Below are 55,424 nucleotides of genomic sequence, written 5' to 3'. Positions count from 1 at the left end.
AGCAGGGTGTCCGGCTCGCGCTCGGCGACCTGGGCGACGACGGCGTCGGCGAGGCGGTCGAAGCCCGGGCCCTGGCCGTCGGCGAGCGTGTAGATCGTGATGACGCCGCGCAGCTTGGCGGGCGGGGCCTGCCGGGCCGGCTGACCGTCGTAGTAGTCGTCGTAGGGGTCGGCGTTGCGACGCTTGCGGCGCACGGGCTCCTCCGGGAGTTCGTCTTCGGTGTCCTCGGCCACGTCGTCGTAGTCGTCGTAGTAGTCGTCATCGTCGTAGGGGTCGCGGCGGGGGCGCGCGACCATCGCGGCGGCGCCCCACAGGGCCGCGACCGCGCCGAGCATCAGCAGGGGCCCGACGAGGCCGAGGCCGAACCGGCCGACCAGCACCGAGAGCACCGTGGCGAGGGCGACGAGGCCGAGCACCGCCAGGTCGGCGTTGCGGTGGCCGGAGGCGCGCCTGGCCACCGCGACGACCGCGGTGACCAGCAGGACGGCGGCGACGACCTGCGTGACGTTGACGAGCGAGCGCGGGATGAGGTCGTAGTGGTCGCCCAGGGCGGGGAAGGTGTCGCCGAACCGGGTGCTCACCCGGTCGACGGACAGCACCACCAGGGGGACGATGGTGAACGCGCTCAGCAGCAGCCGCGAGGTGAACACCCCGCGGGGCGACCGGACGCCGTACTCGAAGGCGCCCCAGGCCATGTAGAGCGGCCCGAGGAGGCTGATACCGATCTGGAGCAGCCGGAAGGTGAGTTCGCCGAAGTCGAACATCGCCCCGATCACGGCCGCGCTGAGGCCCACCGTCATCCCCAGTGCCGCGACGAGCCACCCCACAGCGGCCACACCGGGACGGCGTTGGGCGTACGCGGCGAGCGCGGCGGTGGCGCTCCAGCCCACCAACGCGCTTATGAATGCCAGTCCTACCGTCACCATCCCGACAATGATGCTGCACTCCAACGGGTGGATGTGCACTTTGACCAGAATGACGGGGGCAGTTTCGGGGAAGATCCCGCAGAGTGGGGCCCACAACGGGGATTTACACTGTGAGCTTCATCACCTGGTTTGTCACCGCAACCCAGCGGCCCCGCACGACCCGCGGGTGGTCGTAGGCTCGCACTACGCGGGGCTCGCCACCCCGACACCGGAGGGCCGCCTCCCCCACCCAAGCCAGGAGAGAACCGTGTCATACGACGCCGTGTCCCCGACTCCGGTCGGTCCGGGGGCCGCCTTCTTCGACGTGGACAACACCCTGATGCGGGGCGCCTCGATCTACCACTTCGCCCGGGGCCTGGCGGCCCGCGACCTGTTCACCACGCGCGACCTGATGCGTTTCGCGTGGGGGCAGACGGTCTTCAGGGTCACCGGGAGCGAACAGCCCGAGCACATCAACGCCGCACGCGAGGCCGCCCTGGCGTTCGTCGCCGGCCACGACCTGGCCGACCTGGTCACCCTGTGCGAGGAGATCTACGACGACACCATGGCCGACCGGATCTGGGAGGGCACGCGCGCGCTGGTGCAGCGGCACCTCGACGCCGGCGAACCGGTGTGGCTGGTCACCGCGACCCCGGTCGAACTCGCGCAGATCATCGGGCGGCGGCTCGGCCTGACCGGCGCCCTCGGCACCGAGGCGGAGAGCGTCGACGGCGTGTACACGGGACGGCTCAACGGGGACCTCCTGCACGGGCCCGCCAAGGCCGTGGCGGTGCGCGCGCTCGCCCGCAAGGAGGGCTGGGACCTGGCCGCGTGCTCGGCCTACAGCGACTCCTCCAACGACCTGCCGCTGCTGTCCCTCGTGGGACGGCCCCACGCGGTCAACCCCGACGGGGACCTGCGCCGGTACGCGCGCACGCACGGTTGGCCGGTCCACGACTTCCGGCGGCACAGGGCCGCCCTGAAGGTGGCGGTCCCCGCGGCGGTGGCCGGCGCGGTGGCGGGCGCGGTCGCCATGCGCGCGGTCAGACAGCGCAGAGCGGTCTGAGGGGACGCGGGAGGATCGCGGCCGGGGTGGACCGCGCGGCACGGCCGCCGCAGGCGTCCACGACGGTCTGCGGACGGCGGGCACGGGCCGGGACGACGTGCGCGGGCACGGCGGCGGAAGCCGCCGGGGCGGGGGCCGGGCACCCGGACGGCGGGCGGCCCGGGGGCGCCGACGGACCGGCTCGGGGCGCAGGTCCGGGGAGCGCGGCGGCACGCACCGGCGCGCAGGGACCGGGACCCGCCCGGGGCAGGACGGAAGGGGCCGCCGAACCGGCGGCGGGCACCGCGGGAGAGGGGCTCAGCGCCCCAGCGTGGCCCTGGCGAGCGCGAGCACGTGGACCGGGCGCAGGCCGTGCCGCGGCGAGGACGACGCGCGGCTGTGCGCGTAGGACTCGAAGGCCTCGGCCGAGGAGTACGCGGGGGACCAGTCCAGCACCCGCTCCAGGGAGTCGGAGTCCATCCCCCCGGTGTGCAGTCCCGCGTGGACGGCACGGGTGGTGCTGGAGCTCGCGTAGCCGATGCGGCCGTGCTTGGCCAGCCCGCTCAGCACCTTGAGGCCGCGGGCGGGGACCGGCAGCCGCTGGCCGCCGACGCGGCGCAGGCACTGCGAGAGCGGCACGGGATCGGCGCCCGCCACGTCGAAGAAGCCGGTCCCGTCGCTGAGCGCCATGCGCACCAGCGCCTCGGCGCCGTCGTCCTCGTGCAGGAAGCGCACCCGGGGGTCGTTGCCGAGCACCGTGGGCACGAGGCGCGAGTCCAGGTAACGGGTGAGGGGGGTGTCGGCCGAGGGGCCGATGAGGTTGGCGAACCTCAGGAGGGCCACCGAGAGGTCGGGGCGGCGGCGCTGGAGGCCGCGCGTGTGGCGCTCGACCTCGGCCGCGTCGTCGGCGTCGAGGGTGGCGCTGGAGCGCACCACGAGGCGCCGGACGGAGGTGGAGCGCTGGGCTGCGCCCAGCACCCGCATCGTCCCCAGGAGGTTGTCCTCCCGGTTCGGGGCGCCCTCGGTGTCCAGCCCGAGGTGCAGCACCAGCTCGGCGCCGGAGTCGGTGACGATCCGGTCGAGGCTCCCGTCGTGCAGGTCGACATGGGCGTACTCGATACCCCGCGTGTCCTGGGGCGGCGGCGACGAGTCGGCGCCGATCACCCGGCGGACACCGGGCTCCTCGCTCAGGGTCTGCGCGACCCTGGCGGCAAGGGGGCTGGACACCCCGGTGACGAGTACGACACGAGCCATGGCGACACGTTCCTTGGAAGGAGACGGGAGCTGTTCCGGGAGGTCCGCGGACCGTTCACCACGAGGGTGAGCCGGCGACCGCGACCCGTGAGACACAACAGCGCCTCACCCAGAAAATTCCATTGCGGTGGCAAAGCACACGCAAAGGGGGAAGGTGTCTCCGCGTCCGGGGCGAACCGAGGGCACGCCCGCGCCCGCGGAGAGACGACTTCGCCGCGACCGGTCCTACTTCTTGTTGCGACGCGCGATACGCGTGCGCTTGAGCAGCTTGCGGTGCTTCTTCTTCGCCATCCGCTTGCGACGCTTCTTGATGACGGAACCCATGGGATCACCTTCTCGCTCACGATGAGTACGGACATGCCGAACCGCTGGGCGGTGAAAACCGGCAAGGGGTTCGGATGCGGCTGCCGGCCCCGCTGGCACCGACGCGCTCAGGGCGCGGGGTGGCCGATGCGACCGGGGCGTGCCCCGGGGAGGCCGAACGCCGGAACGGCGCACGCCTACCGCACCCGAAGCACCAGCTTACCGCTACGGGTGCGCGCTCCGGGTCACGCCCCGGGTACCGACGGCTCGTCGCGGTACAACTCGGCGGCCGGCTCGGCGTAACTGACGCTGGCCAGCCGCTGGTCGGCGAAGGTCAGGGACGTGACGCTCGCCAGGTTGCACTCGCGCAGGTCCGGCCGGTGCCAGAGCCTCTTCGCCTCGGCGGCGCGGCGGACCATCCAGATCGGCAGCTGGTGGCTGACGAGCACCGTCTCGCGCCCCCAGGCCGCGCGTCGGGCGACCTTGACGGCGGAGACCATCCGGGTGACGATCTCGGAGTACGGCTCCCCCCAGGACGGCAGGAACGGGTTGTAGACGCGGCTGAACACGCGGGGATCGCGCATCGACCTCCGGGACAGCGCCATCCCCTCGAACTTGTTGGCCGACTCGATGAGCCGGTCGTCGAGGGTGACGGGGAGGCCGAGCATCTTCTGGAGCGGGACGGCTGTCTCCTGGGTCCGGTCCAGGGGGGAGGAGAACAGCGCGGCGATGTCGTGGCCCTCGAACCACTCCGCGGCCATCTCGGCCATCTGCCTGCCCCGCTCGCTCAGGTGGAAGTCGGGAAGCCTTCCGTAGAGCACCTTGTCCGGGTTGTACACCTCTCCGTGCCGCAGCAGGTGCACGACGGTCGTCGTCGTCATCGTGTGAGTCTTTCTTTCGGGGTCATGGGGCCGGACCGCGGGGGTCAGCCCTGGGCCTCTGCCGCTGCCTGGGCCGCTCGGGGCAGTGCCGAGACCACCCTGTCCACGGCCGCCTCGTCGTGCGCGGCGGAGAAGAACCAGGCCTCGAAGGCCGCGGGCGGCAGGTACACGCCCTGGTCGAGCATCGCGTGGAAGAACGCGGCGAACACGCCCGTGTCCGTGGTGCGGGCGCTGTCGAAGTCGACGGCCTCCCGGTCGGTGAAGAACACCGTGAAGAGGTTGCCGCCGCCCTGGACGCGGTGGACGACCCCGGCGGCGTCGAGCGCCCCGGAGACCTCCGCCCGCACCTGCGCGGACACGCGGTCGATGTGCTCGTACACCTCGGGGGTGGCGCCGCGCAGGGTGGCGAGCCCGGCCGCCGTGGCGAGGGGGTTCCCGGAGAGGGTGCCCGCCTGGTACACGGGGCCGCCGGGGGCCAGCCGGTCCATGATCTCGGCCCGTCCGCCGAACGCCGCGGCGGGCAGGCCGCCCCCCATGACCTTGCCGAAGGTCATCAGGTCGGGAGCGACGCCCTCCAGGCCGTACCACCCGGACGCGCTGACGCGGAAGCCGGTCAGGACCTCGTCGAGGATCAGCAGGGCGCCGTTGGCGTGCGCGATCTCCTTGAGGCGGGCGTTGAACCCGGCCCGGGGCGGGACCACGCCCATGTTGGCGGGGCACGCCTCCGCGATGACGCAGGCGATGTCGTCGCCGTGCTCGGCGAACGCCCGCTCGACGGCCTCGGCGTCGTTGTAGGGCAGCACCAGCGTGTCGGCCGCGCTGGCGCCGGTCACGCCCGGGGAGTCGGGCAGCGCGAACGTCGCAAGACCGGAGCCCGCGGCGGCCAGGAGCGCGTCGACGTGGCCGTGGTAGTTGCCCGCGAACTTGACGATCTTGCTGCGCCCGGTGAATCCGCGCGCGAGGCGGATCGCGGACATGGTCGCCTCGGTGCCGGAGTTGACCAGGCGGACCTTCTCCACGGGGGTGCGGCCGACGATCAGCTCGGCGAGCTCGACCTCGCCCGGCGTCGGCGCCCCGTAGGAGGTCCCCGCGTCGACCGCCCCGTGGAGGGCGTCCACGACGGCGGGGGCGGCGTGCCCGAGGATCAGCGGTCCCCACGAGCACACCAGGTCGACGTACCGGCGGCCGTCGGAGTCGGTGAGGTAGGGGCCCTCGCCCCGGACGAAGAAGGGCGGGGTGCCGCCGACCGCGCCGAAGGCGCGCACGGGCGAGTTCACGCCACCGGGAACGACGGCGGCTGCCCGCTCGAAGAGCTCTGCTGAAGACTGTTGAGTACCCACCTCACCAGTGTGTCAGCTGTGTCCGGTCACGGAACCGTGACCCGCCTCCGAGGTCAGGGGCGTAGGACGGCCCTGACGAGGAGATGGACCCGCGTCCCCGGATCTCCCCCGGGCGGAAGGCGTTCCGCCCGCGCACAGGCGTCCACGAGCCCGTCCGCGAAGTCCTCGAAGCGCGTCCCGCCCTTGGTCCACCGGGGCAGGAGCGCCTTCAGCGCCCCCACGGCCCGGGCCCCGCCGACGAGCGCGGACCGGTGGTCCTTGAGATGGAGGACGAGCCAGGTCTCGAACGTGGGGGTGGAGTGGGCGACCTCGACCCCCGAGCGCCGGGCCTCCGCGACGAGAGAGGCGACGTCCTCTCCGTCGGTGTCGAACACGGCCCAGATCTGCGTGTACTCGTCCGGTCCGGCCTCGGCCGCGCTCCGCACCACGACCTCGCGCTGGGGATGCTTGGACCTGCGCACGTGCACCGTGTGCATGCGCACGTCGGGGTGCCTCTTCATGCCGTCGAAGTAGGCCTTCTCGGTCTCGCCCTCGCAGACGACGAGGTAGACGCGCCGTTCCTCCCGATGGGGGCGGCGGCGTTCGAGCCTGGTCTCGCGCTCCCTCTTGGCCCTCTTGCTCACCGGTGTGCTGCCCCTCCCCCGTCCTCGGCCGGGTGCCGTTCCCGCCTGGCGAGGGCCTCGCGGAACAGCTCGTCGTCCACGTCGGGGACGGCCCCGTAGCGCCCGGTGAGGTAGCGCCTGGCCCGGTTGTCGTCGCCCCTGGGCTTGAAGTCGCTGAGCGGGTAGAGGGACGTACGGCCCTCGCCGTCCTTGTCCACGAACCAGATGTGGTCGCGTTTGAGGACCTCTGCTCCCCGGACCCGTCCGAGGAGTGCGGCGTCGTGGCTGGTGAAGACGAGCTGTGCGCCCGCGGGGTTCTGCTCCTCGTCCTGGAAGAGCGAGATCACCCGGGCGGAGAGGTAGGGGTGGAGGCTGGCGTCGATCTCGTCCACGACGAGTACCCCACCGGTCTCCAGGACGCGCTGGGCCTCGAAGCCGAGCGCGGCGAGGGCCCTGGTCCCCCTGGACTCCTCCTCCCATCGCAGGGGGCGATCGGGGGCCGTGCCCTCGTGGTGGAAGAGGAGTGCGGGCCCCGGAGCCGTGCTGTCCGCCAGGTGGATGAGGAAGGACGACGTCTTCGTCTTCCCGACCGTGGTGGGACCCACCACCAGCGGTGGGGCGGCCCGGTGGGCTTCGTCAAGCCTCAGACGTCGGCGGACCGATCCGGTTCCCGATCTGGAGGGGCGTGTGGGCGCGTAGTCCCCGTCCTCCTGCATCTCGATGCTTCGGATACCGGTGTCTGCCGACTTCAGAAGGTCACCGAGGGACCTGAGCCGCTCGTCCGACGCCTCGCCGCCGTTCAGCCATGACGGAGGCTCGGGCCGCCGCTCCTCAGCGAACACCAGGCTCTCGGAGAACCATCGGTAGACGGTTTGAAGGACCTTCAGCTCCGCTCGGGCCGCAACGGTGAGGAACAGGACGTTCCTTCCGGTAAGGGCCGCGATGTGCCTGAGTCTGGCCTGCGCCCTGTCCCCAAACGTGAAGTCCTCACCCAAGCGCTCGAAGTAGATCCGCTTCCGCTGCTGTGGGTAGCCGTACAGCCACTCCTCGGCGACATGGTCGTCGTCGATGCTGAACCCGTAGGTGTAGCGCACCCGGTCGATCTTGAGATCGACGACGAAGGAGGAGGGCTCGTTCGTGGACTCCCCGTCCAAGGAGAAGGCGTGCCTTCGCATCCCCGCTCCCGGCTCATTGTCGCTCATCGACCAGCGGACGGTGTCGCGCATCAGGGCCAGCGCGTCGAGGAGGTTGGACTTGCCGGAGGCGTTGGCGCCGAAGACCCCCGCGACGGTGGAGGCCTCCCAGCCGGCCTTCTCGGGGCGGGCGTCGTCGTAGACGGGGGTGAGGAGGAGTTGCTGCTCGTCCCGGATGGACTTGTGGTTCTCGACGCGGAAACTCAGCAGCATCGTGGCCTTCTCCCCCGTTTTTCAGTGGCTCGACCGCGTTCTGCGTGGAATACCCACACACACCAAGCATGCCACGACGCCGTGGCCGCAAACACGGGCCCCGCCGACGGGGGCGGACCGGTGGGGTCCCCCGCCTCGGGGGACGGGCGCCGTCCGCGCCCCCGGGGTTCTGCGCCCCGGCCCGGCCGCGGGCACACGCGTGCCCCGTCCCGGGGCGGGACGGGGCACGGGGGAGGGAGGGTCAGGAGCGCGAGTAGGTGTTGCCGGACGCCGGCTCCGCGGGCGGTACGGCGGCGGCGTCGGCGGCTCCCTCCGCACGGACGAGGGGGCGGAGGCGTTCCGTGGCGGCGACGCGGTCGACGACCGCGGTCATCGGGCGGGCCATGGCGAGGGAGACGAGGGTGGCGACGGCGGCGCCGACGAGCAGGCCGACGGTGACGTCGTGCGGGTAGTGGGCGCCGACGAAGACCCGGGAGAAGGCCTCCAGGACGGCGAACACCACGGCGACGACGGCGAAGCGGCGCCAGGCGACGATGACGGCCGCGGCGGCGGCTCCGGCGATGGCGGCGTGGTTGCTGGGGAACGACCAGTCGCCGATGGGGTCGCAGGTGGCGATGGTGGTCAGGTCGGTCATGGCCTGGCAGGGCCGCAGCTGCTCGAAGAACGACTTGACGGTGCGGCTGACGGCGTAGGCGACGACGGTGGCGACGGGGGCGAACAGCGCCAGGCCGACCGCGCGGGAGCTGTGGGACCTGGCGCGCCACCAGGCGGCGAGGAAGAGTACCGCGAACACGCCGAGGAAGAGGTCCGTGCCCAGGTAGGCGGCCTGCTGGACCCAGGGGTCGAGGTCGGCGGCGAACTCGATCACCGCCCGGGACCAGGCGGCGCTGACGGCGAAGATCTCGGAGACCATCTCTCTCCAGAAGAAGTCGTACGGGGAGGGTCGCGCGAGCAGGGGGAAGGGCTGGGCGACGTCCGGTCGGCGGGTGACGGGACTCCCACGAGGTGGTGACGGGAAGGTCCTTATCCTGTCATCAACTTCGACCGTTCAGGGCCGGGAAGGCGGCCGGGCAGACGAAAGAGACGTTCCGGACCGACGAAAGAGTTCCGGGCGCCGGCGGGTAGCTTCGACGGTGCCCGCCCACGACCCGAACCGGAGCCGACATGACCCCCGACTTCTCCACCGCGGACCTCGTCGACGACCACGGCGACACCCTGCGCAGCTGTTCCACGCAGTTCCGCCGGTACGGCGGACGGGCGGTCTTCTCGGGCCGCATCCGCACCGTCAAGTGCCACGAGGACAACGGCCTGGTCAAGCAGGTCCTCAACACCCCTGGTGAGGGGGCGGTGCTGGTCGTGGACGGCGGCGGCTCGCTCCGGTCCGCCCTGATGGGCGACATGATCGCCGCTGCGGCCGTGGACAACGCGTGGGCCGGCGCGGTGATCCTCGGCGCGGTGCGCGACACCAGGGCTCTCGGCGGCCTCGACCTGGGGGTCAAGGCCCTGGGGTCCAACCCCCGCAAGTCCGCGAAGGACGGCGCCGGGCGCCTCGACGTGCCGGTGGCCTTCGGCGACGTCGTGTTCGTCCCGGGCGAGTGGCTCTACAGCGACGAGGACGGGATCGTGGTGAACGCCACGGAGATCTAGGGCCCACCCCGGGCCAACCGGACGCGAACGGAGGGGGTCGGTCCGATGACCCCCTCCGTCGGCCCCTCCCGGCTCCCCTCCCTCAGACCTCCCGGGTGCCGAACCCGCGCACGGCCAGCGCGAGGAGGGCGGCGGTCCCCACGAGGGTGCTGGCCGCGGCGGGCAGGAAGTCGGCGACCGGCGCACCGCCGGGCAGGGCGGCCTGCGCGGCGAACAGGGTGGTGGGCGACCACTCCCCCACCACCGGCAGCTGGCCCAGCAGGACGAGCAGGACCAGGGCGGCCACGGAGAACCCGACCGTGGGCAGGAGGCCGCCGGCCCGGGCGGCGACCAGCGCCGTCACCGCGACGGCGAACACCAGGAACAGCCCCGTGAGCAGCGCGCCCGCGAGCGTGGCCCCGAAGGGGAGCTCCCCGATCAGCAGCAGCGTCGTCGCCCAGGCGACCACGGCGCCGGCGGTGTGGGCGGCGACGGCGGCGACCGCGGGGACCGCGAAGCGCGGCAGCACCAGCGCGGCGGGGCCCGAGACCCGGACCCGGTAGAACGTCGAGCGGCCGGCGCTGCCGTCCAGCGCCAGGGCGCCCGCGGCCACCAGGAGCACGAACAGCACGCCGAGGGTCTGCCCGTTCTCCACGTAGGAGCCGAGCGCCGCGACCGGGGTGGCCTCCGGTATGAGGTCCGCCATGCCGGGCTGGACGCCCTCCATTCCCTCCATGGCCGCCAGCAGGTCCGGCAGGAGGAACACCAGGACGGGCGAGGCCGCCCCGAAGAAGACGAAGAACCCCATGAGCGCGGCGAGGGTGTGGGTGCGCGTCATGCGCCGGATCTCGTTGCGGTAGAGCGCGGTGTTCATCGGGTGCTCCCGTCGGTGGCGTCCGTCGAGGTGAGGGAGAGGAAGGCCGACTCCAGGTCGGCCTCGTAGCCGTTCATGGAGACCAGCGGGACGCCGTGTTCCACGAGCGTGCGCGGGATGCCGGTCTCCCCGTGCTCGGCCGCGGCGGCCTCGACGAAGACGAGGTCGGGTTCCGCGTCGACGGGGACCGCCCGGGTCACCCACGGTTCGGCGGAGAGGAGGTCCACGACCTCCCGGGCCGTGCCGCGGACCCTCACGTGCCAGGCGCTGGGGCGTCCGCGGTCGGCGATGTCGGCGACGGGCCCCTGGTAGACCACCCGCCCCCGGACCAGGACGGCGACGTCGTCGCACACCCTCTGCACGTCGCCGAGCAGGTGGCTGGCCAGGATGACCGTGCAGTGCTCGCGGAGGGAGCGGATGAGGGCGAGCACGTCCACCCGCCCCCGCGGGTCCAGCCCGGAGGCGGGCTCGTCCAGGATGAGCACCTCGGGCCGGCAGGCCAGTGCGGCGGCGAGGCCCAGGCGCTGCCGCATGCCCCGGGAGAAGCGGGCGTTGCGGCGGTGCGCGGCCTCCGTGAGCCCGACCCGCTCCAGGGCGAGGGCCGCGTCCTCCGGGGTGACCGGGACCCCGGCGGCCTCGGCGCTGAGGACCACGACCTCGGTGGCGGTGAGCCAGGGCTCGAAGTCCGGGACGTCGGGGCAGAGCAGGACCCGTCCGCCCGCGGTGTCCACGCGCACGTTCCCGCTCCCGGCCCTCCTGAGCCCGGCGAGGACGGAGAGGAGCGTGGTCTTTCCGGCCCCGTTGGGGCCGACGAGTCCGAAAACGGTTCCGCGCGGAACGGAGAGGTCGACGTCGAAGACCCCCGCGCCGTTTCCGTAGTCCCTGGTGAGTTTTTCGGTGGTGATCACAGGCGTGCCGTTCATCGGCGTCCGTGTGTCCTTTCGGAATCGGTTCGGAATCGGATGCGGGGCGCGGCGGGGCCGACCGCCGGGCCGGGGCGCCTCATACGGTCTCGCCGAGGACGAGCGCGGCGTGCGCGGCCAGGAGGAACAGGGACAGCAGGGAGAGGAGGGCGTTCATGGTCCGGGTGAGCTTCCTCGCCGTCCACCGGTCCGGCAGGTTCAGCGAGTCCTGGACCACGGCGGCGACGAACCCCGCCGCCGACAGCACGAGGACCAGGAGCACGGCCGTGAGGGGCAGGGCCACCACGAGCATCAGGCGGGGGACCGTGTCGGGGGTGCCGTCCAGGTTGGTCTTCCCCCCGTGCACCATGGCGGGGAGGTCCGGCCAGGCGACCCAGGAGACGTAGGCCATCAGGGCGAGCGCCACCGCCGAGAAAGCGATTCCCACCACCGGGAAACGGGGTTTTCCCGTGCCCTGCGCCACCGTTTCCATTTCCCCGCCCCTCCGTCGCCGACCTTTCGCGGAGAACATTAGGGAAAGGCGCGGAACGGCCGCATCGACCGTGCGGCACGGTGCGGTCATGGCGTTCCCCGCGTCCGGGGCGTGCCGGAGGTCATGGCCGGAACGTGCTCCGGACATGACCTCGGGCAGCTCCGCCGGCGGTCGGGGCGTGGCTACGCTCGTGGGATGAACACGTCCGGTCCGCTCCCCGACCTGTCGGCCTGGGTCACCTTGTACAGGGACCGCCCGCCGCGCATGCTGCAACTGCTGTTCTGGGGAGCGATGGGCATCACGCTCCTGCTCCAGACCGCGGTCCTCACGGTCGAGCCGGGGTTCGCCGAGGGGCCCCCGGCCCTGCGGGCGGTCGCCTTCGCCAGCTTCGGCGCGGCGGTCGCGTCGTGCGCGCTGTGGCCCTTCCTCGCCTGGTCCGCCGACTCCCCTCCGCTGCGGCGGGCGGCCAGCGTGGCCTTCCTGGTGCTGACCGTGCTGTGCCTCATCACGAACAACTACACGATGTTCCTGCTGGTGTGCGTGGGGACGATGAACGCCTTGGCGGTGTTCGGGCTGCCCGGCTGGTTCGGCTACGGGGCGTCGGTCTTCGCGTTCGGCCTGGGGATCGCCCTGTCCCTGCCCGCCCTGGTCCCGCTCTGGGCGGGGCTGGTGATGGGGACGAGCCTCCTCTTCATCGTGGCCATGTCGGGCATGGCCTTCGTCGGGCTCGTCGTCGCCGCGGAGCGCGCCGAGCGCACCACCGCCCTCCTCGCCGAGCTGGAGGAGGCCCACGAGGACCTGCGCCTGCGCGCCGCCCGGGTACGGGAGCTGACCGTGGCCGAGGAGCGGGCGCGCATGTCCCGGGAGATGCACGACAGCACCGGCCACTACCTGACCGCGCTCGCCATGTCCCTGTCCAACGCGCTGCGCTTTCGCACCGCACGCCCCGAACAGGCCTGGGACGAGGTGGAAGAGGCCCGGGAACTGGCGGGCGAGGCCCTCACCGACACCCGCAGGTGGGTGCGCGCGCTGCGGCCGCTGCGGCTGGAGGGGCGCGCCGGGGTGGCCGCCATGCGCGCGATGGCGGACTCGTTCGACGGCGGGGGCATCCGCATCGCCTTCACCGACACCGGCGACTGGCCGGACCTGTCGGAGGAGGCCGAGCTGGTCTGCTACCGCGCCCTCCAGGAGGGTCTGACCAACGCGATGCGCCACTCGGGCGCGGACCTGGTGGAGGTGGAGGTCGCGGCGGACCCCGCCGGGGTGGCGGTCACGGTGGCCGACAACGGCGCCGGGTCCCCGCAGGAGGCGGCGCTCGGCGGGTTCGGCCTGCGCGGACTGGCGGAGCGGGTGGCCTCGGTCGGGGGCGCGCTGGAGGCCGGGGACGCCGACGGGGGCGGGGCCGGCGCCCCGGACGCTGAGCGGGGCGCCGGGGACGCGCCCCGCGACGGCGCGGTCCGCGCGCCGGGGGGCACGGAGGGGGCCGCCGGGACACGGCGGCCCGGGTTCCGGCTCCGGGTGTCCGTTCCCGCGCTGCGCACCGGGCCGGAGACCGTCCCGACCACCGCTGGAGGCACCGCGTGACCACCGTTTCGGTTCTGATCGTCGACGACCAGATCCTGCTGAGGCAGGGCCTGCGCAAGCTGCTGGAGATCGAGGAGGGCATCGACGTGGTCGGCGAGGCGGCGAACGGGGTCGAGGCCCTGGAGTTCCTGTCCTCGGCCGATCCCCTCCCCGACGTGGCCCTCGTGGACGCCCGCATGCCCCTCATGGACGGGGTGACCCTCATCGGCCGCATGCGCGAGGAGTACCCGGGCGTTCCGGCCGTCGTGCTGACCACGTTCGACGACGACGAGCTGATCTTCGGCGGTCTGCGCGCCGGGGCCCGCGGCTACCTGCTCAAGGACGTTCCGCCGGAGGAGCTGGTCTCGGCGCTGCGCCGGGCCTCACGGGGCGAGACCGTCCTGGGCGGGCCCGCCGCCCAGCGGCTCGTCGCCGCCCTGGACCCGGCCCGGGACCCCGGGGCGGGGCCCGCCGCCGCGCCCGCCGCGTCCCCGCTGTCGGAGCGCGAGGAGGAGGTGGCGGGGCTGGTGGGGACCGGGGCCACCAACCGGGAGATCGCGCGGACCCTGTTCATCACCGAGGGGACCGCGAAGAACCACGTCACCAGCATCCTGCGCAAGCTCGGCCTGCGCGACCGGACGCGGCTGGCGCTGTGGGTGCGCGAGCGCGGAGGGGCCTGACGCCGCCGCCCGCGCCGCCCGGGGGCGGCGGGGCGCACGGCCCGGGGTCCGTGCCGCCGCGCCGGCGCCGGGCCGCGTGCGTCAGCCCGAGAACTCGGCGCTGGCGTCGGCGAGGATGCCGAGCACCGCGATCGGGTCGGGGAGCGGGACCGGTTCGCCCGCGTCGAGCGGTGTGCGGATCCAGGTGACCCGGCCGCCCGAGGGCAGCAGGGACGGTGCGCCGAGGACGAAGCTGTCCCGGCAGTGCCAGCGCAGGCCCGGCATCTCCTCGACGTCCTCGGGCACGCAGTCCAGGTGGCAGGACCACCACTCGTCCTCGTCGACCGGGGAGCGCGTGGCCACGAAGAACAGGTAGCGGGACGAGTCGACCGCCGCGACCGGCCCGGCCGGGACGCCCGAGCGCCCCATCCGCGCCAGGGCCATCACGCCCGCCTCGCGCGGGACGTCGAACACGTCGAAGACCCGGCCGGTCGGCAGGATGACGTTGGCGTCCGGGGTGGCCGTCCACCAGCGCCGCAGGGTGGCGGCGTCGGTGCTGGCCTCCACACCCCAGGCCATCGTGACCGGGTGCGCCGCCGGGTCCGGACAGCCCATCCGGTCGCAGCTGCACGCGCGGTCCTCGCCCGGCGCGGCGCCGCGCGCGACCGGCCAGCCCAGCCGCGCGTAGCGCAGGGCCGCGTCGAGCATGCTGTCCGTCGCATGTCGGCGCCTACGTCGGTACAGTACGTCGGCCATGGGGCCTCCCCGGTGGTCGTGCTCGGCTCAGGCGCGGCCTCGGTCCCGGGCCCCGCACCCGGCGACCGCGACCGGGGCGAAAGGCCTGGTCGCGCTACCGCAGCAGGAGTGCTGCCTCGGTGGCCCAGTACGTGAGGACCTGTTCGGCCCCCGCCCGCCGGTACGAGGTCAGGGTCTCCACGATGGCCCGCTCGCGGTCGATCCAGCCGCGCTCCGCCGCCGCCTCGATCATCGCGTACTCACCGCTGACCTGGTAGGCCGACACGGGTACCGGGGACGCCTCCGCCACCTTGGCGACGATGTCGAGGTAGGCCAGGCCGGGTTTGACCATGACCATGTCGGCGCCCTCCGCGACGTCGAGGGCGACCTCGCGCAGTGCCTCGCGGACGTTGGCGGGGTCCTGCTGGTAGCCGGAGCGGTCGCCGAACTGCGGGGCGCCCTCGGCGGCCTCACGGAAGGGGCCGTAGAAGGACGACGCGTACTTGGCGGCGTAGGCCAGGATCGGCACCTGCTCGAACCCCGCCCGGTCCAGCCCGGCGCGGATGGCCGCGACCTGGCCGTCCATCATGCCGCTGGGCGCCACGACGGCCGCCCCCGCCTCCGCCTGCGCGGCGGCGACGGACGCGTAGCGCTCCAGGGTGAGGTCGTTGTCGACGTGCCCGCCGGTCTCCAGCGGCCCGCAGTGGCCGTGCGAGGTGTACTCGCACAGGCACAGGTCGGCCATGACCACGAGGTCGTCGCCGACCTCGGCCGCGAGGTCGCGCAGGGCCGCCTGGACGATCCCCTCGGGGTCGTCGGCGCCCGAGCCGCGCTCGTCCTTGTGCGCGGGGATGCCGAACAGCATGAGCCCGCCGACCCCGGCGGCGGCGGCCTCGTGGGCGGCCTTGCGCAGGCTGTCGCGCGTGTGCTGCACCTGGCCGGGCATCGAGGAGATCGCCACGGGCTCGGTGATCCCCTCCTTGACGAACATCGGCAGGACCAGGTTGCGCGGGAGCACCCGGGTCTCGGCGACCAGGCGACGCAGCGCCGGTCCACGGCGCAGGCGGCGGGGACGGGCGGCGGGGAAGGCGGCGTCGTTTCCGGATGCGGTCATTGCGGGCTCCCGTACGTGGGTTCGCGGGGTGGACGTGTGGTCTGGGGCCGGTCCCCCGGGCCCCGCGCGTGCGGGGCGGGCCGGGGGCGCCGTGCGGGTCGGCGCCCCCGGGGCCGGTGGCGCCGGCCCGCACGGCGTCCGACCGCGTGGGCGGTCTACAGTTTGCGCCGGCGCCCGCGGCGCTTCTGGCTGGGCTTGAGGACGGGCTTGCCGGACTCGACGGCTTCGCGGCTCCTGGCGGCACCGTACTCCGAGAGGGCCCGTGCGAGGGCCGAAACCGAGGCTTTGGGGGCCACCACGTCGACGCGCAGGCCGAACTCGACGGCGGTCCGCTCCGTCTCCGGGCCGATCACCGCGATGACGGTGGTGTTGTGCGGCTTGCCCGCGATCCCCACCAGGTTGCGCACCGTGGAGGAGGACGTGAACATCACCGCGTCGAAACCGCCGCCCTTGATCGCCTCTCGGACGGGCGCGGGCGGGGGGGCCGCGCGCACCGTGCGGTAGGCGGTGACGTCGTCGGTCTCCCAGCCGAGGTCGGTCAGGCCCGCGACGAGGGTGTCGGTGGCGATGTCGGCGCGCGGCAGCAGGACCCGCTCGATGGGGTCGATCTCGTCGTCGTAGGGCGGCCACACCGACACCAGGCCGGCGCTGGACTGGGCGTCCTCCGGCGGCGCCAGGTCGGGTTGGATGCCGAACTCGCGCACCGCGTCGGCGGTGGCCTCCCCGACGACGGCGACCTTGACCCCGGCGAACGCGCGCGCGTCGAGGCCGTAGGACTCCAGGCGCTCGCGGATCGCCCTGACCGCGTTGACGGAGGTGAACGCCACCCACTGGTAGCGGCCGGTGACCAGTCCGCGGACGGCGCGCTCCATCTGCTGCGGGGTGCGCGGCGGCTCCACCGAGATGGTCGGCACCTCCTCCGGCACCGCGCCGTACCCGCGCAGCTGGTCGGACAGGGCCGCGGCCTGCTCCTTCGTGCGGGGCACCAGGACGCGCCAGCCGAAGAGCGGGCGCCCCTCGTACCAGGACAGCTCGGGCCTGCGTGCGGCGCCGGATCCGACGATCATGAGCGCGGGCGCGGTGGCGTGGTGGTTCTTGGCGTCCTTGGCCTTCAGGTCGGCGACCAGGCGGGCCAGGGTGGAGGTGACGGTGGTCTGCCGGGTGGTCCCGCCCGCCCGCACGACGGAGACCGGGGTGCTCGCGGGCCTGCCGCCCGCGACGAGGGTCTTGCAGAGCACGTCGAGGCCGGGGCCGCGGTGTTCGGGAGGCTCGTCGGCGGGGGCGTCGCCGCCCATGATGACCAGGGTGGCGTCGCTCGCGGCGGCCTCGTTCCAGTCGACCTCGGCCTCGCCGTGCGGGCGGGCGTTGAGGATCCGCACCTCGGGGACGCCGTCGCCCATCAGCGGGATGCCCGCGAACGTGGGGACGGAGGTGACGGCGGAGACGCCCGGGGCGACCTCGACCTCGATCCCGGCCTCCTCGCAGGCGGCGACGAGGTCGGCGCCGCGGCAGCCGAAGAACGGGTCGCCGGAATACAGGCGCACGACCCGCTGCCCCTCGCGGGCGCGGGCGACCGCGAGGGCGTTGAGGTCTCCGCCGCACTCGTCGGCCTGGAGGACGGAGACGTCCCCGGAGCAGTGGGAGAGGAGTTCCTCGCGAAAGCCCGCCAGTTCCTCGGCGGCGGGCTCCCGCAGGGTGACGACCACGTCGGCGCGCCTCAGCAGCTCGGCGCCGCGCAGGGTCAGCAGATCGGCGCCGCCCGGACCGCTCCCGACCAGGGCGACGTGCCCGGACCGGGCGGCGGCGCGGGGCTCCTCCGGCTGGGGGTTGGCGTTGGCGTTCACGTACTGGCTCCTCTGTGTGGTCGCCGGCGTCCCTGTGCGCGGAGTTCTCCGGCACGCCGGCGGGTGCGGCGGGGTGCGGCCGAGGCGCCCCGCCGTCGACTCCTGGTCAGGGTGTGTCCCTCTCGGCGAAGGCCTCGGCGACGATCCGGTCGGCGCCTTCACCGATCATCCTGCGCGCCAGGTCGCGGCCGAGCGCGGTGGCGGCGGCCAGGTCCCCGGGCGAGGCGAGGTCGGCGGTGCGCTCGCCGCGCACGGAGGCGGTGCCGTCGGTGGAGACGACGGCCGCGCGCAGGCGCAGGCTCCCCGTCCCGGCGTCGTACTCGGCGTAGGCGCCGACCGGGGCGGCGCACCCGGCCTCCAGCTCGGAGAGGACGGTGCGCTCGGCGACGACGGCGACGCGGGTGGCGGGGTGGTCGACGGTGGCGAGGTAGGCGAGGTCGCCGTCGCGGCGCTCGGCCGAGCACTCCACGGCGAGGGCGCCCTGTCCGGGGGCGGGCAGCATCTGCTCCGGCTCGAAGACGTCGGTGACGTCGTCCATCCGGCCGACGCGGCCGAGGCCGGCGTAGGCGAGGACGACCGCGTCGAGCTCACCGGAGGCGACCTTGCCCAGGCGCGTCTCGGCGTTTCCGCGGATGGGCAGGTAGGTGAGGTCCGGGCGGAGGGCCGCGAGCTGGGCGACCCGGCGCGGGGAGCCGGTGCCGACCCTGGCCCCGGCGGGCAGGTCGGCGAACGCGAGGCCGTCGCGGGCGCACAGGGCGTCGCGGGGGTCGTCGCGCTCGGGCACGGCGGCGAGCACGAGCCCGTCGGCGGGCGCCGTGGGCAGGTCCTTGAGGGAGTGGACGGCGAAGTCGATGGTGCCAGCGACGAGCTCGTCGCGCAGGGCGTTGACGAACACCCCGGTGCCGCCGAGCTGGGTCAGGTGGGCCTTGGTGACGTCCCCGAAGCTGGTGATCAGCTCCAGTTCGATGGCCTGGCCGGTGCGCGCGGTGATCGCGTCCGCGACCATCCGGGACTGGCTGGTCGCCATGGTGCTGCGACGCGTGCCGAGTTTGGCGGGAGTGCCGGTCATGCCTTCTCCTGTGCGGACCGCGCCGCGGTGCTGGGGCCGCCGGAGGCGGTCAGCGCCTCCGGGGTCTTGGGGTCGAGGTCGAAGAGTTGCCGCAGGGCCGCCTCGTAGGACTCCCCGTCCGGTGCGGCGGCCAGTTCCTTGACGCGCACGGTGGGCCGGTGGAGGAGCTTGTCGGCGACCCGGCGCATCGCGCGGGTGATCTCCTCCCGCGTGCGGTCGTCGATGTCGTCGGGCAGGCGGCCGTGGAGTCTGGACAGCTCCGCCTCGACGACGTCCCTGGCCTGGGAGCGCAGGGCGACGACGGTGGGGGTGACCTGGTTCGCGCGGCGGACCGAGCGGAACTCGGTGACCTCCTCGTCGACGATCCCGCGTACGAGGGTGAGGGCGCTGGAGCGGTCGCCGCCCCCGCCGGCGGAGCCGGTGGCCGCGGCCAGGCGCAGGTCCTCGATGTCGACGAGGCGCACGCCGGGCAGGTCGCGCACGGCGGGGTCGATGTCGCGGGGCAGCGCGAGGTCGAGGAAGACCAGGGGCCGGACGCGGCCGGCCGTGGCCGCGGCGACGGCGTCGGCGGTCAGGACCAGGCCCTGGGCCCCGGTGCAGGAGATGACCAGGTCGACGTCGGCGAGAACCCCTGCGGCGTCGGCGAAGGGGACGGACCGGGAGCGGACGGTGTCGTAGGCCTCGGTGAGGCACTCGGCGAGCCGGGCGGCGCGCTCGGGCGTGCGGTTGGCGACGACGACGGTCGCGGCGCCCTGGCGGGAGACGGTGTTGGCCGACAGCGCGCTCATGGACCCCGCGCCGAGGACCAGGACGCGCAGGCCGGCGAGGGGACCGCGGGAGGGCCGGGCCAGCCCCGGCTCGTCGCCGGTGTCGCCGGCCGACGCGGACATGGGGCAGCCCACGGGCGGGACCGCGCCCACGGCGGGAACGGTGCGGTCGGCGGTGGTCTCGTCCGCTCCGGTCGGGCCGAGGCCCAGGTCGCGGGCGGCGACGGTGAGGCCGAAGCTGACCATGTCGGCGCCCGCGTGGTCGAGGTGGGTCTCGGTGTGGGCGCGCTTGCCCACCCGCAGGGCCCTCTGGCCGAGGTCGTTGAGGACGCGGCCGACGGAACCGGTGTCCTGCCCCTCCTTGAGGGCGTCGCGCACCTGTCCGAGGATCTGCCCCTCGCCGACGACCATGGAGTCCAGGCCGCACGTGACCGAGAACAGGTGCTGGACGGCGCGGTCCTCGTAGTGCACGTAGAGGTGCTCGGAGAGTTCCCCGAGCGGCACCCCGCTGTGCCAGGAGAGGAGTTCGGTGATGGCCGCCACTCCGCCGTGGAAGGCCTCGACGTCGGCGTAGACCTCCGTCCGGTTGCAGGTGGAGACCACCATGACCTCGTTGACGGAGTCGGAGCCGACCATCTCCCCGACCGCCTTGGTGCGCGCCTCCCCGTTCAGCGCGACGCGTTCGAGCAGCGCCACCGGCGAACTCCGGTGGCTCAACCCCACGGCCAGGACACTCATCCGCATTCTCCTATGCAGGCACGACACAGCGTCTCTCTATGCTCCGGCACGTCGGCCGACCCCCGTGGCCAGCCCCCCGGAACGCGGCGCACGCTCGCTCTTCGCCCACCGCTCCGACCGGCTTCTCCGGCCGGTACCCGTCTCATGTCAGTTCCAGTCCCGCCCGTTCCGCGGCACGGCCGTCGCCGTCCGCCCTGCGCTGCGCGTGGAAGGCGAGGATCTGGAGTTCGATGGACAAGTCGACCTTACGCACATCGACCCCGTCCGGCACATTGAGCACGACCGGCGCGAAGTTGAGGATGCTGCTCACCCCCGCCTCCACGAAGCGGGTGGCGACGCCCTGGGCCGAGGCCGCGGGCGTGGTGATGACTCCTATGGAAACGCCCTTGGAACGGACGACGTCCTCCAGGTTGTCAATATGCCTCACGTCCAGGGACGCCACGCTCTGCCCGACCATCTCGGGGTCGGCGTCGAGGAGGGCCGCTATGCGGAAGCCGCGGGTGCCGAAACCCCCGTAGTTGGCCAGTGCGCGGCCGAGGTTGCCGATGCCGACGATGGCCACGGCCCAGTCCTGGGTGAGACCAAGCTCACGCGAGATCTGGTAGACGAGGTACTGGACCTCGTAGCCCACCCCGCGGGTCCCGTAGGAGCCGAGGTGGGACAGGTCCTTGCGGAGCTTCGCGGAGTTGACGCCGGCCGCGGAGGCGAGGTCCTCGGAGGAGACGGTGAGGGTGCCGCGGTCCTGGAGGGACTGGAGCGCGCGCAGGTAGACGGGGAGCCGGGCGACGGTGGCCTCCGGGATACCCCTCTCCCGGGGCCGTGGTGGACGACTGATCACAGGCGGGTGCTCCTGAGCGGCGGTCGGTGCGGACGGGGCACGGGGCCGGGGGCGGGCGCGCGGCCGGATCCCGGGGTACGCGCGGGAGTGCTCCCGACGGGGGCTGTGGACCTAGATTACGTGCTTGTGAAAGCACGCACAAAGTGGGGCCCGCTGTGACTCCGCGATCAGAAGTTCCCATGCGCGGGGTTCTCCGGAGAGCCGCGGAAAAGGAGGGAGCACGCTCAGCGATTCAGGACAGCCGGAATAGCACCCGCGTGGGCATTCACGGACGGAACCGCTCGGAACCCCCGAAGAATCCCACCCTTCAGCCGCCGAGCGCCGAGCGCAGCCGGTCCTCCCGGACACGCCAGAAGTCGTGGCGCCTCCCGTCCACGAACGTGACCGGGATCTTGTCCCAGTACTCCTCGCGGTCGGCCTCGTCCACCCCGTCGAGGTCCACCTCCGCACGGCTCGCCCCGACCTCGTCCGCGACGGCGCCGATGGTCCGCCACGCGTCCTCGCACAGGTGGCACCCCGACCTCCCGAGCATCACCACGCGAGCACGCCCCGCCCATTCGGGCATTTCCGACATGTTTCCTCCTGATTGCGTGTGATTCCGGAACATCTCACCCGCCGGCAAAGGGCGGTAGGACCTCGATCACAGTCCCGTCGGCGACCGCGACCGCGCCGTGGGGGCGCGCTCCCACGGGCCGCTCGTCCACTAGGAGCGAGGAAGCCCCGAGTACGCGCAGGAAGCGGTCGTCGGGGTGCAGGCGACACGCCGCTTCGAGCGCTTCGGCGAGAGTGTCCGCCTCCACGTGCTCCTGCGCCGTTCCGGCCGCTTCCTTGGCCGCTGCCCAGTACCTGATAGTGCACTTCGCCATCTGTTGATTATCCTTGGTGTTGCTCGGAGGCGACGTATTAGACAAATCTTCACCGGGGGCAATGGCGCCTTCGATCGTCCGCATAGCGCGGGTTGACGAGAAGAGACGCATGAGCCATCTGCTGCTGTTGACAAACTCCAACGAACCGTCCGACCACGTGCTGCCGGCCCTCGGACTCCTCCTGCACTCCGTGCGGGTGGCTCCCGCGGAGGCCGGAGCCCTGCTGGCGTCAGGAGTGAGCGGCAACTCGAACTCGCCCGTCGACGCCATTCTGGTCGACGCCCGTACCGACCTCGCGGCGGCCAGGAACTTCTGCCGCCTGCTCGACACCACGGGACTGGACTGCCCGCTGCTCGTCGTCCTCACCGAGGGCGGCGTCGCGGCGCTCACGCCCGACTGGCAGGTCCACGACTTCATCCTGGCCTCCGCTGGGCCGGCGGAGGTCGAGGCACGGCTCCGGCTGGCCGTCGGCTCCGCCGAGGCCGGGACCGACGACCCCGACGAGATCCGCCGGGGCGACCTCGTGATCGACGAGGCCACCTACATCGCACGGCTGAGAGGACGCATCCTCGACCTCACCTTCAAGGAGTTCGAGCTCCTCAAGTTCCTGGCGCAGCACCCCGGCCGAGTGTTCACGCGGGCCCAGCTGCTCCAGGAGGTGTGGGGCTACGACTACTTCGGCGGGACCCGGACCATCGACGTCCACGTCCGGCGCCTGCGCGCCAAGCTCGGCTCGGAGTACGAGTCGCTCATCGGCACCGTGCGCAACGTCGGGTACAGGTTCGTTCCCGACCCGGTCGCCAAGGCGCCCGTGCCGCCGCCCGAGGCCGCCGAGCCGCTGCCCGCGGCCAGGACCGCCGGGCCCAGCGCCACGTAGCCCCGCGCGGGAGGACCGGGACACCACGGCCGTGAGCACTCCGGGGCGCCGCGCATCCGCGCACGGCGCCCCGGAGTCGTCCGCGCACCGTGCGCGGAGAACCCGGCCGAACCGATGACATAACGGCATCACCCGGACACTCGTCTTCCGTGGCCGCAGGTCCTAAGATCGTGGGGCACCCGAACTCCGGGGTCGGTCAGGCGCGGCGAGCTCCCCGCGGCCGGGTGCGGCCGAAGCAGCCTTGGCGCGCCACCCTGAGGAGTGAATCGCCCCGATGCCCCTGAACGCCGCGAGTTCCCCGCCGTCCCACGGCCGCCGCCGCACGGGTGTCGTCCTCGGCGCCGTCTTCGTCGGTTCCGGCCTCGTCGCCGTGATGTCACCGGCGTACGCGGACCAGACCGCCTCCGAGAGCCCCTCCCCCGCCCCCGTCCCCTCCGCCGTCGTCGCCTTCGAGAACAGCGCCAGCGAGGTCGAGACGGGCAGGCCCGCCCCTCCCAACGCGGTCACCGCCGTCAACACCGGCGGCCTCGCCGTCTGCCTGCTCGACCTGGTGGTGAGGGGCGAGGATTTCACCTCCTCCGGGTTCGTCCGGCAGGAGGTCGCGCCCGGGGCCGAGGCGCCCGCGGGCGTCGTCACCGGCTCGCCCCGCGAGTCGACCGACGTCGTCGCGACCCTGACCTACGCGCTCGCCGAGGAGGACGCGGACTGCTCCTCCCTGGAGCCCTCGGCCACACGCACCGTCTCCACCGGGACGTGGTCGGTGTCCGTGGTCAAGCCGGACCCCTCGCCCCCGCCCACCGGCGGCCCCACCGAGACGCCGACCGACCCACCCACCGAGACGCCCACCGAGGAACCGACCCGCACCCCGTCGGACCCGCCTTCGAGCTCCGACCCGGCCCCCACCCGCTCTCCCGGTGACGGCGGCCGCGACCGGGACCGGGACCGCGCCTCCGACAGCCCGACGGCGCGCCCCGGGACCCCGCGGGGCGGCGTGGGCGACGTGCCCACCACCGGCGCCGAGATCCCGACCCTGCCGCGCAACGACGCCGACCTGCCCGAGGTCGCCCCCGGCTCCGAGGACCTCGCCGAGCTGCCGCTGGTGTCCCCCTCCTCCGACGACGACCTCGACGGGACGGAGGTGGCCGCGGACCACGGCGACATGGGGCCGAACATGGCCCCGGCGGTGCTGCTCGCGGCGCTCCTCCTCGCGCTCCTGCTCGCCGCGCCGCTCGCCCCCGTGCGCCGCGTCCGCATCGGCGGCGGCTACCAGGGCAAGCGCCGCAAGGGGTGACCTCGCGGACCGTGCGGGGCCCCTTCGCGCCGGGAGCCCGGGACGGCGTCCCGCGGGCTCCCGGCGCACCGTCCCGGGCCCGACCCGCCGGAGCGGCGCCGCGCCACGCGGCAGGCGGCCCACATCCCGGGCCCCGGGCCGCTGAACAGGACAAAAGCCTCCCTGTACGAGGTTGACGGAACCTTTATGGGCGTCCCGTCGTAGGCTTTCCGTCCATGAGCACCCCGCTAGTCACCGATGACCTGGCCTCCGGCCTCGCCGAGCAGGTCCTGGCACTCTCCGAGTCCGCCCGCCGCGCGGACGGCGTCGCTCCGCTGTCCGAGCACACCCTGCTGCGCGTCCGCCACGGCGCGCCCTCCGGGAGCAGCCGCTTCCACGTCGTCACCGAGGACGGCCGCGTGGTCGGCTTCGCGTTCGTCGAGCGGCTCGCCGGCGAGCCCGACTCCGGCGAGGTCGTCGTCGACCCCGCGTACCGGGACCGCGGGCACGGCACGGCCCTGCTCCGCTCCGTCGACCGGGACGCGGGCCCCCGGGGGGTCCGGGTGTGGGCCCACGGACGCACCCCGCAGGCCGTCTCGGTCGCGGAGGGCGACGGCTGGACCGCCGTCCGCTCGCTGCACAAGATGCGGATGCCGCTGCGCGACATCGCCGCGGACGAGCCCGGGGGCCCCTGGGCGGCGCCCGACCTCCCCGAGCCCGCGCTCCGGCCCGACGTGGCCGCCGCCGTGCGGGTGCGGGAGTTCGTCGTGGGCCAGGACGAGGAGGCGTGGCTGGCCGCCAACGCGCTCGCGTTCGCCGACCACCCCGAACAGGGCCAGCTCACCCTGGACGACCTGCTCCAGCGCGAGATCGAGGACTGGTTCGACCCGCGCGGCTTCTTCCTCGCCACCACCAAGGAGGGGAAGGTCGCCGCGTTCCACTGGACCAAGACCCACGCCGACGGCGCCGGGCTCACCGACGGCGAGCCCGTCGGCGAGGTCTACGCGGTGGGAGTGGCCCCGTCATGGCAGGGCAGCGGCCTGGGAAGGGCCCTGACCCTGGCCGGTCTGCGGTACCTGCGCGACGTCGGCCTGCCGTGGGCGCACCTCTACGTGGACGGTGACAACGAGGCCGCGGTGCGCCTGTACGAGTCGCTCGGGTTCGGCATGTGGGACACCGACGTCATGTACGCGCCGCCCTCCACCGACGACCGGCGGCCTTCCGCCTGAGTGCGGCTGGTCACATTCACCGGGCAATCGCCCTTCCGCCACGGTAGTGCGACGCCTCGTTCACCCCACGTTCACCTTCTCTGGGACAACTGGTCACCTCCTACGCCTACCTTCACAATCGGCGCGGAACGACCATTTCGCGCACGGTGGACGTGAGACCGCGGCCGCCGGACGGCCAGGAGCGGCCACGGCGCCACCCGGCGGGGACGACCCCCGCGGGAAGCGGCGGAACCGCCCGGAACAAAGAGAACAGGCGCACACGGGGGTGTCCGCTGCACACCGCGCCACCCCGGCGACCCGCACTGCAACCCTTCCGAACCGGAGCCAATCCATGACGACCACGGACGCGCCCAAGGCGGCACCCCCGCCCACGGGCAAGCGCCGGATGGGCGACGTCGTTTTCGCCGGCACCGCCCGAGGCTCGGGCATCCTGATCCTGCTGATCCTCGCCGGCGTCGCCGCCTTCCTGATCGTTCAGGCCTGGCCGTCCCTGGCCGCCAACACCGCGAACTTCCTGACCTCCCAGGAGTGGGAGGCCAACGTCCGCGAGTCGCCCGCGTTCGGCGTCGGCGCGCTGGCGTTCGGCACCGTGCTCGCCGCCGCGATCGCGCTCCTCCTGGCCACCCCGGTCGCGATCGGCATCGCGCTCTTCATCGTCTACTACGCGCCCCGCAAGCTGGCGTCCCTGCTCGGCTACCTGGTCGACCTGCTCGCCGCCATCCCCAGCGTCGTCTACGGCCTGTGGGGCATCGGCTTCCTGGCCCCGCAACTCGTGCCCGTGTACGAGGGCATGACCCGCTACCTCGGCTGGATCCCCCTGTTCGCGGGCCCCGCCTCCACGTCGGCGCGCACCATCCTCACCGCCGGCGTCGTCCTGGCCGTGATGATCCTGCCGATCATCACCGCGATGTCCCGCGACGTCTTCCACCAGGTGCCCCAGGGGCACCGCGAGGCCGCGCTCGCCATGGGCGCCACCCGCTGGGAGATGATCCGCCTCGCCGTCCTGCCGTTCGGCAAGTCCGGCATCGTCGGCGGCGCCATGCTCGGCATGGGGCGCGCCCTCGGCGAGACCATGGCCGTCGCCATGATCCTCTCCCCCTCCCTCGCCGTCTCCTGGAACCTCCTCCAGAGCGGTAACCAGACCATCGCCGGGCACATCGCGCTCCAGTACCCCGAGGCCACCGGCTACGGCGTCTCCGCGCTGATCGCCGCCGGACTGGTGCTGTTCGCGATCACCCTGGTTGTCAACATGGGCGCACGCTACGTCGTGGCGCGTGGGAACAAGGAGTCCTGATGAGCCTGACGACCACGCCACCGCCCGGGCCCGGGATGAGCGCCACCGCGAACGACCTGCGCCGCGGTTCCCTGCCCCCCCACTTCCCGGCCCTGCTGCTGGCCGCCACCGCCGCCGTCGTGGCGGGGGTCCTGCTGGCCTTCTCCTCCTTCGGGTTCGTCCTGTGGGGGGTGCTCACCGCCGTCGCGTACGCGGTGATCGTCGTGACCGCGTCCGCCAGGGTCGAGGGCGGCCGCAAGGCCAAGGACCGCCTGGTCACCTCGCTCGTCTACGGCTGCTTCCTGCTCGCGATGCTGCCGCTGGTGTCCGTGCTGTGGACCGTGCTCGGCAACGGCCTCGCCCGGTTCGACCCCTACTTCCTGTCGGTCTCCATGAACGGCGTCCTGCCGAGCATGGACGCGGGCGGCGCCTACCACGCGATCGTGGGCACCCTCGCCATCACCGGCATGGCCACGCTCATCTCGGTGCCGATCGGCGTCATGACCGCCGTGTACCTGGTCGAGTACGCCGAGGGCCGCATGAAGCGGACCATCATGTTCTTCGTCGACGTCATGACCGGCATCCCGTCGATCGTCGCCGGTCTGTTCGTCGTGGCGCTGTGGATCATCCTCTTCGGACCCGGCGCGACCAACGGCGCCGCGGGCGCGATCTCGCTCGCCGTGCTGATGATCCCGGTCGTGGTCCGCTCCAGCGAGGAGATGCTGCGGCTGGTGCCGCAGGACCTGCGCGAGGCCTCGTACGCCCTCGGCGTCCCCAAGTGGCGGACCATCACCAAGGTGGTGCTCCCCACCTCGGCGGCCGGGCTGACCACCGGAATCATGCTCGCCATCGCGCGCGTTATCGGAGAGACGGCGCCCCTGATCCTCACCGCGGGATCGTCGGCGGTGTCCATCAACTGGAACCTGTTCGACGGGCAGATGATGAGCCTTCCGGTGTTCATCTACTCCCAGGTCCGCATGGGCGGCGCCGTCAACTACGAGAGGGCCTGGGCCGCGGCGCTGACGCTGATCCTTGTGGTCATGCTGCTGTTCTTCCTGGCCCGCATGATCGGCCGCCTGTTCGCGCCGAAGGCCCGTTGATCCCTACACCCACCGCCCACGTCCCGCGCGTGGAGCAGACTCACGAGGAACTTCCAGTGGCGAAACGAATCGACGTCTCCGGCCTCAACGTCTACTACGGCGACTTCAAGGCCGTCGAGGACGTGTCGATGACCATCGAGCCGCGGTCGGTGACGGCGTTCATCGGGTCGTCCGGCTGCGGCAAGTCCACCTTCCTGCGGACGCTCAACCGGATGCACGAGGTCACCCCGGGCGCCCGGGCCGAGGGCAAGGTCCTCCTGGACGACCTGGACGTCTACGGTCCGGACGTGGACCCGGTCATGGTGCGCAGCGAGGTCGGCATGGTCTTCCAGAAGGCCAACCCGTTCCCGACCATGTCGATCTACGACAACGTCATCGCCGGCGCCCGCCTCAACAACCGCCGGATGAGCCGCTCCGAGGCCGACGAGCTGGTGGAGCGGTCGCTGCGCGGCGCCAACCTCTGGGAGGAGGTCAAGGACCGGCTGAGCAAGCCCGGTTCCGGCCTCTCCGGCGGTCAGCAGCAGCGCCTGTGCATCGCCCGCGCGACGGCCGTGAAGCCGTCCGTGCTGCTGATGGACGAGCCGTGCTCCGCGCTGGACCCGATCTCGACCCTGGCGATCGAGGACCTCATTCACCAGCTGAAGGAGGACTACACGATCGTCATCGTCACCCACAACATGCAGCAGGCGGCGCGCGTGTCCGACCGGACCGCGTTCTTCAACCTGTCGGCTCCGGGCAAGCCGGGCAGGCTCGTCGAGATGGGCGAGACCAACCAGATGTTCACCCGGCCGGAGAAGAAGGAGACCGAGAACTATATCACTGGGCGCTTCGGCTAAAGAGCCTCTGACCTGGCCCGGACGGGCGCCCAGCGATGGTGGGGCGCTTCGGCTAAAGAAGGTCCGCGTCCCCCGGACCGGCGCCCAGCGATAGTGGGGCGCTTCGGCTAAAGAGCCCCTGACCTGGCCCGGACAGGCGCCCAGCGATAGTGGGCCGCTTCGGCTAAAGAGCCCCTGACCTGGCCCGGACAGGCGCCCAGCGATGGTGGGGCGCTTCGGCTAAAGAAGGTCCGCGTCCCCCGGACCGGCGCCCAGCGATAGTGGGGCGCTTCGGCTAAAAAGCCCTGACCTGGCCCGGACAGGCGCCCAGCGATAGTGGGCCGCTTCGGCTAAAGAGCTTCTGACCTGGCCTGGACGGGCGCCCAGCGATAGTGGGCCGCTTCGACCGGAGGGCCCTGGCCGGGGTCGGCGCCCGAAGCCGACCGGCCCCCTGTACATCCCCCGTGAGGGACCCGAAGGAGAAGAAGACGTGGCCACACCCCTGGTGATCGACACCGACACCGCACAGGACGACTGCGTCGCGCTCCTCGTCGGACTGCTGGACCCCGGGGCGGACCTGCGCGCCATCACCATGGTCGCGGGAACGTCGGCTTCGACCAGCAGGTGCGCAACGCCTTCCTCACCCTCAACGTGGCCGGGCGCCTGGGCGAGGTGCCCGTGTACCTGGGCTGCCGCCGTCCGCTGACCCGCCCGTGGGTGAGCGCGGAGAACGTCCACGGCGACGGTTCGGGCGGGCTGTCGATGGACCAGACGGGCCTGGAACCGGAGTCCGAGCACGCGGTGGACGCCCTCGTCCGGCTGGCCGCCGAGAACCCCGGCGAGCTGTCCGTGGTGGCGATCGGCCCGCTGACCAACATCGCGATGGCCGTCGTCAAGGACCCCGGCTTCGCCGGCAACGTGCGCGCCCTGTACGTCATGGGCGGGTCCAACAACGGGCGCGGCAACATCACGGCCGCCGCCGAGTTCAACTTCTACGTGGACCCCGAGGCCGCCAAGACCGTCTTCGAGGCGGGCTTCGACGTCACCGTGGTCCCGTGGGACCCGCTGACCCTCCGCCAGGCCGTGTTCGGCCAGGAGCGGTTGGACGCCCTCGCCGCGATCGGCACCCCGCTGGCCGACTTCTTCGCCCGGGTCTGCTCCGCCACGCTGGAGTTCGACCGCAGGGTGGGGATCGACGGCACCACCCACCCCGACTCGCTGACCGCCGCCGTCCTGCTCCGCCCGGAGCTGGTGCGCCGCTCCGGGCGCTACCACGTGGACGTGGAGACCGCCGGGGAGCTGACCCGCGGCTACTCGGCCATGTCCTGGGGCGTGCACGGGCTGGAGCCCAACGCGACGGTGATCGAGGAGATCGACGCCGAGGGGTTCTTCGACCACCTCGTCGAGGTGCTGTCCCGGCGCACCGCCCCCGCCCGGGAGATCGCCGGGCTGTAGGACGCGGCGGAGGCGTCCCGCGCCCTTCTCACGCCTCGGCCCTCCGCGTCGCGTCGCTCGTGCCCAGCAGCGCCAGCGCCTGCGCGCTCCGGCTCCCGGGCTCGGCGTGGTAGATCACGAGCTGCTGGCCCCGGGCGCCGCGCACGTCGAAGGACTGGTAGACCAGCGAGAGCGCCCCCACGTCCGGGTGGACGAACTCCTTGGCCTCGCCGGTCTTGCCGCGCACGGTGTGGGACCGCCAGAGGTCGGCGAAGTCCGCGCTGCCACCGTTCAGCTCCGCGACCAGCGAGACGAGCCCGGGGTGGTGCGGGTCCAGCCCCGCCGCGTGGCGCAGGCTCGCCGCGGTCATGCGCGCCGCCCGCTCCCACCTCGCGTAGAAGGAGCGTGCGGCCGGGTCGAGGAAGACCATGCGGGCCAGGTTGTCCGCCCTCGCGAATGGCGAGAACAGCGCCTCGGCCAGCGCGTTCGCGGCCAGGAGGTCCAGTGCGGGGTTGAGCACGAACGCCGGGGTGGTGGGGTACCCGTCGAGGAGCTGGCGCAGCTCGGGGGTGACCGTCTCCACCGCGTCGCGGCGGCGCGCGTCCTCCGGCACCGCGCCCGCCAGGCGGTACAGGTGCTCCCGGGTGTCGTCGTCGAGCCTCAGGACCGCGCTGACGGCCTCGAGCACCTGCGCCGAAGGGTTGCGCTCCCTCCCCTGCTCCAGCCGGGCGTAGTAGTCGCTGCTCATGCCTGCCAGGACCGCCACCTCCTCCCGGCGCAGGCCCTCGACCCGGCGGGGTCCGTAGGTGGGCACTCCGGCGTCCTCCGGACGGATCCGGGCCCTGTGCGCGCGTAGGAGGTCTCCGAGGTCGTTGCCGCTCATGCGCCCAGGCTACGGCGGAGACCGGCGGGCTGCCTGGGTGTGCCACTCCCTGGTACGGGGCGACCTGGCCGGTCCGGTCGCGGCGTCCCAGACTCCGGGGGAACCGATCACGGAGGAGGCACGGGACAGTGGCGACGGACACGGAGAGCACAGGGGGAGCCGGCGGGGAGCCGCGGCCGGACGTGGTGGGCGTGTGGACGACCGCGGACGGCTACATCCGGCAGGAGCTCCGCCCCGACGGGCGGTACGACGAGGCGCGCGGCACGAGGCGCAGCGCGTACACCGGCCGCTACACGGTGACCGGGAACCACATCGACTACGTGGACGACACGGGCTTCACCGCCACCGGGGACATCCGGGACGGCGTGCTCCACCACGAGCACCTCGTCCTCCACCGGGAGGGGTGAGGGGCCCTCCGGCGTGCGGGGGCACGGCCGTCGGCGGACGGCCCCCCTCGCCCGCGCGGGCCCCGGCCCCGGACGCGCCCCGCACGGCGGCCCCACGGCGGGCGGGAGGGGGTCCCCGGCCGCGTGTCGCGCATCAGGGCGGCCCCGTGCCCCACGGAGGCGATCCGGGCGCCCACGAGGGCGCTGAAGGGCTGCGCGTCGAGCACGTGCGCGGCCGGTTCCGGAGTGGTCTCTTCGGGCACGGGGCCTCCGGGGGGCGGCGGACCGGAGGGGACCGGAAGACGTGCGGCGGGAGGGAGGGCCCGTACGCGGACGCCCCGGTGACGGCGGGAAGGGGGACGGGGGAAGGGGAAAGGGGAAAGGTCTCTCGGGCGCCGGACCTGCGGGCGCCGGGTCAGCCGTTCTTGACGACGATGGTCTCCACCGTGTTCGCGACGTGCTCGAAGGCGTCGGCGGCGGTCTCCAGCTCCTCGATGACGTCCTTGAGCTTGAGCACCGTCAGGGCGTCGTACTCCCCGCTGAACAGGTGGGCGAGGAGCTTGCGGTAGATGCGGTCGGCCTGGTTCTCCAGCTGGTTGATCTCGATCCAGTACCGGGTCAGGTCCTCCAGGGAGCGGAGCCGCGGCATCGCCTCGGCCGTCAGCTCGGCGGCGCGTTCGAGCACCTCGATCTGGTCGATGATCCCCTTCGGAAGCCGTTCCAGGCCGTAGAGGCCGATGAGGTCGACGGCGGCGTCCATGGAGTCCATGACGTCGTCCAGGTTGGAGGCCAACCGGTAGATGTCCTCCCGGTGGATGGGCGTCGCCGTGCTCTTGTTCAGGCGGCGCATGATCGCGTGGGTGGCGTCGTCGCCCGCGTGTTCGCAGGCACGCATCTTCTCGGTGATGGCCTCCCGGTCGGCGCCGTCACTCATCAGCTCCACCAACAGGCGTGCACCGATGACCAGGTTGTTGGCCGAATCGGTGAACATCTCGTAGTAGCTGTCATCACGCGGGCGCAAGCTCAGGCGCACGTCGTTCTCCCGATGGTGCGGTGGTGTTCCTTCGTGGATGTTAAGCGCGCCGGGCAGCTGGTCCAGCGCGGGTGCGCGGCGCTGCGGGGGCCCGGGAGCGGGGTGGGCGGGCGGGTGCGGGCCCGGTCACCCCTCGTTCATCTCCTGAGGCCGGCGCGTGGAACTGCTTGGGGCGCGGGTTCCATCGCAATCCTCCCAATCTCGGCGACACCGGGACGGTTCGGGACGCTACCGTGTCCCGCTCCCGCTGACCAGCGGAGCGCTGAGACAGGAATCACCCAATCGAGCGGAGACCGGTGGACAGCTCCACCGGAGTTCTGTGATGTCCACCTTCGGGCCATTCCCCCGCTATGACAAGTACCCCGCCGGTTCACACTTCCGATGGCCCCGGATCCGCGCCGCACGGGCCCCTCTAGGCTTCTGCCCATGCCATCCGCTCTGAGCGCGAGCGCCGCCAGGCGCCTCCGCGAGTCCCTGGACGAACAGCTCTCCGCCCTGGGGGAGGCCCCCTTCGAGGGCGACGACGAGGCAGCGGTCGCCGCGTGCGCGCGGGCGGTGCTGCGTGCGGAGAAGCCCCTGAGGGGCGCCGTCAAGGCCGCCGTGAGGGGCACTCTCGCGGTGCTGGCCGACCGCGCGCCGGGGCGCAGCCTGGAGGTGCGCGTGCCCCCGTACGGCGCCGTGCAGGTGGTCGAGGGCCCTCGTCACACCCGCGGCACCCCGCCCGGGGTCGTGGAGACCGACCCGCTCACCTGGCTGCGCCTGGCGACCGGCCGCACCTCCTGGGAGCAGGAGGTTTCCGGGCACCGGGTGCAGGCGAGCGGCGCCCGCTCCGACCTGTCCGGACACCTGCCCCTCTGGTCCGCCCCCTCCCCGGGTGGTGCCGCGCTGACAGGCAGGCACTAAGCTGTGGGTGTGTCGTACTCCGACGGCCGGCTCTCCATGGACCTCGATCCGCTCGAACGCGGCCCGCAGGACGCCTGCGGCGTATTTGGGGTCTGGGCACCCGGCGAAGAAGTCAGCAAGCTCACCTATTTCGGTCTCTACGCTCTGCAACACCGCGGACAGGAATCCGCGGGCATCGCACTGAGCGACGGGGAGCGGATCGTCGTCTACAAGGACATGGGGCTCGTCTCCCAGGTCTTCAACGAGGCGACCCTGGACTCCCTGCGAGGTCACCTCGCGATCGGCCACTGCCGCTACTCCACGACCGGGTCGCCGGTGTGGGAGAACGCACAGCCGACCTTCTACACCGCACGTGAGGGGGGTCTGGCGCTCGGCCACAACGGCAACCTCATCAACACCCCGGAACTGGCCGCGATGCTGCCGGACACCCGGCGCGGCGCGACCACCGACACCGAGGTCCTGACGAACCTCCTGGCGGACCAGGCCAAGCGCGGGAGTTCCGTGGAGGACGCCGCCCTCGAACTCCTCCCGAAGGTCAAGGGCGCCTTCTCCCTGGTGTTCATGGACGAGAACACCCTGTACGCGGCACGCGATCCGCAGGGCATCCGCCCGTTCGTCCTGGGCCGCCTCGGCGAGACCTCGGGCGCGGGCGGCTGGGTCGTCGCCAGTGAGACGGCCGCGCTGGACATCGTGGGCGCCACCGTCGTCCGCGAGATCGAGCCCGGCGAGCTCCTCACCATCGACGAGCGCGGGGTGCGCTCGCGCCGCTTCGCCCCCGCCCGCCGCAAGGGCTGCCTGTTCGAGTACGTCTACCTGGCCCGCCCGGACACCACCATCGCCGGGCGCAACGTCAACTCCACGCGCGTCGAGGTGGGCCGCCGCCTCGCCAGGCAGCACCCCGTGGACGCCGACCTGGTCATCCCGGTGCCGGAGTCGGGCACGCCCGCCGCGGTGGGCTACGCGGAGGCCAGCGGCATCCCCTTCGCCCAGGGCCTGGTCAAGAACTCCTACGTCGGCCGCACCTTCATCCAGCCCAGCCAGACCCTGCGCCAGCTGGGCATCCGGCTCAAGCTCAACCCGCTGCGCGAGGTCATCCAGGGCCGCCGCCTGGTGGTCGTGGACGACTCCATCGTGCGCGGCAACACCCAGCGCGCCCTGGTCAGGATGCTGCGCGACGCGGGCGCCGCGGAGGTGCACGTGCGCATCTCCAGCCCGCCCGTGCTGTGGCCCTGCTACTACGGCATCGACTTCGCCACCCGCGCCGAGCTCATCGCCGCGAACCTGGGCGTGGACGAGATCGCCGCGTCGGTGAACGCCGACTCCCTGGCCTACGTGAGCCTCGACGAGCTCATCGCGGCCTCCGAGGTGCCGAAGAACGAGCTGTGCCGGGCCTGCTTCGACGGGGTGTACCCCATCGAGGTCGACGCCGACTCCAGGGGCAAGTTCCTGCTGGAGAAGTCCTGCGGGACCCCGGAGGGCTCGACGCTGGCGACCAGCGACAAGTAACCACCGCGCGGCGGGCCGGTCGGGCCCGCCGCGTGTTCGCTCCGCCGTGCCCGCAGACGGGCCGCGGGGCGGCCCAACCACCGCAACACAGCACGAGGAGATCTCGCGTGGCAGCCGACAGCACAGGGGCGACGGGCGCGTACGCGGCCGCGGGCGTCGACATCGCCGCCGGTGAGCGCGCCGTCGACCTGATGAAGCGCCACGTGGCGCGCACCCGCCGGCCGGAGCAGGTCACCGACGCCAGCGGCTTCGCGGGCCTGTTCCGCCTGGACGTCGGCAAGTACAAGGACCCGGTCCTGGCGACCTCCACCGACGGCGTGGGCACCAAGGTCATGCTGGCCCAGCAGATGGACAAGCACGACACGATCGGCATCGACCTGGTCGGCATGGTCGTCGACGACCTCGTGGTGAGCGGCGCGGAGCCGCTGTTCATGACCGACTACGTGGCCTGCGGATCCGTGGTCCCCGAGCGCATCGCCGAGATCGTGGGCGGCATCGCCGAGGGCTGCCACCAGGCGGGCTGCTCGCTGATCGGCGGGGAGACCGCCGAGCACCCGGGCGCGATGGAGCCCGGCGAGTACGACCTGGCCGGCGCCGGCACAGGCGTGGTCGAGGGCGACGCGATCCTGGGCCAGGAGCGGGTCCGCGAGGGCGACGCGGTGATCGCGATGGCCTCCTCCGGTCCCCACTCCAACGGCTACTCGCTGGTCAGGCACATCGTCGACCGGGCGGACCTGGACCTGTTCGCGCACGTGCCGGAGCTGGGCGGGGTCCTGGGCGAGGTCCTGCTCACCCCGACCCGGGTGTACGCCAAGGACTGCGTCGCACTGACGGGCGAGGTCGAGGTGCACGCCTACTCGCACATCACCGGCGGCGGCCTGGCGGCGAACCTGGCCCGGTCCCTGCCCGGCCACCTGGACGCCGAGCTGGACCGCTCCACCTGGGCGCCCGCCCCCGTGTTCGGCTACCTCGCCGACAAGGGCGGCGTGGGCCGCGAGGACATGGAGGCCACGTTCAACATGGGCGTGGGCATGGTGGCGATCGTCGCGGCGGAGGACGCCGCACGCGCTCTGGAGGTCCTCGCGGACCGGGGCGTCCCGGCCTGGAGGCTGGGCACGGTGACGGCCGGTTCCGGGCGCTGTGCCCTGACCGGCGAGTACCGGGACGCGTGAGAAACGGACGCGAACATAGCCGGTGCGAACCACCAGAGTGGTTCGCACCGGCTATATCCACCTGTCCGCGACGGCTTCCCCGCGGGCAAGCCGTAACCGCTACAGGTCAGCGGTTGTCGTCCCGAGCGACCAGAAGTCTCGGCCCACTCCGTGCTACTTGTCGGAGTCCGAGTACTTGTCGGCAAGATCCGCGTAACGGTCGACCAGGTCGTCCTGAGAATCCGTGTGGGACTCGTCCGGACCCAACGGCCCGGAGGGAGACCCCTCGTCCTCAGCGACACCCAGCTCCGACCGCAGCCGATCAAGGTCGGTCCCACCGGAGCTGTACTTGAGCTTCCGGGCGACCTTCTGCTGCTTGGCCTTGGCTCGGCCGCGCCCCATTGGCTCGACCCCCTCAACGATTGGGTTCCGACGAACCCGAGATCACTTACTAACCCGCACTATCGGGCTGACGGCCGTCAAACGCGACTGACGACAGGCGTCAGCTTACGTACACACACAACCGTACCTGGTCGGCCCCCGTCGTGCCTACGCCACCCGGGTGTGACGGATGTGGTGCGCGCACGGATCGCGGGCCGGAAGGGCGTTCCGGAGGTGAGTGCCACACGCAACGATATGTGCCACGATTCGATCGTGCTGCCCTACACCGCCTACCTCCGCGTCTACCAGCCGATCGAGTCCTTCCCACCGCGCGACCGCAGGTACTGGGAGGCCTACGCGACCTCGCCCTGCAGGCCCCGGCGGGTCAACGCGCTCGCGGCGGAGCACACCGAGAGCCTCAACCGCCTCATCACCACGCCTCCGGTGGTGGCGCCCGAGGAGGAGAGCCGCGACGCCTACCTCCGCCGGGTGGACGAGCGCCTGTACGTCTGCCCGTGGCAGACCCGGCTGCGGTCGTGGCGGGCCTTCGCGGAGTTCAGCGCCGCGACGCCGGTGGCCCTGAGCGAGGCGTTCGTGCCCGAGCCGGAGGCCGAGCGGGCGGAGGACGGGTACCGGGAGTGGCGCGACTCCGGAGGGACGGTGCGGCCGGGCATCCTGTCGAGCAACTGGACCATCCCGGTGCCGTGGTTCGTCCCCTTCGAGGAGCGGGAGCGGTGCCTGGTCCTGTCGGCGAACTCCACCCGGACGCTCCTGTACCTGACGCGGACGGCGCTGGCGAAGCGGCGGCTGGAGCACACCGCGGCGGTGCTGCGGGAGTACATCGGCGAGCACGCCGTGTCGGCCTCCACCGAGCAGCTGGTGGACTGGCTGTCCCTGACCGCCCACCCCGACTCGCTGCTGGAGCTGGACTACGGCGGCCTGCCCCACCTGCTCAGCGACGACCACCTGGGCGAGGACCGGTCGGTCGCCGAGGTCGCGGGGGCGGTGGAGGCCCTGGCCGAGGGGGACGCCGAGCGCGTGCTGGAGCTGAGGGAGCGGATCACGCGGCGCTGGAAGTCGGTGCGCGCCCTCCAGCACGCCAACTGAGGGTCATGGGTTGTGCACACTTTCGTGGACACCCGGGGGCGCACTGTCGTCATCAGAGGCGCCGAACACAGGTACGCCACGCCGGACGCCAACCTGGTACACCAGGTTTCTCGCTCCTCCCGGACGCTTTTTCGCACGTGAAAACGGTGCGAGACCCGGCGTCGCCCGCGCACGACATCAAGCATGGTGAAACTGGGCATAACGCCCGATAGGGATCGGCATAGACTGTAGCCGTTCGATCACTGAGTGCACTCTCAGTAATCAGAAAACCCTTGCCACGCCGGGAATCCACGCGACCCGACCCGTCGGCCGGCCCGCGCGGGACCCGCCTCCACCGACGCACGCCACTTCCCTCCGCACGACGGCCGACCGGGAACCGCGCCGCCCGAGCACGAGCTCGGAGAGCGGGTTTCGGTCAGGCCTCCGTAGCACTTCGGGAACTCCGGATAGAGAAAAACGAGGCCGGAGAACGAAGTTTTGACCGAATACGCCACATGCCACTAAACGTGTCGCTAGAATCACTTAGCGTGACGCGGCCACGGGCGGCTTTCTTTGGCCTCCCACGTGCAAAGTTGCTTGGAGTGGTCGCACAATCACCTCGGGTGATGCCAATATAGACGTAGTGCAAATATTGGACATCCGGGCCAAGTGCCAGGATTAAGGCTCAAGGATCGGCACACAGATCCAGGAGGAGAGGCCGTACACATGTCAACTCGCACGCCCGAGGCGGAGCCCCTGTTGACCCCCGCCGAGGTTGCCACCATGTTCCGCGTGGACCCCAAGACCGTGACACGCTGGGCCAAGGCGGGCAAGCTGACCTCGATCCGCACCTTGGGCGGACACCGCCGCTACCGCGAGACTGAGGTCCGCGCTCTGCTGGCCGGAATCCCCAGCCAGCGTACGGAGTGACCTCCCCGGTCTGTGCCGATTCCGGGGGGAACGGCCGGACTCACTCCGGCTGCTGACAAAGGCTGACACGAATCGAGGGCGGGTCTCCCGAGAAGGGGGCCCGCCCCGCCGCGTTCCCCCGTCCCGCCGCGCCCTGGGCCCGCCCTCCTCCGGGAGCGGTGGGGAGGGCCGCCCGCGGACCGTCACTCTCCGCGCACGACCGCCCCGCACCTCGGGCAGGGGAACGGGAGTCGTCCACAGGCTGTGGACGGAACCGGCGGCACGGGAGCAGGAGGTGTCGGCCGCAGGGCAGCGGGGCCGCGCGGCCCGCCGGCTCCGAGCCGCCCCCACACGGCCGCAGCGGTACCGCGCAGCCCCGGACCACCCCGCGCCGTCCCCCGGCCCGCACCGCACCGGCACGGGCACGGCGGGGGCCGCCCGCGGGGGAGGACCGGCCGGGACGGCGCACCGGCACGGCGGGCCCGCCCCCGCCCGGCGGAAGTCGTCGGTGCGGCCCCGGCGCCCGCTCCGCGAAAGTACGGGCGGGGCGCCCGGTCACCGCGCCCGCCACGGCGGACGCGGCCTCCCCGACCGCGTCGGCCCGGGCGCCGGGGCCGGCCGCGGTCCCGGGGGAGGGAGCGGGGCCCCACGCGGACGGGGTCGGTCAGTCCCCGATCCGGTCGTCCATGGCGGTCGTGCGCTTGCGTGCGAGGAAGGTCGCGGCGGCGCCGCCGCCCACCGCCACCACGGCGGCCGTGATCAGCCCGGCCAGGGATCCGCCCGTGGTCGCCAACCGGTTGTCCGGCCTCGCGGCCTCCTCCTCGGCGGCCTCGCCCTTGTCCCCGGGCACGGGCGGCGCGCTCGCGGCGTAGGTGGAGCCGAGCGCCCACGAGTCCGCGAAGTCCACGGCGAACTCCTTCTCCTCCCCGGGGTCCCCCACCTGGACCCACACGGTCATCCAGCTGCGGATGCCCTTGCCGGCCCACTCGGCGTCCTCGTCCTCGAAGGTCGCCTCGTTGACCACGAAGCGCACGCTGACGGGGACCTCCAGGGCCACGTCGCCGCTCTCGTCGAAGAGTTCGACGACGTCCTCCACGACGACCCCGTCCGCGCCCACGGGGCCCACGGGGACGCCGAACGCGGTCAGGCGGCCGTGCTCGAAGGTCGCCTCGGTCACTCCCCCGTATCCGGCGCTCGCCGAACTGGCCGCGTCGGCGAGGGTGAACTCCACGGCGTTGCCGTCGGCGGCGACGGTGCCGGAGTTGGTCTCGTCCAGGACGAGCAGCTCGTCCTCCTCGCTGGGGGACTGCTCCGGTGTCTCCCTGTGCCCCTCATCGGGCGTCTGCGGGCTCTTCTCGGGTACCGGGAGCCGTCCGCCCTCCCCTTCGGCCGCACCCGGCTCCCCCTCCCCGCCCGTGGCCCCGGGGCTGGGCTCGTCCTGGAAGGGCGTGCCCTCCCCCGTCGGCTCCTCCCGCGGCTCGCCGGAGGGCTCGGCCAGCTCCACGTCCGGCGGCACGTCGACCATCCCGTGGGCGGCGAGGTCGGCGACGCCCATCCGGAAGACGGCGGTGTCGACCGTGGCCGCGGCGCGGGCGCCCTCGTCGTCGACGAGCGTGTGGCTCTCCCCGTCGATCTCCACGTAGTCCGCCATCGGGCCGAAGAGGTCCTCGGTGTCGGCGCTGGCCTCGGTCTCGCCGCCGAAGCTGACGGCGGTCGAGTACCCGGTGACGACGTCGCCGTCGGCGACCCACGCCTGGGCGTTGCCCCAGACCATGGGGGTCGTCGAGGCGGAGGCGGTCGAGGTGAGGACGGAGGCGGGACCGATGGCGCCGAGAGCGGCGAACAGGACGCCTGCGCCGACGAGTCGGCGTGCGATCGACTTGGCGGGAGTCACCACAACACTCCTGTTGTATCTGGGGGATGTCCGGCCGCGCGGGCCGGCCTGCGCCGAGAGCGGTCCGCAGGATCGCCGGGGCGGCCAGGGCCGGTCCGGCCTCGGTGCGGGGCGGCGATAGGGGGGCCTTCCCGCCCCGGGAAGGAACTCCGACGCGTGGCGCGCCCGTAGGGCGAGCCTAACCGCTGGATCACAAAACGGAAACCGTCCTACGTTCGACTATCGGCCGACAAATATGTATTAACCCTCAGATAACGGAACAGATGTCGGGGAAGTTCCGGGGCGGTGGGCCCCGGACCGCAGCCGTTCCGGGCGCCGGGCGCAGGCGGGCCGGGCACACGGAAAGGCCCCGGGGGACGCGTCCCCCGGGGCCCGGTCGGTCCGCTGCCGACCGCCGCTGCGCCTAGCCCTCGCTGCTCTCGGCGGCGGAGTCCGCGGCGCTCTTCCTGCGGCGCGCGAAGTACGCGGCCGCGCCGCCGCCGGCGGCGATCGCGGCGCCGGCCGCGATCAGCCCGGCGAGGGGGCTGCCGGTCGTGGCCAGGGCCTCGGTCGGCTTAGGCTCCGGCTTCGGCTCCGGCAGCTCCTCGGCGTCACGGGACGGCGGGGTCTTGTCGTCGCCCCCGCCACCGTCGCCGCCGTCACCGTCGCCGCCGCCGTTGCCCGCGTCGTCGGCCGTCACGCCGACGCTGGCGTAGGTGACGCCCAGGGCGTAGGTACCGACCTCGGGCTGACCGGGGACGCTGATGTCCACGAGCAGCGCGGTGTAGGCGTCGTCCCAGTCGAAGCCCGCGTCGTCCGAGGTGTAGGTGCCCTGGTCCTGGTACGGGGCGCCGACCACGGCGTCGATCTCGTTCACCTCGTAGCCGACGGTGCCCGGGTCGATCCGGTGGGAGACGGCACCGCCCCACGACTGGATCGTCGTGACGCTCGCGCCGGAGATCGTGGCGGACAGGACGATCTCGTCGCTCCCCGAGGAAAGCTCGATGTCGTCCGCCTCCAGCTCGACGAGCGGGGCGGCGGCCTCCTCGCCGGAGACCTCGCCGTCGTCGGCGGCAGGGGTCTCGGGGACCTCAGGGGTCTCGGGGGTCTCCGCGGGCGGGTCCGTGGGCTCGGCCGGAGGCGTCCCCGCGTCCCCGTCGCCCTCGCCCGGAGCGGTGGACTCGTCGTCCCCGGGCTCCCCCTGGGGCTCCTCCGAGGGGGTGTCGGACGGGTCGTCGTCCGCGTCCGACTCCTCGTCGCCGGCCTCCTCGTCCTCGGCCTCCGCGATGATCTCCTCGACGTCGGCGGCGGTGAGCCGGAGGGTGGCACTCGACACCGTGGTGGTGGCGGTGACGCCGTTGCCGTCGATTGCGACGAAGGTGGAGGCCTCGATGCTGAGGTACTCGTCGAGGGCGCCGGAGAAGCTGCCGGAGTCACCGGACGACTCGCCCTGCGGGGTGATGTAGGTCTCCGCGATGCCGTACCCGTCGGCGACGTTGGCGTGGGCCCAGCCCACGGTCCGGGTGTCGGCGGCGGCGGGAAGGGCCGTGGCCACGCCGAGCGCGCCGAGCGCCGCGAAAGCGGCGCCGCCCTGGAGAATGCGGCGCGCGGTCACGCGAGTGTTCTTCAAGTCAATCCTCATTCGGATCACCACGGTCCGAGAGTTCTCGGACCGGCCTGGATGCGCGCACAACCGCCGACAGCGGGTTTTCGGGGGCGCGGAACACGAACCAGGGTCGGATGGGGGATGGCAGTGGGCGTACAGAAGCCCTCCACCTGCAAAAACGGGGAAAACGCGGTCGCGACCGCAGAACGGTGGGTCGGCGGAACCGAGTCGGAATGGCTTCCCGTTTCCTCACTCGAACCTTACATCGGACGAATCAGGAGAATCATCCGATATCCCATCACGAACAGATCACGATGAAGAAGGGCGTCACTCAGAGCAATGGACGCATTCTTCTCGGAGTTTTTTCGCGAACGGTGTAAACCTCACCCGGGAACGGGCGTCCTACAAGAAAAGGCGTACCCCGGGAAGGGCGCCCCGCGGAACGCGGCACGCCCCCGGACGCCCCCGCGGTGACGTGCGGCACACCCCCTCGGCCGACCCCCGCCCCTCTGGCGAGCGACCTTTGTGTGGATACGAGTCGGTATGCCCCGGGTTTCGCGAGCGACTAGGTTGTGGGCATGCCCGTCTCCGCACCGCCAGGACCCCGGAGCCGCTCCACCCGCGCCCTGTCTCTGGTGTCCCTCGCCCTCCTCCTCACCTCCGCCTGCTCGGCCTCGCCCGGAGGGGTCCCGGGCGGTGACCCCACGGCGGCGCCTCCCCTCCCCGGGCCGCAGGACGGCGGCGACGCCCCCGACGGCGACCGCGACGCCGCGCCCGAGGGCGACGCGCCCGACGACGGCCCCGCCGGCGAGGGCCCCCTCCGCACACGCGTCGTCGTCATCGACCCGGGCCACAACGGCGGCAACGCCTCCGCCGCGAGCGAGATCAACGCGCTCGTCCCCGCCGGCCCCGCCGAGAAGGCCTGCGACACCGTCGGCGCCGAGACCGGGGACGGATACCCGGAGCACGAGTTCAACTGGGAGCTCTCCCTCCTGGTCAAGGAGCGGTTGGAGGCCGATGGCGCCACCGTCCTCCTCACCCGGGAGGACGACGAGGGCGTCGGTCCGTGCATCGACGAACGCGCCGGGATCGGCAACGAGGCGGAGGCCGACGCGGCCCTGTCCATCCACGCCGACGGCGGGCCCGAGTCCGGTCGCGGGTTCCACGTGATCACGCCCGGCGAGGTGGACGGCTTCACCGAGGAGATCGTGGAGCCCTCCCGGCTGCTCGCCGAGGACGTCCGCCGCGCCTACCTGGAGGGGAGCGACATCCCCTACGCCGACTACCTCGCCGACGAGGGCCTGGACGAGCGCACCGACCTGGGCGGGCTGAACATGTCCACGGTGCCCAAGGTGTTCCTGGAGGCGGGCAACATGCGCAACCCCGAGGACGCCGAACTCCTGTCCGACCCCGCGTGGCGCGAGCGCGCCGCGGACTCCATCGCCCAGGGGATGGCCGCCTACCTCATGCGGAGCTGAGGACCGGCCGAACGTCCGCACCCGGCCAAGACCGCCCGTTCGTATGGCGGGGGCCGTCCCGCCTCGGCATAATGCGTGCATGACCTCCCCCCGCCCCCCGCAGGGCCTGCCGGAGGCCCCGGCCCTCGACGCGGTCCCGCGCGGCTTCCACCGCGCCGGGGTCGAGGACGTCCCCGACCGGGCGTCCTTCGCGGTGGCCGCGCCCCAGGGCTCCCCGCCCCGCGCGGGCGCCCCCTCCCCCGGCCCGCCCGGAAACCGGCGGCCGGAGCCGATCGGCTCCGGGGAGCCGAGGGCCGGGGGACCGACCCCTGACCCGGGCGGGTACGGCCGCGGGCGGGGCCGGGAGGTCCCCGCCAGTCTCGTCGCATCCGCCCCCGGACGCGGAATCACGCGCGGGCCGGGGATGACCGCCACGAGAACCTCCTGAACTGCACAATGGGGACCATGCCTCTGACACCGGCGGACATCCGCGAAAAGAAGTTCCACACGGTGCGTCTGCGCCCGGGTTACAACGAGGAGGACGTCGACGCGCTCCTCGACCGGATCGAGGCGACGCTCGTCGCCCTGGAGGGCGGGCCGCGCACGGGCCCGCTCATCACGGCCGACGAGGTGCGCAACTCACGTTTCCGCACCACGAGGCTGAGCCCGGGGTACCGCGAGGACGAGGTCGACGACTTCCTCGACGTCGTGGTCGCCGACCTGGCCGGGCGCGGCCTCGGCCGGTTCGGCGACCTGGTCCCCCCGCCGCTGCCGCCCCGGCCGGGATCCGCCCGCACCGGTGCGGGCGGCGGGCAGGACCCGGCGGAGGGACGGCGCCACGCGCCTGCCGGCCGGACCGGCCCGGAGCACCCGCGGCGCCGGTCCGGGATGACGCCGGAGGACGTCCGTGAGCAGCAGTTCGCCACCACCCGGCTGACCACGGGCTACAACGAGCAGGAGGTCGACGACTTCCTGGACCGCGCCGAGATCACGCTCGACGCGCTCCAGCAGGGGCTCCCGGAGCACGCGACCCTCACGGCGGCGGAGGTGGAGCGGGTCCAGTTCGCCACCACCCGGGCGCGCCCGGGGTACGACCCGGCGCAGGTGGACCGGTTCCTGGACGCGCTGGCGGAGGAGCTGCGCCGCTACGAGCAGCAGTAGTCGGCGCGGGCCCCGCCGCGCACCGGGCGCGTGATCGCGGCGCGGCCGACGGGCCCCGCCGCGGGCGCCCCCCCCCGGCCTCCGGCGCCGCGGTCGGGGCGGGCCCGTGGAGGGGGCGGGCCCGCCCGGCGGGCGGGCACGTCCGCGCAGGGCCCGCGCCGGGGGCGCGTCCCGGGCGGGGCCCTGCCGCCCGGGCAACCAGTACCGACCCGCCTCTTCCGGACACGCCGTGGCGCGCGAACCCCATCCCCGGGGAAGCGGAAAGTAATATTTGAACACAGCGAGTAGTCGACCCTGCTGTCTCACTGACCGTGATCCGAGGGGAGGCAGGATGTTCCACCCGACGTGCCCGGAGGGCCGCGCCACCGCCTGGCCGGTCCACGGCGCGCCCGCCCCCACCGCGCCCTCCGGGGCGGGGACGCGGCTCCCGCCGGCGGCCGACCGCCCCGCCGACCTGGTCCCGTGCGACGCGGACGAGGAACTCGTGCCGACACCCGCGCATCCGTGGGAGGGACCGCTGCTGGCGGCGTGCGCGGCCGTGACCCTTCTGATGGCCGCGGTGCTCGCCCGCACCGTGTGGGCGGCGACGGGGTCGTGGGAGTACGTGGTCTGCGCGCTGGCGGCGGTACCCGCGGTGTGCTGGGCGGCGCGGGGGCTGCTGTACGCCCGGCGCCGCGCGGAGTCGGTGAAGATCTCGCCGACGCAGTTCCCCGAGGCGTACCGGACGGTGGTGTCCCTGGCCGCCGACATGGGCCTGTCGAGACCCCCCGAGGCGTATGTCCGGATCGGCGGCCGACCCTGCGGGACGGACGCCTCCGGCCACGGGCGGCGCCGCTACCTCGTGCTGTCGGACGCGCTGTTCGACGGCGGTGGAGGGCTGCGCGACCCGGAGGCCCTGGCGTTCCTGGTCGCCCACCAGCTCGGCCACGTGGCCGCCGGCCACACCGGTTTCTGGCGGCGGATGGCGACGATCGGCGGGGACCTCGTCCCGGGGCTCGGTTCGGCGCTGGCCCGCGCGATGGAGTACACCGCCGACGACCACGCCTACTCCCGCTTCCCCGAGGGCGCGCACGCCGTCAGGCTCCTCGCCGGTGGAACCCGCCTCTACACCCGGGTGAACATGGGGGAGATGGCGGACCGGGCCCGCACCGACCGGGGCTGCTCCCTGCTGCTGTACCACCTGCTGATCCGCCGCCCCAGCAACACGCGGCGGATGGCGGCCCTACGCGACCGCACCAGGCGCGGGCGCGTCTTCCTCTGACCGCCGGGCCGGCGACCGGCCGCCCTTCGCCGCTCGTCCGGCGGGAGACGGCCCGGCGACCGCTCGCGGCGGTCGGCGCGGGCGCCGATCCCGCCGGAGGCACCCGGGGGCCACGCCCTAGCTCCACTGGCGGCGCATGGTCCAGCGGTCGGACGCGACGTCGCGGGTGATGTCGATGATGCTGGGCTCCCCCGCCTCGGACTCCGCCGAGACGCGGAGCAGGTGGACCTGGGTGGCGGGCGTCCCGGGCACCTCGGGACGGGCGGGCCAGTCCCCGATGATCCTGCGCACCCGGAAGGTGCGACCGCGCCAGGTGAACCGGGCGGGGGTCCCGCCCCGGGTGGAACGTACGTCGATGTGTTCGTTCAGGAGACTCACGCGGGCAGCCTATCGAACTCTTGTTCGAGAAAGTCACACCTCTCGAAACGGCCGCCCTGCCGGGCGGTGTCGGACCCGGAACACCCTAGGGGCGCGGACCTCCCGGGGCGGTGGAACCGCCTCCGGCGTGTCGCGGGGCCCGGCCGCGCGGGGGCCCGGAGCCGGCTCCCCTACACGACGAAGTACGGGGCGGGGTCGTCGGCGCGGGCGTTCGCGATGCGGTCGAGGACGCGCTGCGCCATGTCCGGCAGCGCGTCCGGCGGGAACCACCGGACCTCCAGGGTCTCGTCCCCGCCGGCGTCTGGGGCGCCGCCGACGACACGGCAGCGGAAGGCCAGGTCGAGGAACTGGACCCGGTCCCCGTTGGGGTAGGTGTGGGGCTCCTGGCCGACCACGCTGGCCAGCCTCTCCACCTCGACCTCCAGGCCGGTCTCCTCCCACACCTCGCGCACGACCGCGCGGGCGGGCTGCTCCCCGGGTTCGAGGATGCCGCCGGGCGCGGCCCAGCGGCCGTCGTCGGCGCGCCTGTGCAGGAGGATGTCGCCGTTCTCGCCGATCACCACCCCCGTGACCCCCACGAGCGGGAGGAGACCGTGGCCGACGTGGTCGCGCAGGGCGAGGAGGAAGTCAGGTACGGGCATGCGCACGAGCCTACGAGACCCGCCGGTGCGGCCGCCGCACGCACCGCGCCCCTCAGCGCCCCCGGGAGGCGCGCAGCTCCCCGTACTCCTGGGCGAGGACCGACATGAGGACGGCGTCGTGCCACTCCCCGTTCCAGCGCAGGCACTCGCGCCGGACGCCCTCCCTGACGAAGCCGGAGCGGGCGTAGGACTTCTGGGCGTTGGCGTTGAACGCGAACACCTCCAGGCCCACCCGGTGCAGGCCCGCCACCGTGAACGCGTACTCCAGCACCAGGTCGGTGGCCTCGGTCCCGTAGCCCCTCCCGGTGAGGGCCATGTCGTTGAGCGCGATCCGGTACCCGGCGCAGGCGTTGTCCGGGTCGAGTTCGAGGAGCGCGCAGTCGCCCACGGCCGTCCCGTCCTCCTGCGACACGATCACCCAGTCGGCGCGGTCGTGGTGGTCGGGGCGGGTGGCGTACCACCTCCGCAGCACGTCCTCGGTGAACCGGCGGTGGGTCCCCGTGAACCGGCGGACCTCGGGGTCCATGTCCACCGTCGGACCGACCAGGGCCTCGCCGCTCCCGGCGTCGAGGGGCACGAGCCGGACCTTCGTCCCGTGGAGCCCGGGCTGGTCGCGGAAGACGTCGGGAGGAACCATGGTCGGGATTCCAGCAGAGGGCCGGGAACGGCGCAACCGGGTTTCCGCGCGCCCTCCGCGGCCCCTGTACGATCCGGGCACGGCGCGCGGCGCCGGCGACGCGAGGGGGACCCGGTGACGGTCGGTTCGGGAACGGTCAGCTTCCAGACGGTCCGCGAGACCAACCTGGGCGTCGTGCTGCGCACGGTCCGCGCGCTGGCCCCGTGCTCGCGCTCGGCGGTCGCGTCCGCGACGGGCCTGAACAAGACCACCGTGTCCAGCCTGGTCGCCGACCTGATGGCGCGGGGCCTGGTCCGGGAGACCGGGGAGACCTCGCGGCAGAGGGTGGGCCGGCCGGGCGTGCTGCTGGCGCTGGACGACTCCTCGGTGGCCGCGGTCGGCCTGGAGGTCAACGTCGACTACCTGTCGGTGGTCGCCGTGGACCTGCTGCGGAACGAACTCGTGGGCCGCCACGTCCCCTTCGACGCGCGTTCGGCGGGGCCGGAGGCGTGCGCGCGGCGCATCGCGCGGACGCTGCGGGAGACCATGGAGGCCCCGGAGCTCAGCGGGCGGGCCGTGGTGGCGGCGGGTGTGGCCGTGCCGGGGCTGATCGACGCGCCCGCGGGAACCGTCACGCGGGCGCCCAACCTGGGCTGGCAGGACGTGCGGTTGCGGAACCGGGTGAGGGACCTGCTGCGTACGGCCGGGGCGGGGGACGTGCCGGTCCACGTGGACAACGACGCGAACCTGGCGGCGATGGCGGAGTACCGGGTGGGGTCCTTCGCGGGCACGCCCGACCTGGCGTACGTGACCGGCGAGGTGGGGATCGGCGCGGGCATCCTGGCCGGCGGCGAGCTGCTGCGGGGCGCGGGCGGGTTCGCGGGCGAGGTGGGCCACCTGGCGCTCGCCCCGGACGGCCCGGAGTGCGCCTGCGGACGCCGCGGCTGCCTGGAGTCGCTGGCGGGCATCGGCGCGATCGTGCGCGGGGCCGTGCCGGACCGCGTGCCGGACCGCGCCCTGTCGGGGAGCGACGTCGCGGAACTGGTGGCGGTGGCGGTGGAGCGGGCCGGGCACGGTGACGGCGTCGCCGTGGGCGCTCTGGAGCGGGCGGGCGTGTGGCTGGGCCGGGGGCTGTCGACGCTCGTCAACGTCACCAACCCGAGCGTGGTGCTGCTGGGCGGGTACTTCGTGCCGATGGGTCCGTGGCTGCTGCCCGGCTGCCGCGCGGAGGTCGTGGCGAACGTGTTCGCGCCGGGGGCGGGCGGCTGCCGGATCGAACTGTCGGCCCTGGGCCTGAGCGCGGCGGCCCGGGGCGCGGCCGCCTCGATGATCCACGCGCTCGACGTCGGCCTGCTGCCGCTCCCCGCGCCGGGGGCCGCCCGGGCGGCGGTCCCGGACGGCCCGTAGGCGGTCCCGCAGGCGCGCCGGTCGAGGCGGGTGGCGTGGTCGTCGGCGCCGGACGGCCCCGCGGTCCCACGGGCGGCCCCCGCCCCGGGCGCCCGGCCGGGGCCGCCCGGCGTCAGTCCCGGGAGAACCCCAGGGTGGCGACCGCCGTGCCGGAGCTCTCGAACACCAGGTAGACGTCGCGGATCCCGTGGGCGGGCACGCCGTCGGGGACCAGGGGCGCGCGGACGGCCGTGAAGCCGTAGCGGTCCTCCCCCGCCGGAACGTCCACGACGGCGAGGGTCGGCCCGTCACCGGGGTCGTCCAGGCGCAGGCGCACGGTGGCGGCGTGTCCGGCGTTGACCGACAGGTGGCAGGCGGCGGGCCCCGTGCCGAGGTCCACGTCGTGGAACGCCGCCCAGGCGCCGTCCGCCCGTGCCCGCACCGCGTCGCCGCGCTCGGGGGTGAGGGGGCACAGCGCGGTGCCCCGGGCCTCGTCGTACCCGGCGGCCGACCACGGTGCGTACGCGTCGCGGGGAGGGATGGCCTCCCCCGGGACGTTCAGGGCGGCCGTGGTCCGGATGTCCGTGGCGGAGCGCCCGATGAGCACCTCGCGCGGCGCCTCCTCGACGACGAACCTGTCGCGGGTGGTGTCCCACAGGGCGAGGTCCTCCACGTCGAACGAGACCGTGGCCACGGCTCCGCCGCCGGGTTCGACGCGGACACGGGTGAAGCCGCGCAGCGCGCGCAGCGGGGTCCGCACCCGGGAGGCCAGTTGCCGCGTGTACACCTGCACGACCTCGTCCGCGGGGCGGGGCCCGGTGTTGACGACCATGACGGTGACGGTGACCCGGCCGCCGTCGACGGTGACGGCGGGAGCCGCGTACTCGACACGCGTGTAGCCGAGGCCGTGCCCGAACGGGTAGAGGGGGTTCCCCTCGAAGTACAGGTACGTGCCGCGCGCGCCGATGATGTCGTAGTCGAGGGGGCCGGGGAGGTCGTCGGCGGACCGGTACCAGGTCTGGGTGAGCCTGCCCGAGGGCTCGGCGTCGCCGAAGAGCACGTCGGCGAGGGCGTGCCCGTACTCCTGGCCCCCGTGGGCCGACCAGAGGATCGCGGGGAGGTGTTCGTCGGCCCAGGTGACGCCGAACGGGCAGCCGCTGCTGAGCACCAGGACGGTGGCCGGGTTGGCGGCGTGCACGGCGCGCAGGACCCGCTCCTGCGCGGCGGCCAGGTCGAGGTCGGTCCGGTCCTCGGTCTCGCGCCCGTTCACCATCGGGTGGTCGCCCGCGACGACGACGGCGGCGTCGGCGGACGCGGCGACCCGGGCGGCCTCCGCCGCCCCCGTGCCCAGCCCCGCGATCCGGAACCCGGCGGCCCCGGCGGGGTCGTCGGTGAGCCGGAGGACCCCTTCGGCGCCGACGGCGACACGGCGCCCGGTGTGGACCTGGACGAGGCAGGTCAGGCCGTCGGCGCGCTCCGCGAACCGGAAGGTCTGGCGGACCTCCCAGGTCCCGGGCCCGGGAGCGGTGCAGGCGAGGGTGCCGTCCGGCTGCTCGTCCACGTACAGGCCGGTCGCGGCGGAGCGCAGGGCGCAGGCTCCGCCGCCCCAGTCCAGGAGGTCGAAGCCGTCCCCGGCCCCGGGACCGGACACCTCCAGGGGCCCGCCTCCGGCCGGGGCGAGCACCCGTCCGCCGTCGGTGTCGAGCGTGATCCGGTCGGCGCCCTCGCAGAACACGGTCTCGACCCGTCCGGCGATGCCGGCCCGCGCGGTGACGGCGTAGGGCAGGGAGCCGCTGTACCAGTCCTCCAGCACGGTGTCGCCGAGCTGGCCGATCACGGCGACCCTGCGCACGCCGCGCAGCGGCAGCAGCCCGTCGTTGCGGAGCAGGACGAGGGAGCGGGTGGCGGCCTCGCGGGCGAGCGCCCGGTGCTCGGGGGTGTCGTCGGTGTACGCGCCGGCGGATCGGGCCCCGCCCCCCTCTCCGCGGTCCCCGGGGCCCGGGTCTCCCCCGCCGTCCGGCCCCTCCGGGCGGCCGGGGTCGAACTCGCCGAGCCGGAGCCGGACCGACAGCACGCGGCGGGCGGCCCGGTCGATGTCGGCCTCGGTGAGCAGCCCCCGCCTCAGCGCCTCCCGGACGTGCCCGAGGGGGCCGTCGGGGCGGTCGTCGTCCTGGGTGAGGCTGTCGACCCCGGCGCGGAGCGCGTGCGCGTAGGCGGTCGGCGGGTCGGGGTGGAAGGCCTGGAGCCCGGCCAGGTTGGCGGGGGCGTAGGCGTCGCTGACCACCAGGATGTGGTCCGGGGCGGCCGGGCGCAGGATCTCGCCGATGAGCGGGCTCAGGTGGGCGGGCCGCCCGTTGACCAGGTTGTAGGAGGGCATGACGGCGACGGCCGCCCCGTCCTCCAGGGCGGGCAGGAACGCGGGCAGCTCGTACTCGCGCAGGACCCTGGGCGGCAGGTCGCTGGAGGTGACGCAGCGGTCCTCCTCGTTGTTGTAGCCGAGGAAGTGCTTGAGGGTCGGCGCGGTGCGGAGCCGGGCGCCGTTCCCGGCGAGGCCGCGCGCGTGGGCGGTCGCCAGGAGGCCGGTCAGCCACGGGTCCTCGGAGTACCCCTCCTCGTTGCGCCCCCAGCGGGGGTCGCGCAGGGGGTTGACCACGGGCGCCCACACGTTGCGTCCGGCCCCCCGGTCCAGGTTCGCGAGCACCGCGTCGGCGGTGGCCTCCCCGACCCGGCGGATGAGGTCGGGGTCCCAGGCGCTGGCGAGGCCGACGGCCTGCGGGTAGACGGTGGCCGGGCCGAGCCAGGCCAGGCCGTGCAGCGCCTCGGTGCCGGTGCGGAAGGGGCCGAGGCCGATGCGCTCGACGGGGGCCTGGTGCTGGTGCAGGAGCCCGATCTTCTCGTCGGTGGTGAGGCGGCTGAGCAGGTCGTCCAGGCGGAGTTCGTCGGGGAGGCCGGGGTCCCGGTGGGGCGGGACGGTCTCATGCGTGCTCATGGGGGGTTCCGTCTCTCGTGCGCGGAGGCAATGCCCCTCGAAATCGAACCGCTTCGACTTCGACATCGAAGGGATCTTGTGTGCCACATCACAGTGCAGTAATTTGTTTGTCTAAACGGCCAACTAATTCATAGCAAAATGGCCCTTCGTTTCCTACCCCCCTGGGCTCCGGCCTGCTCGACCGAAGGAACGACGCTATGCCCCCCACCCCCCTGCTTCCCATGCCCGGCCGCCGGCGCTTCCTCGGCCTGGTGGGAGCCTCCACCGCGGTCGCCCTCTCGGCGGGCGTGCTCTCCGGCTGCTCGTCGGGATCGGGCGGAGGAGGCGGCGGCTCCGCCGCGGCCGCCACCTCCCTCGACGACCTGATCCCCACCTACATCCCCTTCGAGGGCGTCTCCCCCGACATCGAGGGGCTGCACGGCGCGCCCTCCGGTTTCACGGCCTACCCCGACACGTTCCTCCGGGCGGTGTCCGAGCCGCGGGGACGCGGCGGCGAGTACACGGCGATGACCCCCATGTGGGGGCCGATCCCCCCGGGGCTGGGCAACAACTCGTTCTTCGACCACGTCAACGGGCGGCTCGGCTCGACGGTCAGGTTCAACTTCCAGGACGGCAACACGATCATCGACAAGATGAACGCGGTGATCGCCGGACGCGACGTCGCCGACATCACGATGTTCCCCGACTGGGTCATCAATCTGATCCCCCAGTTCAACCGGGCCGTGGGCGAACTCTTCGAGGACCTGACCCCGTACCTGGCCGGCGACGCGGCCGCCGCCTACCCCCTGCTGGCCAACCTGGAGAGCGACGCCTGGCGCTGGAACGTCTTCAACGGTCAGCTCCAGGGCGTGCCCTGGCCGTCCGAGCCGTTCAGCAACTGGGTCCTGTACCGGCGCGACCTGCTGGAGGAGTACGGCCTGGAACCGCCCACCAGCCCGGACGACCTGTTCGCGATCGGCGAGGAGATCAACGACCCCGACGGCAACCGGTGGGCGTTCGGCGACTTCAACCTCAGCATCCGCCAGGTGTTCGGCGCCCCCAAGCAGTGGCGGTACGAGAACGGCGAGCTCATCCACATGTTCGAGACGGACGAGTGGCGGGCGAGCGTCGAGTACATGCGCAGGATCTTCGACGCCGGACTCGTGCACCCCGACGTCGTCGCCCAGGCCGACAACTCCAAGGAGCTGCTCAACTCCGGGCAGATCGTCTTCAACCAGGACGGCATCGGCGCCTGGCACGAGGCGTACGCGGCGATGCTCGGCGACCACCCCGACTTCCGCCTGGACCTGATGCCGGTGTTCGGCGACTCCGGGCGGGACCCCGTCATGCACACCGCGGACCCCTCCGCCCAGTCCGTGTTCGTGCGCCGGGGGTTGGAGCCGGAGCAGATCGAGGAGGTCCTCGGCATCCTCGACTTCTGCGCGGCGCCGTTCGGCACCCAGGAGTACATGGACTACCGGTACGGCGAGGAGGGCGTCCACCACGAGCGCTCCGACCAGGGGGCACCCCAGCTGACCGACCTGGGCAACGGCGAGGTCAACGACGGCTACTACTTCCTGAGCGGGCGCCCCCAGGCGATCACCGAGAGCCAGTACCCGGACTTCGTCGAGTGGAAGACCGCCTGGTACAACCACGCCGCCCAGTTCACCGAGGAGGACCCGTTCGCGGGCATCCGCATCCAGCGCCCCGAGCGCTTCTCCGGCGCGGAGACCCCCATGACCGACAAGGTCGAGGACATCATCCGCGGGCGCGAGGACCTCGGGCAGCTGGACCGGGCCGTCGCGGACTGGCGGCGCGACGGCGGGGACGAGGGCAGGGAGTTCTACATGGGGGTCCTCCAGGACCACGGCCGTGACTGAGCGGACCGGCGCCCCCGTGGACGGCCTCCGGCACGGCGCCGCGCAGGGCCGCGCGGACGGACCCGGGGCCGGCCGGGGTCCGCGCACGCCGCGGACGGCGGCCCCCGCGCCCCGCGGACGCGGGGGCCGGGTCCGGACCGTCCCCGACGTGAGGCGCCCGACCCGCGCGCCCCTGCGCGCCCGGCTGCGCCGCGACTGGCAGCTGCTGCTGATGACGGTCCCGGCGCTCGGGCTGCTCGCCGTCTTCCACTACGCGCCGACGCTCGGCAACGTCATCGCGTTCCAGGAGTACAACCCCTGGGACGGCCTCCTCGGCAGCCCGTGGGTCGGGTTCGCCCAGTTCGAGCGGCTGTTCACCGACCCGCGCTTCTGGAGCGCGGCGGGCAACACCCTGGTCATCGCCGCGGTCCAGCTGGTGTTCTTCTTCCCGATCCCCATCGCGCTGGCGATCCTGCTGGACAGCGTCATGACGCCGAGGCTGCGGCTGGTCCTCCAGAGCATCGTCTACATGCCGCACTTCTTCTCGTGGGTCCTGGTCGTCACCCTGTTCCAGCAGATCCTGGGCGGGGCGGGGCTGTTCTCCCAGCTCCTGCGGCAGAACGGGTACGCGCCGCTGGAGATCATGAGCGACCCCGACGCGTTCCTGTTCGTGGTCACCTCCCAGATGGTCTGGAAGGACGCGGGGTGGGGGACGATCATCTTCCTCGCCGCCCTGGCCGCCATCAACCAGAACCTCTACGAGTCGGCGGCCGTGGACGGAGCCAACCGCTGGCAGCGCATGTGGCACATCACCCTGCCGGGCCTGAGGCCCGTCATCGTCCTGCTGCTGATCCTCAAGATCGGCGACATCCTCAACGTCGGGTTCGAGCAGTTCTACCTGCAGAGGGACGCTTTCGGCGCACAGGTCTCCGAGGTGCTGGACACCTTCATCTACCACCAGACACTGGTCACGGGGAACTTCAGTGCGGGAGCGGTCGCGGGCCTCGTCAAGGGCGTCGTCGGCCTGGTCCTGATCCTGCTGGCCAACAAGCTGGCCCACAAGATGGGCGAAAACGGAATCTACCGACGCGCATGAGCACACTGTTCAAGGACCGCCCCGTGTGGGCGGAACGCCCGAGCCTCCCCGCCCGCGCAGCGAAGAACACCACGCTGGCGGCGATCGCGGCCGTCATCGTCTTCCCCCTCTACGTCGTGGTCCTGACCAGCCTGTCCCCCGCCTCCGCGGTGAACGCCGCGGGCGGGCTCGTCATGGTGCCCCAGGGCTTCTCCTTCCAGGCCTACGCCGACCTGTTCGGCGGCGGCGTCGTGTCCCGGGCGGTGCTGGTGAGCCTGGGGGTGACGGCGGTCGGCACCGCCGTCAGCCTGGCCGCCACGGTCCTGGCCGCGTACGGGCTGTCCCAGCCGGGCTCGCTGTGGCACCGGCCGCTGCTGTTCGCGGTCCTGCTGACGTTCCTGTTCGCGCCCGGCATGATCCCGCTGTACCTGCTGGTCGGCGACCTCGGGCTGATCGACAGCTACTGGTCGCTGATCCTGCCGACGGCGGTCAACGCGTTCAACCTGGTGGTGATGCGCGCGTTCTTCATGAACCTGCCGGGGGAGATCGCCGACAGCGCACGGGTGGACGGGGCCGGCGAGTGGACGATCCTGACCCGCCTGGTCCTGCCCATGTCCAAGGGGGTCACCGCCGTCGTCGGGCTGTTCTACGCGGTGGGCTACTGGAACGCCTTCTTCAACGCGATCCTCTACATCAACGACAACGCGAGGTGGCCGCTGCAGCTGGTGCTGCGGCAGTACGTCCAGCAGGGCCAGCAGATCAGTTCGAGCTCGGTGATCGGCGACGCGGTCCAGGGGACGGCGTCGGCGCCCAACCTGGCCATCCAGATGGCCATCGTGGTGGTGGCCCTGGTGCCGGTCACGTTCGTCTACCCCCTGGTGCAGAAGCACTTCACGAAGGGCGTCATCATCGGCGCCGTCAAGGGCTAGGAGGGCCCCGGCGCGCCCCTCCCGGACGGGCGGGCGCGCCGGGCGCGGGGGCGGGGGGGGGTCCCCCGCCCCCCGCCCCCCGGGGGAGGCCGGGGGGCCGGTGACGCGGCCCCCGCCGGTTGTGGCGCGGTAGAACCCGCCGGTGCCCGTAGGG

The 55,424-nt window shown here is 73.1% G+C and carries 52 protein-coding genes and 1 pseudogene (1 of these 53 cut by a window edge); 25 read left to right on the top strand and 28 right to left on the bottom strand.

Features of this window, described 5'->3' with window-relative positions; all coding sequences use genetic code 11:
- On the bottom strand, positions 1 to 926 hold the 5' portion of the coding sequence (locus ACIRPH_RS17725) for a putative quinol monooxygenase (RefSeq protein WP_402916010.1). Its footprint begins 217 nt before the window's first position; 926 of the gene's 1,143 nt are visible here — the first part of the coding sequence; its start codon is at positions 924 to 926; its stop codon lies off the left edge, out of view.
- A gap of 247 nt (positions 927 to 1,173) precedes the next feature.
- Here ACIRPH_RS17725 and ACIRPH_RS17720 point away from each other — a divergent pair, with 247 nt between their 5' ends.
- Positions 1,174 to 1,971, top strand: a complete 798-nt coding sequence (locus tag ACIRPH_RS17720) for an HAD family phosphatase (protein WP_267947778.1) — start codon at positions 1,174 to 1,176, stop codon at positions 1,969 to 1,971.
- 297 nt (positions 1,972 to 2,268) lie between these two features.
- On the opposite strand, the gene ACIRPH_RS17715 is transcribed toward ACIRPH_RS17720, so the two are convergent.
- From ACIRPH_RS17715 to ACIRPH_RS17685, 7 genes are all read right to left on the bottom strand, one after another.
- Positions 2,269 to 3,204 carry an NAD-dependent epimerase/dehydratase family protein gene (locus ACIRPH_RS17715; protein WP_402915545.1) on the bottom strand — a complete coding sequence of 312 codons (936 nt, stop codon included), beginning with the start codon at positions 3,202 to 3,204 and terminating at the stop codon, positions 2,269 to 2,271.
- A gap of 225 nt (positions 3,205 to 3,429) precedes the next feature.
- Entirely contained in the window at positions 3,430 to 3,528 is a 99-nt protein-coding gene (locus tag ACIRPH_RS17710) for a 30S ribosomal protein bS22 (RefSeq protein ID WP_017621272.1), read from the bottom strand.
- Between the two features lie 224 nt (positions 3,529 to 3,752).
- Positions 3,753 to 4,388, bottom strand: a complete 636-nt coding sequence (locus ACIRPH_RS17705; RefSeq protein ID WP_267947776.1) for a histidine phosphatase family protein — start codon at positions 4,386 to 4,388, stop codon at positions 3,753 to 3,755.
- Positions 4,389 to 4,432: 44 nt separating this feature from the next.
- Positions 4,433 to 5,728: a glutamate-1-semialdehyde 2,1-aminomutase gene (hemL, locus tag ACIRPH_RS17700; protein ID WP_402915540.1), complete on the bottom strand. Its 1,296-nt coding sequence runs from the start codon at positions 5,726 to 5,728 to the stop codon at positions 4,433 to 4,435.
- A gap of 53 nt (positions 5,729 to 5,781) precedes the next feature.
- Complete coding sequence (locus ACIRPH_RS17695; protein WP_402915537.1) at positions 5,782 to 6,351, bottom strand: RloB family protein; 570 nt, start codon at positions 6,349 to 6,351, stop codon at positions 5,782 to 5,784.
- The gene (locus ACIRPH_RS17690) at positions 6,348 to 7,736 is read right to left on the bottom strand and encodes an ATP/GTP-binding protein (RefSeq protein ID WP_402915535.1); all 1,389 of its coding nucleotides are present in this window, start codon (positions 7,734 to 7,736) and stop codon (positions 6,348 to 6,350) included. The genes ACIRPH_RS17695 and ACIRPH_RS17690 overlap by 4 nt, the downstream gene beginning before the upstream one ends.
- Before the next feature lie 241 nt (positions 7,737 to 7,977).
- Positions 7,978 to 8,649: a phosphatase PAP2 family protein gene (locus tag ACIRPH_RS17685; protein ID WP_402915533.1), complete on the bottom strand. Its 672-nt coding sequence runs from the start codon at positions 8,647 to 8,649 to the stop codon at positions 7,978 to 7,980.
- A gap of 251 nt (positions 8,650 to 8,900) precedes the next feature.
- Between ACIRPH_RS17685 and rraA the strand changes: the two genes are divergently transcribed.
- Positions 8,901 to 9,383, top strand: coding sequence for a ribonuclease E activity regulator RraA (gene rraA, locus ACIRPH_RS17680; protein WP_402915530.1), 483 nt, complete (start codon positions 8,901 to 8,903; stop codon positions 9,381 to 9,383).
- An 82-nt stretch (positions 9,384 to 9,465) separates the two neighbouring features.
- Here the strand turns inward: rraA and ACIRPH_RS17675 are convergent, their stop codons facing one another.
- The 3 genes from ACIRPH_RS17675 to ACIRPH_RS17665 all read right to left on the bottom strand — a co-directional run bounded on the left by ACIRPH_RS17675 (position 9,466) and on the right by ACIRPH_RS17665 (position 11,589).
- Complete coding sequence (locus ACIRPH_RS17675) at positions 9,466 to 10,236, bottom strand: ABC transporter (RefSeq protein WP_402915527.1); 771 nt, start codon at positions 10,234 to 10,236, stop codon at positions 9,466 to 9,468.
- On the bottom strand, positions 10,233 to 11,159 hold the full coding sequence (locus ACIRPH_RS17670) for an ABC transporter ATP-binding protein (protein WP_402915524.1): 927 nt from the start codon (positions 11,157 to 11,159) through the stop codon (positions 10,233 to 10,235). The genes ACIRPH_RS17675 and ACIRPH_RS17670 overlap by 4 nt, the downstream gene beginning before the upstream one ends.
- 79 nt (positions 11,160 to 11,238) lie before the next feature.
- Positions 11,239 to 11,589, bottom strand: a complete 351-nt coding sequence (locus ACIRPH_RS17665; protein ID WP_402915521.1) for a hypothetical protein — start codon at positions 11,587 to 11,589, stop codon at positions 11,239 to 11,241.
- A 237-nt stretch (positions 11,590 to 11,826) separates the two neighbouring features.
- Between ACIRPH_RS17665 and ACIRPH_RS17660 the strand changes: the two genes are divergently transcribed.
- Complete coding sequence (locus ACIRPH_RS17660) at positions 11,827 to 13,215, top strand: histidine kinase (RefSeq protein WP_402915518.1); 1,389 nt, start codon at positions 11,827 to 11,829, stop codon at positions 13,213 to 13,215.
- Positions 13,212 to 13,874 carry a response regulator gene (locus tag ACIRPH_RS17655; RefSeq protein ID WP_402915516.1) on the top strand — a complete coding sequence of 221 codons (663 nt, stop codon included), beginning with the start codon at positions 13,212 to 13,214 and terminating at the stop codon, positions 13,872 to 13,874. The genes ACIRPH_RS17660 and ACIRPH_RS17655 overlap by 4 nt, the downstream gene beginning before the upstream one ends.
- A gap of 81 nt (positions 13,875 to 13,955) precedes the next feature.
- Here the strand turns inward: ACIRPH_RS17655 and ACIRPH_RS17650 are convergent, their stop codons facing one another.
- From ACIRPH_RS17650 to ACIRPH_RS17615, 8 genes are all read right to left on the bottom strand, one after another.
- Positions 13,956 to 14,609 carry a bifunctional DNA primase/polymerase gene (locus tag ACIRPH_RS17650; RefSeq protein ID WP_402915513.1) on the bottom strand — a complete coding sequence of 218 codons (654 nt, stop codon included), beginning with the start codon at positions 14,607 to 14,609 and terminating at the stop codon, positions 13,956 to 13,958.
- Positions 14,610 to 14,703: 94 nt separating this feature from the next.
- The gene (gene hemB / locus ACIRPH_RS17645; RefSeq protein WP_402915511.1) at positions 14,704 to 15,702 is read right to left on the bottom strand and encodes a porphobilinogen synthase; all 999 of its coding nucleotides are present in this window, start codon (positions 15,700 to 15,702) and stop codon (positions 14,704 to 14,706) included.
- Between the two features lie 155 nt (positions 15,703 to 15,857).
- Entirely contained in the window at positions 15,858 to 17,546 is a 1,689-nt protein-coding gene (locus ACIRPH_RS17640; RefSeq protein ID WP_402915509.1) for a uroporphyrinogen-III synthase, read from the bottom strand.
- A gap of 106 nt (positions 17,547 to 17,652) precedes the next feature.
- Entirely contained in the window at positions 17,653 to 18,615 is a 963-nt protein-coding gene (gene hemC, locus ACIRPH_RS17635) for a hydroxymethylbilane synthase (RefSeq protein WP_402915507.1), read from the bottom strand.
- Complete coding sequence (locus tag ACIRPH_RS17630) at positions 18,612 to 20,120, bottom strand: glutamyl-tRNA reductase (RefSeq protein ID WP_402915504.1); 1,509 nt, start codon at positions 20,118 to 20,120, stop codon at positions 18,612 to 18,614. The genes hemC and ACIRPH_RS17630 overlap by 4 nt, the downstream gene beginning before the upstream one ends.
- A 142-nt stretch (positions 20,121 to 20,262) precedes the next feature.
- Complete coding sequence (locus ACIRPH_RS17625) at positions 20,263 to 20,958, bottom strand: redox-sensing transcriptional repressor Rex (RefSeq protein ID WP_267947761.1); 696 nt, start codon at positions 20,956 to 20,958, stop codon at positions 20,263 to 20,265.
- A 307-nt stretch (positions 20,959 to 21,265) separates the two neighbouring features.
- Complete coding sequence (locus ACIRPH_RS17620; RefSeq protein WP_402915501.1) at positions 21,266 to 21,532, bottom strand: glutaredoxin family protein; 267 nt, start codon at positions 21,530 to 21,532, stop codon at positions 21,266 to 21,268.
- Between the two features lie 34 nt (positions 21,533 to 21,566).
- Complete coding sequence (locus tag ACIRPH_RS17615; RefSeq protein WP_402915498.1) at positions 21,567 to 21,824, bottom strand: MoaD/ThiS family protein; 258 nt, start codon at positions 21,822 to 21,824, stop codon at positions 21,567 to 21,569.
- Positions 21,825 to 21,933: 109 nt separating this feature from the next.
- On the opposite strand from ACIRPH_RS17615, the gene ACIRPH_RS17610 reads away from it, so the two are divergent.
- The 7 genes and pseudogenes from ACIRPH_RS17610 to ACIRPH_RS17580 all read left to right on the top strand — a co-directional run bounded on the left by ACIRPH_RS17610 (position 21,934) and on the right by ACIRPH_RS17580 (position 29,843).
- Positions 21,934 to 22,701, top strand: a complete 768-nt coding sequence (locus ACIRPH_RS17610; protein ID WP_402915496.1) for a winged-helix domain-containing protein — start codon at positions 21,934 to 21,936, stop codon at positions 22,699 to 22,701.
- A 274-nt stretch (positions 22,702 to 22,975) separates the two neighbouring features.
- A complete protein-coding gene (locus tag ACIRPH_RS17605) occupies positions 22,976 to 23,992 on the top strand; it encodes a hypothetical protein (RefSeq protein WP_402915493.1) in 1,017 nt (338 codons plus the stop codon).
- Positions 23,993 to 24,207: 215 nt separating this feature from the next.
- Positions 24,208 to 25,200, top strand: a complete 993-nt coding sequence (mshD, locus tag ACIRPH_RS17600) for a mycothiol synthase (RefSeq protein WP_402915491.1) — start codon at positions 24,208 to 24,210, stop codon at positions 25,198 to 25,200.
- Positions 25,201 to 25,531: 331 nt separating this feature from the next.
- Positions 25,532 to 26,494 carry a phosphate ABC transporter permease subunit PstC gene (gene pstC, locus ACIRPH_RS17595; protein ID WP_402915488.1) on the top strand — a complete coding sequence of 321 codons (963 nt, stop codon included), beginning with the start codon at positions 25,532 to 25,534 and terminating at the stop codon, positions 26,492 to 26,494.
- Positions 26,494 to 27,573, top strand: a complete 1,080-nt coding sequence (gene pstA, locus ACIRPH_RS17590; RefSeq protein ID WP_402915486.1) for a phosphate ABC transporter permease PstA — start codon at positions 26,494 to 26,496, stop codon at positions 27,571 to 27,573. Before pstC ends, pstA begins: the two co-directional genes overlap by 1 nt.
- Before the next feature lie 56 nt (positions 27,574 to 27,629).
- Complete coding sequence (gene pstB, locus ACIRPH_RS17585) at positions 27,630 to 28,409, top strand: phosphate ABC transporter ATP-binding protein PstB (RefSeq protein ID WP_402915483.1); 780 nt, start codon at positions 27,630 to 27,632, stop codon at positions 28,407 to 28,409.
- Positions 28,410 to 28,878: 469 nt separating this feature from the next.
- Positions 28,879 to 29,843, top strand: a pseudogene (locus ACIRPH_RS17580) (nucleoside hydrolase).
- 28 nt (positions 29,844 to 29,871) lie between these two features.
- Here the strand turns inward: ACIRPH_RS17580 and ACIRPH_RS17575 are convergent.
- Positions 29,872 to 30,705, bottom strand: coding sequence for a helix-turn-helix transcriptional regulator (locus tag ACIRPH_RS17575; RefSeq protein ID WP_402915480.1), 834 nt, complete (start codon positions 30,703 to 30,705; stop codon positions 29,872 to 29,874).
- Positions 30,706 to 30,833: 128 nt separating this feature from the next.
- Here ACIRPH_RS17575 and ACIRPH_RS17570 point away from each other — a divergent pair, with 128 nt between their 5' ends.
- Positions 30,834 to 31,112, top strand: a complete 279-nt coding sequence (locus tag ACIRPH_RS17570) for an Atu4866 domain-containing protein (RefSeq protein WP_402915477.1) — start codon at positions 30,834 to 30,836, stop codon at positions 31,110 to 31,112.
- A 394-nt stretch (positions 31,113 to 31,506) separates the two neighbouring features.
- Here ACIRPH_RS17570 and ACIRPH_RS17565 read toward each other — a convergent pair whose 3' ends face one another.
- Positions 31,507 to 32,124 carry a DUF47 domain-containing protein gene (locus ACIRPH_RS17565; protein WP_402915474.1) on the bottom strand — a complete coding sequence of 206 codons (618 nt, stop codon included), beginning with the start codon at positions 32,122 to 32,124 and terminating at the stop codon, positions 31,507 to 31,509.
- A gap of 426 nt (positions 32,125 to 32,550) precedes the next feature.
- Between ACIRPH_RS17565 and ACIRPH_RS17560 the strand changes: the two genes are divergently transcribed.
- The 3 genes from ACIRPH_RS17560 to purM all read left to right on the top strand — a co-directional run bounded on the left by ACIRPH_RS17560 (position 32,551) and on the right by purM (position 35,705).
- The gene (locus ACIRPH_RS17560) at positions 32,551 to 33,027 is read left to right on the top strand and encodes a sterol carrier family protein (protein ID WP_402915471.1); all 477 of its coding nucleotides are present in this window, start codon (positions 32,551 to 32,553) and stop codon (positions 33,025 to 33,027) included.
- Positions 33,028 to 33,036: 9 nt separating this feature from the next.
- Complete coding sequence (gene purF, locus ACIRPH_RS17555) at positions 33,037 to 34,533, top strand: amidophosphoribosyltransferase (protein WP_267947746.1); 1,497 nt, start codon at positions 33,037 to 33,039, stop codon at positions 34,531 to 34,533.
- A 107-nt stretch (positions 34,534 to 34,640) separates the two neighbouring features.
- On the top strand, positions 34,641 to 35,705 hold the full coding sequence (gene purM / locus ACIRPH_RS17550; protein ID WP_402915469.1) for a phosphoribosylformylglycinamidine cyclo-ligase: 1,065 nt from the start codon (positions 34,641 to 34,643) through the stop codon (positions 35,703 to 35,705).
- Between the two features lie 153 nt (positions 35,706 to 35,858).
- Here the strand turns inward: purM and ACIRPH_RS17545 are convergent, their stop codons facing one another.
- Positions 35,859 to 36,086, bottom strand: a complete 228-nt coding sequence (locus ACIRPH_RS17545) for a DUF3073 domain-containing protein (RefSeq protein ID WP_267947744.1) — start codon at positions 36,084 to 36,086, stop codon at positions 35,859 to 35,861.
- 234 nt (positions 36,087 to 36,320) lie between these two features.
- Here ACIRPH_RS17545 and ACIRPH_RS17540 point away from each other — a divergent pair, with 234 nt between their 5' ends.
- The gene (locus tag ACIRPH_RS17540) at positions 36,321 to 37,172 is read left to right on the top strand and encodes a hypothetical protein (protein ID WP_402915465.1); all 852 of its coding nucleotides are present in this window, start codon (positions 36,321 to 36,323) and stop codon (positions 37,170 to 37,172) included.
- 705 nt (positions 37,173 to 37,877) lie between these two features.
- The gene (gene bldC / locus ACIRPH_RS17535) at positions 37,878 to 38,081 is read left to right on the top strand and encodes a developmental transcriptional regulator BldC (RefSeq protein ID WP_013155387.1); all 204 of its coding nucleotides are present in this window, start codon (positions 37,878 to 37,880) and stop codon (positions 38,079 to 38,081) included.
- Positions 38,082 to 38,724: 643 nt separating this feature from the next.
- On the opposite strand, the gene ACIRPH_RS17530 is transcribed toward bldC, so the two are convergent.
- Positions 38,725 to 39,954: a hypothetical protein gene (locus tag ACIRPH_RS17530; RefSeq protein WP_402915462.1), complete on the bottom strand. Its 1,230-nt coding sequence runs from the start codon at positions 39,952 to 39,954 to the stop codon at positions 38,725 to 38,727.
- A 403-nt stretch (positions 39,955 to 40,357) separates the two neighbouring features.
- On the bottom strand, positions 40,358 to 41,563 hold the full coding sequence (locus tag ACIRPH_RS17525; protein ID WP_402915459.1) for a cell wall protein: 1,206 nt from the start codon (positions 41,561 to 41,563) through the stop codon (positions 40,358 to 40,360).
- Positions 41,564 to 42,117: 554 nt separating this feature from the next.
- Here ACIRPH_RS17525 and ACIRPH_RS17520 point away from each other — a divergent pair.
- The 4 genes from ACIRPH_RS17520 to ACIRPH_RS17505 all read left to right on the top strand — a co-directional run bounded on the left by ACIRPH_RS17520 (position 42,118) and on the right by ACIRPH_RS17505 (position 45,418).
- Positions 42,118 to 43,017: an N-acetylmuramoyl-L-alanine amidase gene (locus tag ACIRPH_RS17520; protein ID WP_402915456.1), complete on the top strand. Its 900-nt coding sequence runs from the start codon at positions 42,118 to 42,120 to the stop codon at positions 43,015 to 43,017.
- Between the two features lie 79 nt (positions 43,018 to 43,096).
- Positions 43,097 to 43,444, top strand: a complete 348-nt coding sequence (locus tag ACIRPH_RS17515; protein WP_402915454.1) for a hypothetical protein — start codon at positions 43,097 to 43,099, stop codon at positions 43,442 to 43,444.
- 8 nt (positions 43,445 to 43,452) lie between these two features.
- Positions 43,453 to 44,157 carry a DivIVA domain-containing protein gene (locus tag ACIRPH_RS17510; RefSeq protein WP_402915452.1) on the top strand — a complete coding sequence of 235 codons (705 nt, stop codon included), beginning with the start codon at positions 43,453 to 43,455 and terminating at the stop codon, positions 44,155 to 44,157.
- Positions 44,158 to 44,488: 331 nt separating this feature from the next.
- Positions 44,489 to 45,418 (top strand): M48 family metallopeptidase, encoded by a 930-nt coding sequence (locus ACIRPH_RS17505; protein WP_402915449.1) that lies wholly within the window; start codon positions 44,489 to 44,491, stop codon positions 45,416 to 45,418.
- Positions 45,419 to 45,535: 117 nt separating this feature from the next.
- On the opposite strand, the gene ACIRPH_RS17500 is transcribed toward ACIRPH_RS17505, so the two are convergent.
- The 3 genes from ACIRPH_RS17500 to ACIRPH_RS17490 all read right to left on the bottom strand — a co-directional run bounded on the left by ACIRPH_RS17500 (position 45,536) and on the right by ACIRPH_RS17490 (position 47,074).
- Positions 45,536 to 45,796, bottom strand: a complete 261-nt coding sequence (locus ACIRPH_RS17500) for a DUF6504 family protein (RefSeq protein WP_267947735.1) — start codon at positions 45,794 to 45,796, stop codon at positions 45,536 to 45,538.
- A 170-nt stretch (positions 45,797 to 45,966) separates the two neighbouring features.
- A complete protein-coding gene (locus tag ACIRPH_RS17495) occupies positions 45,967 to 46,437 on the bottom strand; it encodes an NUDIX hydrolase (protein WP_402915445.1) in 471 nt (156 codons plus the stop codon).
- 52 nt (positions 46,438 to 46,489) lie between these two features.
- Positions 46,490 to 47,074: a GNAT family N-acetyltransferase gene (locus ACIRPH_RS17490; protein ID WP_402915442.1), complete on the bottom strand. Its 585-nt coding sequence runs from the start codon at positions 47,072 to 47,074 to the stop codon at positions 46,490 to 46,492.
- A 114-nt stretch (positions 47,075 to 47,188) separates the two neighbouring features.
- Here ACIRPH_RS17490 and ACIRPH_RS17485 point away from each other — a divergent pair, with 114 nt between their 5' ends.
- Positions 47,189 to 48,460: an ROK family protein gene (locus ACIRPH_RS17485; RefSeq protein ID WP_402915439.1), complete on the top strand. Its 1,272-nt coding sequence runs from the start codon at positions 47,189 to 47,191 to the stop codon at positions 48,458 to 48,460.
- A 112-nt stretch (positions 48,461 to 48,572) separates the two neighbouring features.
- Here ACIRPH_RS17485 and ACIRPH_RS17480 read toward each other — a convergent pair whose 3' ends face one another.
- On the bottom strand, positions 48,573 to 51,428 hold the full coding sequence (locus ACIRPH_RS17480) for a glycoside hydrolase family 3 C-terminal domain-containing protein (protein WP_402915436.1): 2,856 nt from the start codon (positions 51,426 to 51,428) through the stop codon (positions 48,573 to 48,575).
- 197 nt (positions 51,429 to 51,625) lie between these two features.
- On the opposite strand from ACIRPH_RS17480, the gene ACIRPH_RS17475 reads away from it, so the two are divergent.
- The 3 genes from ACIRPH_RS17475 (at position 51,626) to ACIRPH_RS17465 (ending at position 55,270) form a co-directional block, all read left to right on the top strand.
- Complete coding sequence (locus ACIRPH_RS17475; RefSeq protein WP_402915433.1) at positions 51,626 to 53,287, top strand: extracellular solute-binding protein; 1,662 nt, start codon at positions 51,626 to 51,628, stop codon at positions 53,285 to 53,287.
- A 148-nt stretch (positions 53,288 to 53,435) separates the two neighbouring features.
- On the top strand, positions 53,436 to 54,362 hold the full coding sequence (locus ACIRPH_RS17470) for an ABC transporter permease (RefSeq protein WP_402915430.1): 927 nt from the start codon (positions 53,436 to 53,438) through the stop codon (positions 54,360 to 54,362).
- On the top strand, positions 54,359 to 55,270 hold the full coding sequence (locus tag ACIRPH_RS17465) for a carbohydrate ABC transporter permease (RefSeq protein ID WP_402915427.1): 912 nt from the start codon (positions 54,359 to 54,361) through the stop codon (positions 55,268 to 55,270). Before ACIRPH_RS17470 ends, ACIRPH_RS17465 begins: the two co-directional genes overlap by 4 nt.
- Positions 55,271 to 55,424: the final 154 nt, after the last annotated feature.

Origin of the sequence: Nocardiopsis sp. NPDC101807 (assembly GCF_044766605.1) — a bacterium.
GTDB lineage: Bacteria > Actinomycetota > Actinomycetes > Streptosporangiales > Streptosporangiaceae > Nocardiopsis > Nocardiopsis tropica.
This window is presented reverse-complemented; position numbering and strand designations above follow the sequence as displayed.

What these genes read in the sequence shown, in the direction of transcription:
- ACIRPH_RS17715 (WP_402915545.1), bottom strand. Translation starts at nt 3,204, where the DNA reads ATGGCTCGTGTCGTACTCGTCACCGGGGTGTCCAGCCCCCTTGCCGCC.
- ACIRPH_RS17710 (WP_017621272.1), bottom strand. Translation starts at nt 3,528, where the DNA reads ATGGGTTCCGTCATCAAGAAGCGTCGCAAGCGGATGGCGAAGAAGAAG.
- ACIRPH_RS17705 (WP_267947776.1), bottom strand. Translation starts at nt 4,388, where the DNA reads ATGACGACGACGACCGTCGTGCACCTGCTGCGGCACGGAGAGGTGTAC.
- ACIRPH_RS17690 (WP_402915535.1), bottom strand. Translation starts at nt 7,736, where the DNA reads ATGCTGCTGAGTTTCCGCGTCGAGAACCACAAGTCCATCCGGGACGAG.
- ACIRPH_RS17685 (WP_402915533.1), bottom strand. Translation starts at nt 8,649, where the DNA reads ATGGTCTCCGAGATCTTCGCCGTCAGCGCCGCCTGGTCCCGGGCGGTG.
- rraA (WP_402915530.1), top strand. Translation starts at nt 8,901, where the DNA reads ATGACCCCCGACTTCTCCACCGCGGACCTCGTCGACGACCACGGCGAC.
- ACIRPH_RS17675 (WP_402915527.1), bottom strand. Translation starts at nt 10,236, where the DNA reads ATGAACACCGCGCTCTACCGCAACGAGATCCGGCGCATGACGCGCACC.
- ACIRPH_RS17670 (WP_402915524.1), bottom strand. Translation starts at nt 11,159, where the DNA reads ATGAACGGCACGCCTGTGATCACCACCGAAAAACTCACCAGGGACTAC.
- ACIRPH_RS17660 (WP_402915518.1), top strand. Translation starts at nt 11,827, where the DNA reads ATGAACACGTCCGGTCCGCTCCCCGACCTGTCGGCCTGGGTCACCTTG.
- ACIRPH_RS17650 (WP_402915513.1), bottom strand. Translation starts at nt 14,609, where the DNA reads ATGGCCGACGTACTGTACCGACGTAGGCGCCGACATGCGACGGACAGC.
- hemB (WP_402915511.1), bottom strand. Translation starts at nt 15,702, where the DNA reads ATGACCGCATCCGGAAACGACGCCGCCTTCCCCGCCGCCCGTCCCCGC.
- hemC (WP_402915507.1), bottom strand. Translation starts at nt 18,615, where the DNA reads ATGACCGGCACTCCCGCCAAACTCGGCACGCGTCGCAGCACCATGGCG.
- ACIRPH_RS17630 (WP_402915504.1), bottom strand. Translation starts at nt 20,120, where the DNA reads ATGAGTGTCCTGGCCGTGGGGTTGAGCCACCGGAGTTCGCCGGTGGCG.
- ACIRPH_RS17620 (WP_402915501.1), bottom strand. Translation starts at nt 21,532, where the DNA reads ATGTCGGAAATGCCCGAATGGGCGGGGCGTGCTCGCGTGGTGATGCTC.
- ACIRPH_RS17615 (WP_402915498.1), bottom strand. Translation starts at nt 21,824, where the DNA reads ATGGCGAAGTGCACTATCAGGTACTGGGCAGCGGCCAAGGAAGCGGCC.
- ACIRPH_RS17610 (WP_402915496.1), top strand. Translation starts at nt 21,934, where the DNA reads ATGAGCCATCTGCTGCTGTTGACAAACTCCAACGAACCGTCCGACCAC.
- ACIRPH_RS17605 (WP_402915493.1), top strand. Translation starts at nt 22,976, where the DNA reads ATGCCCCTGAACGCCGCGAGTTCCCCGCCGTCCCACGGCCGCCGCCGC.
- mshD (WP_402915491.1), top strand. Translation starts at nt 24,208, where the DNA reads ATGAGCACCCCGCTAGTCACCGATGACCTGGCCTCCGGCCTCGCCGAG.
- pstC (WP_402915488.1), top strand. Translation starts at nt 25,532, where the DNA reads ATGACGACCACGGACGCGCCCAAGGCGGCACCCCCGCCCACGGGCAAG.
- pstA (WP_402915486.1), top strand. Translation starts at nt 26,494, where the DNA reads ATGAGCCTGACGACCACGCCACCGCCCGGGCCCGGGATGAGCGCCACC.
- ACIRPH_RS17575 (WP_402915480.1), bottom strand. Translation starts at nt 30,705, where the DNA reads ATGAGCGGCAACGACCTCGGAGACCTCCTACGCGCGCACAGGGCCCGG.
- ACIRPH_RS17560 (WP_402915471.1), top strand. Translation starts at nt 32,551, where the DNA reads ATGCCATCCGCTCTGAGCGCGAGCGCCGCCAGGCGCCTCCGCGAGTCC.
- ACIRPH_RS17545 (WP_267947744.1), bottom strand. Translation starts at nt 36,086, where the DNA reads ATGGGGCGCGGCCGAGCCAAGGCCAAGCAGCAGAAGGTCGCCCGGAAG.
- ACIRPH_RS17540 (WP_402915465.1), top strand. Translation starts at nt 36,321, where the DNA reads ATGTGCCACGATTCGATCGTGCTGCCCTACACCGCCTACCTCCGCGTC.
- bldC (WP_013155387.1), top strand. Translation starts at nt 37,878, where the DNA reads ATGTCAACTCGCACGCCCGAGGCGGAGCCCCTGTTGACCCCCGCCGAG.
- ACIRPH_RS17520 (WP_402915456.1), top strand. Translation starts at nt 42,118, where the DNA reads ATGCCCGTCTCCGCACCGCCAGGACCCCGGAGCCGCTCCACCCGCGCC.
- ACIRPH_RS17515 (WP_402915454.1), top strand. Translation starts at nt 43,097, where the DNA reads ATGACCTCCCCCCGCCCCCCGCAGGGCCTGCCGGAGGCCCCGGCCCTC.
- ACIRPH_RS17510 (WP_402915452.1), top strand. Translation starts at nt 43,453, where the DNA reads ATGGGGACCATGCCTCTGACACCGGCGGACATCCGCGAAAAGAAGTTC.
- ACIRPH_RS17505 (WP_402915449.1), top strand. Translation starts at nt 44,489, where the DNA reads ATGTTCCACCCGACGTGCCCGGAGGGCCGCGCCACCGCCTGGCCGGTC.
- ACIRPH_RS17495 (WP_402915445.1), bottom strand. Translation starts at nt 46,437, where the DNA reads ATGCCCGTACCTGACTTCCTCCTCGCCCTGCGCGACCACGTCGGCCAC.
- ACIRPH_RS17490 (WP_402915442.1), bottom strand. Translation starts at nt 47,074, where the DNA reads ATGGTTCCTCCCGACGTCTTCCGCGACCAGCCCGGGCTCCACGGGACG.
- ACIRPH_RS17480 (WP_402915436.1), bottom strand. Translation starts at nt 51,428, where the DNA reads ATGAGCACGCATGAGACCGTCCCGCCCCACCGGGACCCCGGCCTCCCC.
- ACIRPH_RS17475 (WP_402915433.1), top strand. Translation starts at nt 51,626, where the DNA reads ATGCCCCCCACCCCCCTGCTTCCCATGCCCGGCCGCCGGCGCTTCCTC.
- ACIRPH_RS17465 (WP_402915427.1), top strand. Translation starts at nt 54,359, where the DNA reads ATGAGCACACTGTTCAAGGACCGCCCCGTGTGGGCGGAACGCCCGAGC.